Annotated in this window: 49 protein-coding genes (1 of these 49 running past the window's edge); 27 read left to right on the top strand and 22 right to left on the bottom strand. The window is 63.7% G+C overall.

The annotated features are described in order from the left end of the window. Positions 1 to 423: 423 nt before the first annotated feature. Together EN824_RS28865 and EN824_RS28870 are read left to right on the top strand one after the other, a co-directional pair. Positions 424 to 1,500 carry an extracellular solute-binding protein gene (locus EN824_RS28865; protein WP_135918125.1) on the top strand — a complete coding sequence of 359 codons (1,077 nt, stop codon included), beginning with the start codon at positions 424 to 426 and terminating at the stop codon, positions 1,498 to 1,500. Beyond that, positions 1,497 to 2,807: a flavin monoamine oxidase family protein gene (locus EN824_RS28870; protein WP_135932968.1), complete on the top strand. Its 1,311-nt coding sequence runs from the start codon at positions 1,497 to 1,499 to the stop codon at positions 2,805 to 2,807. The genes EN824_RS28865 and EN824_RS28870 overlap by 4 nt, the downstream gene beginning before the upstream one ends. Here the strand turns inward: EN824_RS28870 and EN824_RS28875 are convergent. The 3 genes from EN824_RS28875 to EN824_RS28885 are packed head-to-tail and all read right to left on the bottom strand — an operon-like array spanning position 2,771 to position 5,632. Further along, positions 2,771 to 3,844, bottom strand: coding sequence for an ABC transporter ATP-binding protein (locus tag EN824_RS28875; RefSeq protein ID WP_135932969.1), 1,074 nt, complete (start codon positions 3,842 to 3,844; stop codon positions 2,771 to 2,773). The two genes, EN824_RS28870 and EN824_RS28875, sit on opposite strands and share 37 nt — an antisense overlap. A 52-nt stretch (positions 3,845 to 3,896) precedes the next feature. Further along, entirely contained in the window at positions 3,897 to 4,718 is an 822-nt protein-coding gene (locus tag EN824_RS28880; RefSeq protein WP_127275751.1) for an ABC transporter permease, read from the bottom strand. Then, a complete protein-coding gene (locus EN824_RS28885; protein ID WP_127872038.1) occupies positions 4,715 to 5,632 on the bottom strand; it encodes an ABC transporter permease in 918 nt (305 codons plus the stop codon). The genes EN824_RS28880 and EN824_RS28885 overlap by 4 nt, the downstream gene beginning before the upstream one ends. A gap of 269 nt (positions 5,633 to 5,901) precedes the next feature. On the opposite strand from EN824_RS28885, the gene EN824_RS28890 reads away from it, so the two are divergent. Further along, entirely contained in the window at positions 5,902 to 7,320 is a 1,419-nt protein-coding gene (locus EN824_RS28890) for an aminotransferase (protein WP_127275749.1), read from the top strand. 10 nt (positions 7,321 to 7,330) lie between these two features. Here EN824_RS28890 and EN824_RS28895 read toward each other — a convergent pair whose 3' ends face one another. After that, a complete protein-coding gene (locus EN824_RS28895; protein ID WP_135918130.1) occupies positions 7,331 to 8,533 on the bottom strand; it encodes an aromatic ring-hydroxylating dioxygenase subunit alpha in 1,203 nt (400 codons plus the stop codon). Between the two features lie 438 nt (positions 8,534 to 8,971). On the opposite strand from EN824_RS28895, the gene EN824_RS28900 reads away from it, so the two are divergent. After that, positions 8,972 to 9,379: a hypothetical protein gene (locus EN824_RS28900; protein WP_127872167.1), complete on the top strand. Its 408-nt coding sequence runs from the start codon at positions 8,972 to 8,974 to the stop codon at positions 9,377 to 9,379. Between the two features lie 133 nt (positions 9,380 to 9,512). Here EN824_RS28900 and EN824_RS28905 read toward each other — a convergent pair whose 3' ends face one another. Continuing rightward, positions 9,513 to 11,600 (bottom strand): PAS domain S-box protein, encoded by a 2,088-nt coding sequence (locus EN824_RS28905; RefSeq protein ID WP_189522245.1) that lies wholly within the window; start codon positions 11,598 to 11,600, stop codon positions 9,513 to 9,515. A gap of 77 nt (positions 11,601 to 11,677) precedes the next feature. After that, the gene (locus EN824_RS28910; RefSeq protein WP_189343576.1) at positions 11,678 to 12,451 is read right to left on the bottom strand and encodes a response regulator transcription factor; all 774 of its coding nucleotides are present in this window, start codon (positions 12,449 to 12,451) and stop codon (positions 11,678 to 11,680) included. Positions 12,452 to 12,496: 45 nt separating this feature from the next. Here EN824_RS28910 and EN824_RS28915 point away from each other — a divergent pair, with 45 nt between their 5' ends. Beyond that, positions 12,497 to 13,198, top strand: coding sequence for a response regulator transcription factor (locus EN824_RS28915; protein ID WP_127275746.1), 702 nt, complete (start codon positions 12,497 to 12,499; stop codon positions 13,196 to 13,198). 71 nt (positions 13,199 to 13,269) lie between these two features. Here EN824_RS28915 and EN824_RS28920 read toward each other — a convergent pair whose 3' ends face one another. After that, positions 13,270 to 13,437 carry a hypothetical protein gene (locus EN824_RS28920; RefSeq protein ID WP_127275745.1) on the bottom strand — a complete coding sequence of 56 codons (168 nt, stop codon included), beginning with the start codon at positions 13,435 to 13,437 and terminating at the stop codon, positions 13,270 to 13,272. 40 nt (positions 13,438 to 13,477) lie between these two features. Continuing rightward, positions 13,478 to 13,810, bottom strand: coding sequence for a hypothetical protein (locus tag EN824_RS28925; RefSeq protein WP_127275744.1), 333 nt, complete (start codon positions 13,808 to 13,810; stop codon positions 13,478 to 13,480). Positions 13,811 to 14,152: 342 nt separating this feature from the next. Here EN824_RS28925 and EN824_RS28930 point away from each other — a divergent pair, with 342 nt between their 5' ends. After that, positions 14,153 to 14,608 carry a L,D-transpeptidase gene (locus EN824_RS28930; RefSeq protein ID WP_127275743.1) on the top strand — a complete coding sequence of 152 codons (456 nt, stop codon included), beginning with the start codon at positions 14,153 to 14,155 and terminating at the stop codon, positions 14,606 to 14,608. Between the two features lie 105 nt (positions 14,609 to 14,713). Here the strand turns inward: EN824_RS28930 and EN824_RS28935 are convergent, their stop codons facing one another. Beyond that, entirely contained in the window at positions 14,714 to 17,797 is a 3,084-nt protein-coding gene (locus tag EN824_RS28935; protein WP_135863051.1) for an efflux RND transporter permease subunit, read from the bottom strand. Next, positions 17,794 to 19,167 (bottom strand): efflux RND transporter periplasmic adaptor subunit, encoded by a 1,374-nt coding sequence (locus tag EN824_RS28940; RefSeq protein ID WP_127278765.1) that lies wholly within the window; start codon positions 19,165 to 19,167, stop codon positions 17,794 to 17,796. Before EN824_RS28940 ends, EN824_RS28935 begins: the two co-directional genes overlap by 4 nt. Positions 19,168 to 19,312: 145 nt before the next feature. Between EN824_RS28940 and EN824_RS28945 the strand changes: the two genes are divergently transcribed. After that, entirely contained in the window at positions 19,313 to 19,846 is a 534-nt protein-coding gene (locus EN824_RS28945) for a TetR/AcrR family transcriptional regulator (RefSeq protein ID WP_127278764.1), read from the top strand. A 37-nt stretch (positions 19,847 to 19,883) separates the two neighbouring features. Here the strand turns inward: EN824_RS28945 and EN824_RS28950 are convergent, their stop codons facing one another. Continuing rightward, complete coding sequence (locus EN824_RS28950) at positions 19,884 to 20,324, bottom strand: Lrp/AsnC family transcriptional regulator (protein WP_127278763.1); 441 nt, start codon at positions 20,322 to 20,324, stop codon at positions 19,884 to 19,886. A gap of 130 nt (positions 20,325 to 20,454) precedes the next feature. On the opposite strand from EN824_RS28950, the gene EN824_RS28955 reads away from it, so the two are divergent. The 7 genes from EN824_RS28955 (at position 20,455) to EN824_RS28985 (ending at position 30,474) form a co-directional block, all read left to right on the top strand. Next, positions 20,455 to 23,511, top strand: a complete 3,057-nt coding sequence (locus EN824_RS28955; protein WP_127278762.1) for an aminotransferase class III-fold pyridoxal phosphate-dependent enzyme — start codon at positions 20,455 to 20,457, stop codon at positions 23,509 to 23,511. 115 nt (positions 23,512 to 23,626) lie between these two features. Next, positions 23,627 to 24,634, top strand: coding sequence for an amino acid ABC transporter substrate-binding protein (locus EN824_RS28960; protein ID WP_127278761.1), 1,008 nt, complete (start codon positions 23,627 to 23,629; stop codon positions 24,632 to 24,634). 198 nt (positions 24,635 to 24,832) lie between these two features. Next, entirely contained in the window at positions 24,833 to 25,903 is a 1,071-nt protein-coding gene (locus tag EN824_RS28965) for a LacI family transcriptional regulator (RefSeq protein ID WP_135863049.1), read from the top strand. 22 nt (positions 25,904 to 25,925) lie between these two features. Beyond that, a complete protein-coding gene (locus tag EN824_RS28970) occupies positions 25,926 to 26,672 on the top strand; it encodes a transporter substrate-binding domain-containing protein (RefSeq protein ID WP_135863048.1) in 747 nt (248 codons plus the stop codon). A 65-nt stretch (positions 26,673 to 26,737) separates the two neighbouring features. Further along, complete coding sequence (locus EN824_RS28975; protein ID WP_135863044.1) at positions 26,738 to 28,390, top strand: amino acid ABC transporter permease; 1,653 nt, start codon at positions 26,738 to 26,740, stop codon at positions 28,388 to 28,390. Beyond that, a complete protein-coding gene (locus tag EN824_RS28980) occupies positions 28,371 to 29,774 on the top strand; it encodes a GH1 family beta-glucosidase (protein WP_127280295.1) in 1,404 nt (467 codons plus the stop codon). The genes EN824_RS28975 and EN824_RS28980 overlap by 20 nt, the downstream gene beginning before the upstream one ends. A gap of 31 nt (positions 29,775 to 29,805) precedes the next feature. After that, positions 29,806 to 30,474, top strand: coding sequence for an SDR family oxidoreductase (locus EN824_RS28985; RefSeq protein WP_127872024.1), 669 nt, complete (start codon positions 29,806 to 29,808; stop codon positions 30,472 to 30,474). A 41-nt stretch (positions 30,475 to 30,515) separates the two neighbouring features. Here the strand turns inward: EN824_RS28985 and ugpC are convergent, their stop codons facing one another. The 6 genes from ugpC to EN824_RS29015 all read right to left on the bottom strand — a co-directional run bounded on the left by ugpC (position 30,516) and on the right by EN824_RS29015 (position 36,727). After that, complete coding sequence (gene ugpC, locus EN824_RS28990; protein WP_127278690.1) at positions 30,516 to 31,625, bottom strand: sn-glycerol-3-phosphate ABC transporter ATP-binding protein UgpC; 1,110 nt, start codon at positions 31,623 to 31,625, stop codon at positions 30,516 to 30,518. Beyond that, positions 31,612 to 32,550: a PfkB family carbohydrate kinase gene (locus EN824_RS28995; RefSeq protein WP_127278691.1), complete on the bottom strand. Its 939-nt coding sequence runs from the start codon at positions 32,548 to 32,550 to the stop codon at positions 31,612 to 31,614. Before EN824_RS28995 ends, ugpC begins: the two co-directional genes overlap by 14 nt. Then, entirely contained in the window at positions 32,550 to 33,572 is a 1,023-nt protein-coding gene (locus EN824_RS29000) for an SIS domain-containing protein (protein WP_127278692.1), read from the bottom strand. Before EN824_RS29000 ends, EN824_RS28995 begins: the two co-directional genes overlap by 1 nt. Continuing rightward, complete coding sequence (locus EN824_RS29005) at positions 33,572 to 34,417, bottom strand: carbohydrate ABC transporter permease (RefSeq protein ID WP_127278693.1); 846 nt, start codon at positions 34,415 to 34,417, stop codon at positions 33,572 to 33,574. The genes EN824_RS29000 and EN824_RS29005 overlap by 1 nt, the downstream gene beginning before the upstream one ends. Then, entirely contained in the window at positions 34,417 to 35,301 is an 885-nt protein-coding gene (locus EN824_RS29010; protein ID WP_127278694.1) for a sugar ABC transporter permease, read from the bottom strand. Before EN824_RS29010 ends, EN824_RS29005 begins: the two co-directional genes overlap by 1 nt. A 187-nt stretch (positions 35,302 to 35,488) precedes the next feature. Then, positions 35,489 to 36,727 carry an extracellular solute-binding protein gene (locus tag EN824_RS29015; protein ID WP_135932970.1) on the bottom strand — a complete coding sequence of 413 codons (1,239 nt, stop codon included), beginning with the start codon at positions 36,725 to 36,727 and terminating at the stop codon, positions 35,489 to 35,491. Positions 36,728 to 36,944: 217 nt separating this feature from the next. Between EN824_RS29015 and EN824_RS29020 the strand changes: the two genes are divergently transcribed. Together EN824_RS29020 and EN824_RS29025 are read left to right on the top strand one after the other, a co-directional pair. Then, positions 36,945 to 38,159 carry an ROK family transcriptional regulator gene (locus tag EN824_RS29020; protein ID WP_127278696.1) on the top strand — a complete coding sequence of 405 codons (1,215 nt, stop codon included), beginning with the start codon at positions 36,945 to 36,947 and terminating at the stop codon, positions 38,157 to 38,159. A gap of 107 nt (positions 38,160 to 38,266) precedes the next feature. Continuing rightward, the gene (locus tag EN824_RS29025) at positions 38,267 to 39,877 is read left to right on the top strand and encodes an inorganic phosphate transporter (protein ID WP_135920117.1); all 1,611 of its coding nucleotides are present in this window, start codon (positions 38,267 to 38,269) and stop codon (positions 39,875 to 39,877) included. Positions 39,878 to 40,170: 293 nt separating this feature from the next. On the opposite strand, the gene EN824_RS29030 is transcribed toward EN824_RS29025, so the two are convergent. The 3 genes from EN824_RS29030 to EN824_RS29040 form a co-directional block, all read right to left on the bottom strand. Continuing rightward, complete coding sequence (locus EN824_RS29030; RefSeq protein ID WP_245521038.1) at positions 40,171 to 40,887, bottom strand: MFS transporter; 717 nt, start codon at positions 40,885 to 40,887, stop codon at positions 40,171 to 40,173. A 183-nt stretch (positions 40,888 to 41,070) separates the two neighbouring features. After that, complete coding sequence (locus tag EN824_RS29035; RefSeq protein ID WP_127280248.1) at positions 41,071 to 42,231, bottom strand: patatin-like phospholipase family protein; 1,161 nt, start codon at positions 42,229 to 42,231, stop codon at positions 41,071 to 41,073. Further along, on the bottom strand, positions 42,224 to 43,012 hold the full coding sequence (locus EN824_RS29040; protein WP_127280247.1) for an acetoacetate decarboxylase: 789 nt from the start codon (positions 43,010 to 43,012) through the stop codon (positions 42,224 to 42,226). The genes EN824_RS29035 and EN824_RS29040 overlap by 8 nt, the downstream gene beginning before the upstream one ends. Before the next feature lie 227 nt (positions 43,013 to 43,239). On the opposite strand from EN824_RS29040, the gene EN824_RS29045 reads away from it, so the two are divergent. Together EN824_RS29045 and EN824_RS29050 are read left to right on the top strand one after the other, a co-directional pair. Further along, complete coding sequence (locus tag EN824_RS29045) at positions 43,240 to 44,028, top strand: 3-hydroxybutyrate dehydrogenase (protein WP_127280246.1); 789 nt, start codon at positions 43,240 to 43,242, stop codon at positions 44,026 to 44,028. A gap of 66 nt (positions 44,029 to 44,094) precedes the next feature. After that, the gene (locus EN824_RS29050; protein WP_135932971.1) at positions 44,095 to 44,874 is read left to right on the top strand and encodes a phosphodiesterase; all 780 of its coding nucleotides are present in this window, start codon (positions 44,095 to 44,097) and stop codon (positions 44,872 to 44,874) included. On the opposite strand, the gene EN824_RS29055 is transcribed toward EN824_RS29050, so the two are convergent. Then, positions 44,861 to 45,760 carry a hypothetical protein gene (locus EN824_RS29055; RefSeq protein WP_127279555.1) on the bottom strand — a complete coding sequence of 300 codons (900 nt, stop codon included), beginning with the start codon at positions 45,758 to 45,760 and terminating at the stop codon, positions 44,861 to 44,863. The genes EN824_RS29050 and EN824_RS29055 overlap by 14 nt on opposite strands. A 171-nt stretch (positions 45,761 to 45,931) precedes the next feature. Further along, complete coding sequence (locus EN824_RS36215; RefSeq protein WP_272483030.1) at positions 45,932 to 46,594, bottom strand: acyl carrier protein; 663 nt, start codon at positions 46,592 to 46,594, stop codon at positions 45,932 to 45,934. A 302-nt stretch (positions 46,595 to 46,896) separates the two neighbouring features. Between EN824_RS36215 and EN824_RS29065 the strand changes: the two genes are divergently transcribed. The 9 genes from EN824_RS29065 to EN824_RS29105 all read left to right on the top strand — a co-directional run. After that, positions 46,897 to 48,225: an NAD(P)H-dependent oxidoreductase gene (locus EN824_RS29065; protein ID WP_127279554.1), complete on the top strand. Its 1,329-nt coding sequence runs from the start codon at positions 46,897 to 46,899 to the stop codon at positions 48,223 to 48,225. Positions 48,226 to 48,227: 2 nt separating this feature from the next. Then, positions 48,228 to 49,256 (top strand): thiamine pyrophosphate-dependent dehydrogenase E1 component subunit alpha, encoded by a 1,029-nt coding sequence (locus EN824_RS29070; RefSeq protein WP_127279553.1) that lies wholly within the window; start codon positions 48,228 to 48,230, stop codon positions 49,254 to 49,256. Continuing rightward, positions 49,256 to 50,254: an alpha-ketoacid dehydrogenase subunit beta gene (locus EN824_RS29075; protein WP_127279552.1), complete on the top strand. Its 999-nt coding sequence runs from the start codon at positions 49,256 to 49,258 to the stop codon at positions 50,252 to 50,254. The genes EN824_RS29070 and EN824_RS29075 overlap by 1 nt, the downstream gene beginning before the upstream one ends. A 3-nt stretch (positions 50,255 to 50,257) precedes the next feature. Beyond that, positions 50,258 to 51,589, top strand: a complete 1,332-nt coding sequence (locus EN824_RS29080; protein ID WP_135932972.1) for a pyruvate dehydrogenase complex dihydrolipoamide acetyltransferase — start codon at positions 50,258 to 50,260, stop codon at positions 51,587 to 51,589. 269 nt (positions 51,590 to 51,858) lie between these two features. Next, positions 51,859 to 52,845, top strand: coding sequence for an ABC transporter substrate-binding protein (locus EN824_RS29085; protein ID WP_127872175.1), 987 nt, complete (start codon positions 51,859 to 51,861; stop codon positions 52,843 to 52,845). A 92-nt stretch (positions 52,846 to 52,937) separates the two neighbouring features. After that, complete coding sequence (locus EN824_RS29090; RefSeq protein WP_135867584.1) at positions 52,938 to 54,641, top strand: iron ABC transporter permease; 1,704 nt, start codon at positions 52,938 to 52,940, stop codon at positions 54,639 to 54,641. Continuing rightward, positions 54,629 to 55,708, top strand: coding sequence for an ABC transporter ATP-binding protein (locus tag EN824_RS29095; protein WP_127279232.1), 1,080 nt, complete (start codon positions 54,629 to 54,631; stop codon positions 55,706 to 55,708). Before EN824_RS29090 ends, EN824_RS29095 begins: the two co-directional genes overlap by 13 nt. 139 nt (positions 55,709 to 55,847) lie before the next feature. Then, positions 55,848 to 56,996: a DUF930 domain-containing protein gene (locus EN824_RS29100; protein ID WP_135867588.1), complete on the top strand. Its 1,149-nt coding sequence runs from the start codon at positions 55,848 to 55,850 to the stop codon at positions 56,994 to 56,996. 121 nt (positions 56,997 to 57,117) lie between these two features. Continuing rightward, positions 57,118 to 57,671, top strand: partial view of a DUF930 domain-containing protein gene (locus EN824_RS29105; RefSeq protein WP_135932973.1) — the 5' portion only. The gene runs 496 nt beyond the window's last position; the window shows 554 of its 1,050 coding nt (coding positions 1–554); the start codon lies at positions 57,118 to 57,120; the stop codon falls past the right edge of the window.

Genomic DNA, 57,671 nt, shown 5'->3' on the forward strand with positions numbered 1-57,671 from the left:
AACAAACCGTAGCCGCTCGTCCATGATCCCAGTTTCTCGCCAAACCATCGCCGGTCCTCCCGGCGGACAAGAAAACTGTCACCCATGCTATCGGTCCATTCTGTTACCTATCTATCCGGTTCGGACACCGGCATCCTCTCCCCGTATAGTGACGGGGAGAGGGGCGCTGTCGTCGCCGGTTTCGCCAATCGCCGACGTTGCAGGAAGAGTGCCGGCACTGCGGGCAGCCTTCTTCTCCCCGTCGCTATACGGGGAGAAGTGCCCGGCAGGGCGATGAGGGGCAGCGCTGACTTCAATGATTGCCGGTCCCGGCCGCAAGTTGGTCCGAAGTGGTTGCTCCATCGAATTCGCGGCCTCGCCAAAGCTTGGGAATTCTCCTAACCTCGCTCTCGGCATCTTTCGCGATGGGGGAGTTTTCGCACCATGAATTCCGCGCTTCGCCGTCTTGTTGTCGCCGCCGCCTGCATGGTTGGCGCCGGCGCGGTTTACGCGCTCGCCGAAGGCGGCGGTAACCTCGTCGTATTCGACTGGTCGGGCTATGAGGATCCGCTGCTGCATCCGGCGTACACGACCAAATACGGCGCCGAGCCGACCTTTGCTTTCTTCGGCGACGAGGACGAGGCCTTCGAGAAGATGCGCGCAGGCTTCAAGGCCGATGTCGCGCATCCCTGCTCGCAAAGCGTGGTGAAGTGGCGCGAGGCCGGCCTGCTGCAGCCGCTCGACACGTCCCGGATCGCTGGCTGGAAGGATCTCAATCCAGGTATCATGGCGATGAAGGATCTCGCCGTCACCGCCGACGGCAAGGCTTGGTTCATGCCATTCGACTGGGGCAACACCTCGCTGCTCTACCGCACCGACAAGGTGACGGCCCAACAGGCACAGTCGCTCAAGATTTTCGCCGATCCGCGGTTCAAGGGCCGCGTCACCATCGGCGACAATGTCGATGACGCCTATGCGCTGGCGAGCCTAGTCATCGGTCTCAAGGACTGGACCAAGATGACCGACGACCAGTTCAAGCAGGCGTCCGCTTTCCTGCGTGACGTGCACAAGAACATCCGTTTCTACTGGACCGACGACACCGACCTCAACCAGGCCTTTATCGGCAACGAGGTCGACCTCGTCTGGGGCTGGAACGAGACCTTCGTGACGCTGAAGGGACAGGGGCTGCCGATCGCCATGAACCGCGAGACCAACGAAGGGATTTCGACCTGGGTGTGCGGCTACGTGCTGATGAAGGATGCGCCAGGCAAGCTCGACGAGGCCTATGATTTCCTCAGCGCCGTCAATGCGCCCGGCGTGTCGGACTATATGGTCAAGACCTTCGGCTACGGCCACGGCAATGGCGCCGGGATGGCTGCGATCGACCACAAGGTGCTGGCCGACCGCGGCTTCGACAATCTCGACAAGTTCCTCGACAAGACCTTGTTCCAGCAGCCCGTCGCGCCGGAGTTGAAGCGGCGCATGGTCGCCGAGTTCGAGAAGATCAAGGCCGGCTATTGAGCGACAAGACCGAAAGGACCGGCGTCGTCATCGTCGGGGCTGGCTTCACCGGCCTCTCGGCCGCGATCGAATTGAAGCGCGCCGGCGTCGATTTCGTGCTGGTGGAAGCCCGCGATCGTGTCGGCGGCCGCGTCGAGGCGGTGCGAAACGGACTTGGCGAGCGCATCGACAGCGGCGGCCAGTTCCTGTGCGAGGACATGCCGCAGCTGATGGAACTGGCCCGGGTCCGCGCCAAGACCTTCGTCGAGACCTACGTCGAGGGCGATTTCATCACCCATCCGGCGATGTCGGCCCCGAGAGCCGAGCGCACCTATCATGCCTCGATGGCGATCCGCGAACGCATGAACAGGATCGAGCCCAACGATCCCGCGATCGAGGGCCTGACCGTTGCCGACTGGCTCGAAGGCCAGAACGACACAGCTGACGCCAAGGCGGCCTTCCGGTCGATGATCGAAGGCCTGTGGTGCCTGGCCCTGGAGAAGGTGCCGCTCTGGTACCTGATCGACAATGACCGGCGCATCACCAATGAGGTGCCGGAGCTGCAATATTCCCTGCGCGAGACCATGCAGTCGGTGGCCGACGATCTGGCTAGGGATTTCGGCGGCCGGGTGAGGCTCGGTGAACCGGTCACCCGCATCGAATATGGTCCGCCAGGGGTTCGTGTTGTCTCGAGCAATGGCGTGATCGAAGCGCGCGCCGTTCTGGTGGCCGTGCCGCCGGCGACAGCCGCGAAGCTCGATTTTACACCCGCCTTGCCAGCAGCCTTGGACAGGGCGCTCGGCGCCTGGGAGAGCGGCGCCGTGATCAAGATCCTGGTGCGCTATCCCAGGCCATTCTGGCGCGAGCGGGATTTGAGCGGGATGGTGATGTGGCGCGATCTGCCGGGGCTGTTTGCCTGCGACGCCAGCAAGGATCCCGATCATGCGGCGCTTGTCGTCTTCGTTGGCGGGCCGCTGGCGCTGCGCTGGCACGAACTCGGCGAGGCGGACCTGCGGGCGCAGGTGACGATGAGGCTTGTGGAGGCGCTCGGTTCGGAGGCCGCGGACAGTCTCGATTTCAGCCGCCGCGACTGGACGCACGATGGCTGGAGCGGCGGTGCCTATAGCGACCTGATCATCGACGTGACGGCGAGGGATGCCGAACGCACCATTCTTGCCGGTGCGCCGCCGCTGCATTTCGCTTCGTCGGAATTGTCGCCCTCATTCCCGGGCTATGTCGAAGGCGCAATCGTGGCCGGGCGCATCGCGGCACGCAGTATCATCGCCGATGTTCAGTCGGCCATCGCGACCAGGGCTTCGGGATCATAGGCGAGGCGGATCGGGGTGCCGACCGGGATATCGTCGGCGCCGAAATCGTTGGTCTCTGTCACCGACAGCGGCTTTTCCAGGCCCGGAATTTCGACGATCAGATGGGTGATCTCGCCGAAATAGTGGCGCTCGACCACCTTGCCGGCAACCTCGAATTTGGCTGTCGCGTTGTCCCAAAGCACGCGCAGGCGTTCCGGTCGGATGCCGAGCGTCGCGGCGCCGCCATTGCGAACGAAGGCCTTGGGCTTGTCGGTCTTGATGCGGCCGAATCCGAGCGTGTCGACGATCAGCGAGGCGCGATTCTCCTCGACGATCTCGGCCTTGACGAAATTCATGCCGCCAAGAAAGTCGGCGACCTGGCGGTTGACCGGACGCTGGTAGATTTCCTTTGGCGAGGCGACCTGCGCGATCTTGCCGCCGAACATCACGGCGATGCGGTCGGACATGGCGAGCGCCTCGTACTGGTCGTGGGTGACCAGCACGAAAGTGATGCCGACCGCCTGCTGCAGCCGGCGCAACTCGACTTGCATCTGCTCGCGTAGCTTCTTGTCAAGCGCCGAGAGCGGCTCGTCGAGCAGCAGAACTTTTGGCCGCATTACCAGGGCGCGGGCAAGCGCGACGCGCTGGCGCTGGCCGCCGGAAAGCTCGGTGGCAAGCCGCTTGCCGAGGCCGGTGAGCGAGACCTGCCCCAGTGCTTCCTCAACTCGGCGCTTCTCTTCGCCGCCCTGCAGCTTCAACCGCTTCAGCCCGTAGGCGACGTTCTGCTCGACATTGAGGTGCGGGAAGATCGCGTAGCTCTGGAACACCATGTTGGTTGGCCGGCGGTTGGCCGGGATGCCTTCCATGGGCTGGCCGCCGACCGCGATCGATCCGCTGGTCGGATTGTCGAAGCCGGCGATCATGCGCAAAAGCGTGGTCTTGCCGCAACCGGAGGGTCCAAGCAACGAGAAGAACTCGCCTTCCCTAATGGTCAGGGAGGCGTCGTCCAGCGCCTTGAACGCTCCGTAGCTGCGGGTGACGTTGCGGATCTCGATCATCGGCCTTTCGGATTGGATCCTGTCCGCGTGAGGGCGCTCGATCCGCTGCTGCTCAGGCATAGAGGCCTCCCTCGTTCTGGGTACGCCTGGCCGCGCGGCGACGCAGGATTTCGGCGATCGTCATCAGCAGGAAGGAGGCGACCAAAAGCAGCGTGCCCAGCGCCAGCACGCCGGGCAGCTTCGACGCGAAACGCAACTGGCCCCAGATGTAGATCGGCAGTGTCGCCTCGGTGCCTGTCAGGAAGAAGGCGATGATGAACTCGTCCAGCGAGATGGTGAAGCAGACCAGCAGGCTGGAAATGATCGCCGGCGCCACCATGGGCAACGTCACGCGCCGGAAGGTGCCGAAGGCGCTTTCGCCGAGATCGGCGGAGGCTTCCTCGAGGCTGCGGTCGAAACCTTCGAAGCCGGAGGTCAGCACCGTCATCGAATAGGGAATGCAGACCAGGACGTGGCCAAGCACGACGGTGAACAGTGACAAGCTCAAACCAAGCTGCAGCATCACCAGCAGCATGGAGATGGCAACGATGACTTCGGGCAGCACAAGCGGCGCCATGATCAGCCCGTTGATGGCGCGGCGGCCGGGATAGCGGTAGCGGGTGATCGAGCGGGCGGCGAGGATGCCGAGTACGGTGGAGAGGATGGCCGCCGAGACGCCGACGATCAGGCTGTTCCAGGCGGCGTCGAGCAGCGCCGGCGTGCGCGGCAGGTCTTCGTACCATTGCAGGGTGAAGCCGGTCAGCGGGAATTTCGGCGTCGCCGCCGTGTTGATCGAGAAGATCGGCAGGAAGATGACGGGCAGATAGAGGAAGACGATGTAGAGGAACGCATAGGCCGACAGCCAGCCGCCCGGCAGGAAGCGCCGCGCTCTCATCGCGCCATCCTCTGCAAGGTGCGGATGATCAGCACCGTGGCGCCCGCCATCAGGGAGACGATCAGCATGGTGGTGACGGAAAGTGCGGCGCCGAGCGGCCAGTTGGCGGCCTTGCCGAACTGCGCCTGGATAGCGTTGGCGATCATGACGCCGTCCTTGCCGCCGACGAGCTTTGGCGTGACATAGTCGCCGACCGTCGGGATCATGACGATCAGCGCCGCGGAAATGATGCCTGGCGCCGACAGCGGCAAGGTCACGCGCAGGAACGAGCGCAAGGGGCCATCGCCAAGATCGGTAGCCGCTTCGACCAGCGTGCGGTCGACCTTCTCCAGGGACACGAAGATCGGCAGAATGGCGAAGGCCGCCCAGGCATGGGTGAGGGTGATGATGACGGCGCTCGAATTGTAGAGCAGGGCTGTCGACGGTTCGTCGATGATGCCGAGGCCCATCAGGCCGGAATTCAAGACGCCGTTATAGCCCAGGATGACCTTCCACGACATCACGCGCAAGAGATAGCTGGTCCAGAACGGTATGGTGATGAGGAACAGCCAGAGGCTCTTGTGACGGCCGCCATGGAAGGAAATGAAGTAGGCGATCGGGTAGGCGAGGACGACGGTGAACAGGCTGACCGTCAGCGAGATGTAGAGCGAGCGCCACAACAGATCGCGGTAGATCGGCTCGGTCAGCGCGACGCGGTAGTTCTCCAGCGTGAAGGTGCGGTCGATGGTCAGGTAGTGCTGCGTCCAGAAGGAATGGGCGATGACCACCATGATCGGCAGGACCAACAGGATCAGCGCGTAGAGGAAAGTCGGGCTGATCAGGGCAAAGCCCTGTACGGGCTCGGATCGCAGAAGGGCATTTCGTCTGGCCCGCGTCATGCGCAACGGGGGCGACCCTTCCGCAGCCACAGTCATTGCAGGGCACCGGGGGGCAGGGCTCCGGGTGCGATCTCGGTTGCTGGCCTGGACTGTCCCGCCATACGGCATCCCATTGGGCTGGCGCCGGCTATTGTTCCCCTTGCCGGCTTTCTTTCATCATGCGCGCATCCGCGGATTGAAATCAAGCGCTAATTCTGCAATGTTGATTGAACGGACATTCAAAATCGGGTGAGCAGGGCGACGATTTCGGCCATGGCGGACCGGATTGATGCCCGGGAAATTCGAGGGATGATGTGGAGGCGATGATGGCGGCTCTGAGAGATCTGAAGGCACGCGAAACGGCTGGCCCTGGCAACGACGATGCGGCCGAACTGGCCAGGCGTCATCTCATCCAGCCCTGGCCTTATGCCGGTTCCGTCGGTTCGGAGGCGCGCGCGCTGATCGGTGAGGGCGATGGCATCTACATCACCGACAGCACCGGCAAGCGGCTGATCGATGGGCCTGCCGGCATGTGGTGCGTCAATGTCGGCCATCGTCGAGAGGAACTCGCCAGGGTGATGTACGATCAGGCGATGGCGCTGTCCTACAACACGCCTTGGTACACGATGAACGCGCCATCGGCGGAGCTTGCCAAACGCATCGCCGGCCATGCCCCAGGCGAACTCAGCCATGTCTTCTACACCACGGGCGGTTCGTCCGCGGTCGAGACGGCGCTGCGCTTCATGCAGTTCTACAACAATGTGCGTGGCCGGCCGGAAAAGAAGCTCATCCTGAGCCGAGGCGGCGCCTATCATGGCTCGACCTATCTGTCGGCCTCGCTCAATGGCCGTCCGCGCGATCGCGACTGGATGGACGGCGCCGACGAATTGGTGGTCAAGCTGTCCTCGCCCGATCCGTTCAGGCGCCCGCAAGGGATGAGCCTTGCCGCCTTCACCGATTTCCTCGTCGACCAGTTCCGCGACACGGTGGCGCGCGTCGGCGCTGACAGAATAGGCGCCTTCGTCGGCGAACCGGTGCAGGCTTCCGGCGGCGTCGTCGTGCCGCCCGACGGCTATCTCAAGCGTATCCGCGAGATCTGCCGTGGCAACGACATCCTCTACGTCTCCGACGAGGTGGTGACGGGCTTCGGCCGGCTTGGCCATGTCTTTGCCTCGGGCGATGTGTTCGGCATCGATCCGGACATGATCACCTTCGCCAAGGGCGTCACCTCAGGCTATTTCCCGCTCGGCGGCGTCATCATCTCGGAGCGGCTGCTGGAAAACCTGCGCCGGTCCAACCATCCCGATGCGCTGTTCGGCCATGGCCTGACCTACACCAGCCATCCCGTCGGCTGCGCGGTGGCCTTGAAGAATCTCGACCTGCTGGAGGAAAGCGTGCTTGCCCACACGCAGGCGGTCGCGCCCTATTTCCAGGCGCGGTTGAAGACGTTGGAAGAGCTGCCGCTGGTCGGCGAGGTGCGCGGCGTGGGGCTGATGGGCTGCGTGGAATGCGTCGCCGACCGCGAAAGCAAGGATCCACTGCAACTCGACAAGGATGTCGGCAAGCGCATCGACGCCCACTGCCACGAACTTGGCCTGCTGGTGCGGCCACTGATCAACATGTGCGTGATGTCGCCGCCACTGATCATCACGCGCGAGCAGATCGACGACATGGTTGGCATCTTGCGCGAAGGCATTTCACGCACGATGGATGATCTCAGGAAAGAAGGCGTGTGGCGGGGGTGATTGGCAGCTTCTACCCTCGCGACCGCAGCGCGTCGTTCAGATTCCACATGTCCTTTTCCTCTGGCGCGGTCTCCAGGCCCAGCACCGGAATCTGCTTGCGCAGGTGGTCGTGGTGGGTGCGTACGCCATATTCGAGGTCGGAGAGGTAAAACCCCTCGAAGGCCTCGGACAGCATGGATTCGTTCGACCAGACCGAGAGCTGCACATCTTCCGACATGGTGTCACGATCGATACGGAAGGAGAGGTAGCGGGCAGCGGCCTGCTCGCGACTTTCATCGCGGTAGCGATAGATGGCGCCACGCAGCAGGGTCTCACCCGTCGACAGCGGGAACTCCTGGTAGAACTGCACCGATTCCGGCATCACCGACAGAACGGCGTTGGGGAAGATGCCGTAATAGACCCAGGCCTTCCTGAGATGGTCCGGCAGATGCGTCGGCTCCGGCGCGATCTTGACGTAGTTCCTGACGCTCCAGCGGCGGCCGGCATGCGGGTTGTAGGTGGCGAAGGAGCGCGAGACGCCGTTGATGAAGGGCTCGTCGAAATAGGTGGCGCCATAGAGATCCTGCAGGGCCGGATGCGCCATGGCGACGTGATAGCCTTCATTGTCGACGTCGCGCACCGACTTCCAGTTGACCGGTGTCTTCTGGGTCCAGATGCCCCAGGAGGGCACCATGTCGGCGGCCTTGTAGTGTGCGAATTCGGGTTCGATCGGCTTCAACAGCTCGGCGACCGAGGGCTGTGGCCCGCCATTGCGGAAGCGGATGAAGATGAAGCCCATCCAGACTTCGAGATCGAGCGGCATCAGGCCGAACTCGGTCTTGTCGAGATCGGGGAAGGAGCGCGGCCGGGCGGCGCCGCGCAACGTACCGTCGAGGTTGTAGACCCAGCCATGGAACGGGCAGACCAGCGCGTTCTTGCAATTGCCCTGGCTGTCGGCCACGACGCGGCTGCCGCGGTGGCGGCACATGTTGTTGAAGCCGCGCACGACGCCGTCCTTGCCGCGTACGATCAGAGCGCGCTCGCCAATGACATCCATGGTGAGATAATCACCGGCATTCGGTATGTCGCAGACATGTCCGGCGATCTGCCAATGATTGCGGAAAACATACTCCTTCTCCAGTTCTAGAAGGGCGGCGGAATGGTAACTCCAGCCCGGTAATCCCCGCCGGTCCCAATCGTTCGGGATTGCCACGTCACGGAGGTGCGGGTTCATGAACCGTCTCTTCTTTTTATTGAATATGCATTCAATATAATCATATTTTGCATTGAAATGCAATGGCTTGTGGAAATACGCAGATTCCGTATCGAAAATGTAAGCCCAGGTTCCAACGGCATCCGGCTCCGCCGCGGGCCCCGAAAACCCCGGAAAATCCGGGTGTTAGCCGGACTTCCATAACCTCCGCCCCGTCGCCGGTTCACGCTGCAAATCGCGCCCCTCGGACAAGGTATTGCGCTGGCAAGAAAGCCCCTGCGGCCCACGGAGGGCAACCCGCCACTCAGGTCAAAATAGCCAATGACCGATTTTGACCGTTCCTGCCCGCATCGATGTTTCAATCCGGTTACATTGCCGCGCTCTCGTCACCTTTGCGCCGTTACAGAGCGCGATTAAATTCGTTTTATCGCAAAAAGAAAATCAACGAAGGGGAAGATGATGCATGCGAAAGTCCAGATCACCAGCGGCAACCGCTTTCAGGCTCCAGAGCGCGCTGACCGCCGCCCGAAGCTGGCCCTTCGCCAGCGTGCCAGCGACCACCCGATGGCAATGTTCATGGCGCTGGCTGCTTGCGCCTTCGCCGGCATGGCGTTCACGCCGACGGTCGGTCCGGCCTTCGCTTCGTTGAATCCGCCTGCCAACGTCATCGAAGGTGCGCCGACCACAACCACGACCGCCCGCCTGCCGATGCCAGCGATCGATTTCGCCTGCAAGGGGCAAGCCTGGGGCGCCGAGAGCGTGGATTGCCTGCGCGCCATCGCCCAGCAGTCCGGAACGCACAAGGTCCGCGCGATCCGCATGATCGCCAACGCCGTGCCGGTGACCAGCACGCCGAACATCTTCTGATTTTTGTCTCCGGGTTTCTGGCTGGGCATGATTCCGAAAACAGGTTCCCGTTTGGGGATCATACCCTGACCTCCCCGAGCGCACCTCCAGCGCTCTCCTCGGCTCCCGCCGCACGTCGGCCGGGGGCCTCTTTTTATGCTTTCAACGCGGCCTGCTCGGCAATGGTCGAAAGCACGCTGCGTACATCCAGCGTGCTGAACGGTTTTTCGAGGATCTGGGGCCGCTGCTGCGCCGGCAACGCCTCGATTTCCGCCTTCGCGCCGATGAGGTCGCCGGTGACCAGCACGAAGCGCCGCGCCAGGTCGGGGCGCTCGGCGAGCAGTTCGCGGTAGATCGAAATGCCTGATGTGCCGGGCATGCGCAGATCCGAAAAGACGATGTCCGGCGGCATGTGGCCGCTCAAGGTGGCGGCGCCCGATTCCCAGACCGGCGCGATCCGCGACTTGATGCCCATCAGTTCGAGAATGTCGGACAAGGAACCGGCGACGTCAGGCTCGTCATCGATGATCAGGGCATGGCGCAGGCCGCTCGATCGCGGCTGGCTTTCGCCAGCTGCGATCATGCCTGCCGAGATAGCGGGCAACTGGACGACGAAACGCGCGCCTCTCGGCTGCACTTCCTCGAACCAGACATTGCCATTGTGCCGCTCGATGATGGATTTCGAAATCGACAGGCCGATGCCGGTGCCGACACCGACCGGCTTGGTGGTGAAATAGGATTCGAAGATGCGGGAGCGGATGGCTTCGGGAATGCCGGGGCCGTTGTCCTCGACCGAGAAGCCGGGATTGCCCCGGTCGCCACGGAAGCTCCGCACCTTGATCAGCCGATCGCCGGCGACGCCAGCCAGGGCGTGCTGGCTGTTGATGAGGAAATTGGCCGCCACCTGCGTCACGTGGTCGGCGTCGGCCATGGCCAGCAGGGGACCCGGCGCGAAATCGGTATCGATGATGATGCCGCTCGAGCGCGCGCCATAGGCGGTCACTTCGAGAGCGGCGCGGATCACCTGGTTGAGATCGGTCTCGGCCTGCGCCGCCGGATGGAGGCGGACCATCGACAGGAAGCTCTTGACGATGCGCCCGCAGCGCTCGGCGGCGGCGCGCACCTTTTCGGCGCGCACCTTGGTCTGTGGATCGCTTGCGAATTCATGCAGCAGCGTCGATTGCGCGACCACCACGGCCAGCGGGTTGTTGAGTTCGTGCGAGACGCCCGCGAGCAGCGAGCCCATCGCCGCCATCTTCTCGTTCTGGTGCAGCTTCTCGCGCTGCCGGTTGATCTCCTCCTCGGCGCGCAGTCGCTCGCGCAGGTCGCGGATGGAGCCGAAGATCAGCCGGCGGTCGGCGACCCGCATCTCGGTCGCCGTCAGCTCGATCGGAAAGACCTCGCCGGCGGCATTCTGCGTCACCGTCTCGAGCCGCTGGCCGACCATCGGCGCGCCGCGGCCGGACATGTAGTCCGCGCCCGAGGCATAGCCCTTGCGGTAATATTCCGGAACGACGGTATCGAGCAGGTCCTTGCCGAGGATTTCGCTGCGCTGGAAGCCGAACATCTTTTCCGCGGCCGGATTGAATTCGATGATCGATCCGGCCTCGTCGATGACGATGATGGCGTCGAGCGAGGCCTGCAACATGGTGCGGCGGATCACCTCGCTGGCATGGGCGTCGGAAGGGGAGTGTTCGATGGCGTCGCCGATGGCGAGCGCGATGATGTGCAGCGTCGCCTCTTCCTCATCGGTCCATTCACGCTCCTCGACGCAATCATTGACCGCGAGCGTGCCCCAGAGATGGCCGTGCGCGAAGACCGACACCGACAGGAACGACTTGATGTTCTGCTTTTCGAAATCGGCCCTCAGGAACCCCGAGAGATCACGCGTATGCCCGGCGAATATCTTGCCTTGCCGCTCATCCTCGGCCAGCCGCTCCAGCAGCGGATCCGAATTGACGATCGACTGCATGATGACGGTCGGTGAGGCCAGTTCGCCGCCAAAATCGGGGTCGATCCAATAGGCGGCGACCGACTGAGCGAAACCCTGGCCGGGCAGTTCGCGCAAGCGGAACAGGATGCCGCGCTGGCATTCCATGGCGTGGCACAGCGTTTCCAATACGCCGTCCATTTCGCGCTGCCAGTCGCCTGCCTCGCGCAGCCGGCGCACGACACGCACGGCCGCCATCGCCGCGCCTTGCCTGAAACCCTGCATATCCGTGCTTGCCGTGTCGCCCGTCATTGTCAGCCGCTATTCCAGAGTCACGCCATCGATCGGCTGGCAACGGCCGTGGAGCGGAACCCCCGTGGGTCTGACGCTCAGTTGCCGTCGCCGGTCGGCAGCGAGAAGATATAGCCTTCGCCGCGTACCGTGCGCAGGAATTTCGGATTGGCCGGGTCCGTCTCGATCTTCTTGCGCAGACGCATGATGCGGATGTCGACGGCGCGCGATGATTCCGGATCCTCGGTGAAGCCGATCGCCTCGGAGATCGCAGCCCGGGTCAAGAGCCGGTTGGCGCGGGTCAGGAAAACCTCCAGCACGTCGAATTCGCTCTTGGCCATGTCGATCACAGTGCCGTTGGCGCCGGTGACCAGCCTGCCGTCGAGATCGGCCTGGAAGGGGCCGAAGGCGACGGAGCGGCGGTCGGTCCTGGCTTTCCTGTCCTGCGGCTCTGTCGGCTGCGGGACACGGCGCAGCACGCTGCGCACCCTGGCCAGCACCTCGCGCAGTTCATACGGCTTGACGATATAGTCGTCGGCGCCGAGTTCCAGCCCGACGATGCGGTCGAGCGCGGTGCCGGCGGCGGTCGCATAGATGATGCCGATCGGCATTTTCGAGCGCAGCCAGCGGCCGAGCGACAGGCCATCCTCGCCAGGCATGGCGATGTCGAGGATGGCCAGATGGAAGGGCTGCGTCTCGATCAGGCTGCGCGCGGCGGCCGCGGTTTCCGCGGTCGCCACATCATAGCCCGCGGCGCCGAGATATTCGGCGACCGCGTCCCTCAGGTCGGGCTCGTCCTCGACGATGACAATTCTTGCCCGCACGATGCTCTCGCTCCCACTTTCAGTGGAAAGTAGATTGGGTATAAACATGATGTCCAGCACTCATATCCGGTTGCCAGGGAACGGTTGGAAAACATGGCCGCACGAGCCGTCATCGCGCTTGTTTCCGTCGCCGAGGTCGTGGCGACCGAGCTTGCCGACCATCTTGAGCGGCGCGGCCATGACGTGCGTCAGGCGCGGCAGCCCTGGGAGGCGGAATCGCTGCTGGAGGGCAGAGGCATCGATGTCGTCGTCGTCGGGGATAGCCTCAGCCAGGCGGAAGGGCGGGATCTGCTCAGGCGTTATGGCGGCCAAGGCGGGGGCGGCGAACATGGACCGGATTTCATCCTGATATGCCGGCCGGCCGATCTCCTCGACAAGGTGCTGGCGCTGGAGCTCGGTGCCGCCGACGTCGTCGAAAGTCCGCTCAATGTCAGGGAACTCGCCGCGCGTGTCGGCGGCCTGCTTTCGCGGCGTGGCAGGGGCACCCAGGAACTGATCGTGCTGGAGAACGCGACCGTCGATCTGAGATCGGCGATCGTCATGCATCGCTCCGGTACGCAGGAGCAGCTCTCGCCCGGCCAGGTGGCGCTGCTCAGGCTGTTCCTGGCGAGCCCGCGCAAGGTGCTGACGCGTGACGACATTATCGCGGCGGCGCCGGCCGAGAATGCCGACGCCTTCGATCGCTCGATCGACTCGCGCATCGTGCGGCTGCGCCGCAAGCTCGATACCGAGACCATCACCACCATACGCGGCGCCGGCTACAGGTTCGATCCGCCGCGGCAGTTCGCCGACTGACGGCTGCCTTTTCCCGCTTGTTGCCCGGATCAGCATCGGCCCTTCCATTTCCGCGCCGATGCGCGCGAGGTTCAGCGCACCACCAGCAATGACGGACCCGAGGCCATGTCGCCGCCGGCGACGAACTCGCTTGCGTGAGCGCGTTCCTTGAGGAGCACGCTGGCGAGTGCGGCAAAGCCGAGCAGACCCTGCGCATAGAGCAGCGCGGAAAGCACGGAAGCTGCGAATTTCGTTTTCATCGTCGGAATTCCCCAAAAAATGCCGGTGTCGCGGGTCGCTTCAGGAAACTCCCGAAGTGCCCGCGCCGCCCACGGAGCCCCCCGTCGCGGCGCGGGCCTTCGGTCCTCTCGGCAGCAAGTTGCCGGAGGGGCCGCGCAAAACCAGCAGCCGAAGGCCAACCCGCCAGAGGGCCTTCAACCGGGCGATGCGCAGGCTGGAAACAATCCAGACCGTGGCGCAAAACAGAGCGACGTGCAGGGTCGAAATCTCGCTCGAACTCATCGCTGCCAGCTTCGCCGCCGGGCGGCCGGCAATGCTGCCGACGCCGCCGATGGCCGCCGCCGCGATGCTGATCCTGAAGAGCCAGGACCGCGTGTTCGTTTTCGTTCCCATGGTCGTTGCCGTCTGCTTTCGTTGCGTCAACTTTTGCCTCCCGTCCGTATCCGGATCATGCCGCCAAAAGCCGCGCTTTGTTGCAGTTTGGTTTCGAAATTCGCCTCCATCCTTTCATATAGCGGCAAGTCGAACTTTCGTTTCGGTATGAATACCTATGTACGTCATCCCTGACCACGTGTTTCGGATGGGACAGTTGCCGACGATACCGATTGCTCTGTTAACCGGGGAAACAAATTCGAAACACAAACGCGTATTTCGCGAAATATCACCGAAACATGCGGGAGGGATAAGCCACCCATCGAATTGGAGCCGGCCTGATCGGCAGAGAGAGGGAACGTCATGCACACCGCCATTTCCGCAAAGCTCATCAACATCACCGCCGCCGCGTTCATGGGCAGCGTGCTTCTGTTCGGCGCAAACGCCGCGCATGCCGCCAACACCGTCGTGGCACGCGTTTCGCTGTCGCAGCAGGTCATGGAAGTCTCGGTCGACGGCCGGCCGACCTTCGCCTGGAAGGTTTCCACCGGCGACAGGGCGCATGTGACGCCGACCGGCTCGTTCAAGCCGACGCGCATGCACGAGATGTGGTATTCGAAAAAGTACGACAACGCGCCGATGCCGCATTCGGTCTTTTTCAGCGGTGGCTACGCGGTTCATGCCACCTATGCCATCAAGCGCCTCGGCCAGCCGGCCTCGCATGGCTGCGTGCGGCTGCATCCGGACAATGCCGCCGATTTCTACCAGCTTGTCGAGACCTTCGGGCCGGCCAACACCAGCATCGTCATCGTCAAGTAGCAGGCAGGTTGCCGCGCTCGGCCATATGCCGGAGCTGCTGGAGCGACCGCCAAAAAAAGAGGCCGGAAAAATTCCGGCCTCTTTTTGTTTCTTGCGTCCTGTGCGTCAGCTCGGCAGCGCCGGCATCAGCTTCGGATCCGGCTTTTCCGCCAGATGCGGCAGGTCCTTGCTGGCGATGAAGGTGTAGAACATGGGCACGACGAACAGCGTGAACATGGTGCCGACCAGGATGCCGGTGAAGATGACGAGGCCCATCGAATAGCGGGCCGCGGCACCGGCACCGCTGGAAACGATCAGCGGCACCACGCCCAGCGCCATCGCGGCCGTCGTCATGAGGATCGGCCGCAGGCGCACCTTGGCCGAGGCGATGATGGCGTCACGCCGCCGCATGCCATGCAGTTCTCGCTGCTGGTTGGCGAATTCGACCAGCAGAATGCCGTGCTTGGTGATCAGGCCGATCAGCGTGATCAGTCCGACCTGGGTGTAGATATTGAGCGTGCCGAGGCCCAAATTGAGCGGCACGATCGCGCCGAAGATCGACAATGGCACCGCCATCATGATGATCAGCGGATCGCGGAAGCTTTCAAACTGCGCCGCCAGCACCAGATAGATGACAATGACGGCCGCGCCGAAAGCGATCAGGATCGTGTTGCCCTGTTCCTTCTCCTGCCGGGACTGGCCGGAATAGTCGATGAAGAAGGTGTCGGGCAGGCTCTCCTTCGCAATGTCCTCGAGGACTTTCAAACCGTCGCCGGTTGTGACACCGGGCAGCGGCAGCGCCGAGATCGTCGACGAATTCAACTGGTTGAACTGCTCGATGGCCGCCGGCGAGGCATTGTTCGAAATCGTGACCACGGCCGACAGCGGCACCATCTCGCCCGTCACGCTGCGTACGAAGTATTGGCCGAGCTTTTCGGGATTGTCGCGGAATTCCTGCGGCACCTGCGGAATGATGTCGTAGCTGTTGGAGTCGCGGTCGAACTGCGCCACTTCAGCGCCGCCGACCAGCAGCGTCAGCGTGCGGCCGATATCGGCGATCGGCAGGTTGAGGGCGGCGGCGCGGTCGCGGTCGATAGTCACCGTCACCTGCGGCGCATCATAGGCCATCGAATTCTGGACGACGATGAAGCGGCCCGAGGCCTGCGCCTTGTTCTTGATCTTCTCGGCTTCCTCGAACACCTGAGCGGAATCGCCGGTCGAGCGCACCACCATGGAGATCGGCAAGCCGCCGCCGGAGCCTGGTAGCGTCGGCGGCGCGAAGACAAAGGCCTGGACACCCGCCACCTTGGCGATACGAGCCGTAATGTCGGCCTGCAGTTCCTTCGAATTGCGCTTCCGCTCCGCCCAATCCTTGAAGGCAAAACCGACGAAGGCGCTGTTGGTCGTGCCGCCGAACGCGACGGCGGAGAACTGCGCCCGTGTTTCGGGGATATCCTTCACCAGGCCCAGGATCTGGTTGACGTAGGTCTCGGTGTAATCGGAGGTCGCATAGCGCGGCCCCGTCACCAGCGAGAGCAGGAAGCCCTGATCTTCTTCCGGCGCCAGTTCCGTCGAGGTCTTGGTGAACATGAAGCCGGTCACGCCGACAAGCGCCAGCACAATGAGCAGCGTCAGCGGGCGATAGTTCAAAGACCCCGTGACGGCGCGCTCATAGACGTGCTCGACACGCGAGAAGGTGCCGTCGACGATGCGCTGGAAGCGGCCGGCATTGCCGGGCTTCAGGAGGCGCGCCGACATCATCGGCGTAATGGTGATGGCAATGACGCCAGACAGCACCACGGATCCGGCAAGCGTCACCGCGAATTCGCGGAACAGGGCGCCGGTCAGGCCGCCGGTGAAGGCCAGCGGCGCGAACACGGCGGCCAGCGTCATGGTCATGGCGACGATGGCCGACGCGATCTCGCGCATGCCGCTGAAGGCCGCTTGCATGGGCGGCATGTGGTCTTCTTCCATGTGGCGGTGGATGTTTTCCACCACCACGATGGCGTCGTCGACGACAAGGCCGATCGCCAGCACCATGGCCAGCAGCGACAGAAGATTGATCGAATAGCCCACCGCGAACAAAAGGAAGCAGACGCCGATCAGCGACAGCGGGATGGTGATGATCGGCATCATCACCGAGCGGAACGAACCGAGGAACAGCAGGATGACGACGACGACGATGGCAACCGCCTCGCCGATGGTCTTGAACACCTCGTCGATCGAGGCGCTGATCTGACCGGTCGCGTCGTAGACGACCTCGATCGTCATGCCTTTGGGCAGCGTCTCCTGAATCTGCGGGACGAGCTTGGTGAGCGCGGCCGCGGTGGTCAGCGGATTGGCCGCCGGGGTTGGGAAGATGGCGAGGAAGGTGCCGGGCTTGCCGTTGAAGGAGACCCTTGTGTCGGTGTTGGCGGCGGCGAGTTCGACGCGAGCCACATCGCGCAGGCGCACTACGTTGCCGTCGGTCGAACGTAGCGGTAGAGCCGCGAACGCCTCGGGCGTCTGCAGCGTCGAGCGCACCGTGATAGAAGAGACGACATATTCGTTCTGGGTGTTGCCGGGCGCCGACAGGAAGTTGGAGTTGTTGATCGCCGTCAGCACCTCGGCAGCCGTCACGCCGCGGGCGGCGAGCCTGACCGGGTCGATCCAGACGCGCATCGAGTATTCCTGGGCGCCGAAGATCTGCACGTCGGCGACGCCTTCGACCGTCGACATGCGGGGCCTGATGACGCGCTCGATATACTCGGTCAGCTGCTCCTTGGTCATGTTCGGATTCTGCATCGAGATGTACATCATCGCGAACTGCTGACCCGTACCCTTGACGATTACCGGGTCCTTGGAGGCGTCCGGCAAGGTGCCGCGCACGCCCTGGACCTTGGACAGCACTTCGGTCAGCGCCACGTCGGGATTGGAGCCGAGCTTCATCTGCACCGTCACGGTGCTGGAGGACGGACGGCTGGACGAGGTGACGTAGTCGATGTTCTCGGTCGAGGCGACGGCGCGCGCGATCGGGGCGGAGATGAAGCCCTGGATCAGGTCGGCGCTGGCGCCCGGATAGGCCGTCGTGATGGTGATCGCCGTTTCGTCGACCTTTGGATACTGCCGGATCGACAGGTTGAAGATACCCTGGAACCCGAGCAGCAGGATCATGCAGGCAAGGACCGTCGAAAGGACGGGCCGGCGGATGAAGAGATCGGAAAAGCTCATTGCTGGTCGGCCTGTTTGTTCGCCGATTTGGTCGGATCGATCGTGTTGTCGACGTTGACGGACATGCCGTTGAAGAGCCGGTTCTGACCCGCGGTGACGACCTCGTCGCCGGCCTTCAGACCCTCGACGATCTCGACCATGCCCTGATTGTGGCGGCCGGGCTTGACGAAGACCTGTGACAGGACCAGCGCCGGCTTGTCGGCTTCCGCCGCCGGCTTGGCCGGATCGGCCGGCTTGGCGGCGTCGGAAGCGGCCTTGTCCGCTGGCTTGGCTGCGTCTGCGAGCTTGGCTTCAGCAGCCGGCTTCAGGGCTTCGGCTGCCGGTTTCATCGCGTCCGCCGGCTTGGCGTCCGCAGGCTTGGCATCCGCCGGCTTGTCGGTGGCCGCCGCGGCTGGCTTTTCCTCCGGCTTGGCTGGCTGCGCGGGGGCCGCCCCGGCGGGTTTGGCCGGCTGCACCACGAAGATGTAGTCGCCATAGAGGCTGGTGGTCAGCGCCGTCTGCGGCAGTGACAGCACGTCCTGCTCCTCGGGCAGCTCGACACGCACCTGCACGAACTGGCCAGGGGTCAATCTGCCTTCGGGATTGGCGACTTCCGCCCGGATGTTCACCAGCCGGCTGGACGGGTCGATCTTGGGGTCGATGCCACGGATTTTGCCGGCGAAAGGCATGTCGCCGCCGCCCTGGCCAAGCCGAACGGTCTGGCCGATCTGGAGCAACGGCAGCTGCTGTTCGGGAACCGAGAAGTCGACCCGCATCGTGTCCAGATCCTGCAAGGTTACCACGGACGTGCCGGTCGCTAGGTACTGGCCGAGATCGATCTTGGGGATGCCCACCGTGCCGCTGAACGGCGCCCTCAGCTGCTTCTGGTCAAGCACCGCCTGCAGCTTGTTCACCTGCGCGGCGGTGGCCGATGCCGTCGCCCGCGCTGTGTCGAGCGTAGCTTCCGCATTAACGCCGCGCTTCTGCAGTTCGACGGCGCGCGTCAGCGCCGTCTCGACGAGCGCCACTTGCGCCTTCGTCGCTTCGAGATCGGCCCGCTCGACGGCATCATCGAGCTGCAGCAGGACCGCGCCATCCGCAACCTTCTGGTTGGCATGGAAGAGGATCTCCTTGACGATGCCGGCGGTTTCGACAGTCAGGTCGACGCCACGCACCGCGCTGACAGTACCTATGGCCTCGACGCCCGGCGTCCAGTTCGACGGCTTGGCGATGGTCGTCGACACGGTCGCCGCCGGCGGCTTCATGGTGGCGAAATACTGCTTGATGCCGTTGTCGCGCAGGAAGTTGAAGCCGACGATGCCGCCGACCACGATGACGAGCACGGCAAGGACCACAATAATGAGAAATATACGGAGTATGCGCTTGAACAAGGAAGTCCCCTCAGTCGAAATCCGGCGCGAAGCGCGGACATCGGGACACATATCGACCGCAGGTCCCGATTTCAAATAATGGCGGTCTTACTGTACCGTCTGGACGGTCTTGTCAATTGGGCCTAAGCTTGCTTAGGGAGGCGCCATGAGAGCCCAACGACCGAATTCGCGCGAGAAGATTCTCGCCGCGGCGGCTGATGTTGCCCGGGAATCCGGGCCTGGTAGCCTGTCGCTTGATGCCGTCGCCAGCCGCGCCGGCGTGTCGAAGGGCGGACTGCTCTACAATTTTCCCACCAAGGCCAAATTGATGCAGGGCCTTGTCGAAGGTTATCTACGCGATTTCGAGCAAGCGCTGGAATCGGCGAACAGCAACGACAACGACAAAAATCCCCTCGCCGTCTATATCAAGCTGTCAGCGGAGGATTGCGAGGAAAAGCAGCCGTCCGCATCCTGGATCTTTTCGGCGATCGCCGAGGATCCCGATTTCATGACGCCGATAAAGACATTCAAGCGGCAGCTTTTCGAGCGCCTGAAAGGCGAGACGCCGGACCTCAAATCGCTGCTGGTCTGCTATCTCGCGATCGAAGGACTGCGCAGCATGAACCTGTTCGATTCCGACGTGCTGTCGAAGGACGAACGCGAGCTTTTGGTATCCTCACTTCTCGATATCGCCAAATAGGCTGCCTGGCCGGCGAAGACGCCGCCGCAGCCGTCGTTCAGTCGACGGCGCGTTCGATATCCCGGCGCAGGACGATCGCGGTTGTCAGGTCCTCGACGCCGCCGAGAGTGGCAACGAGGTCGCGCAGTGTGTTGAGGCGGTCGATCGACGGTACTTCGACCTCGACGATGAGATCGAGCTGGCCGCTGACTGATGATACCCGCCGGACCTCCGGATAGCGCGCCAGCTGGTCGAGAATGCCGATCGACGGCGTGCGGATGAGCGTTACCAGCAGAAAGGCGCGGATCAACCCTGGGTCCAGTTGGCCGATATCGGCCCGATACCCTCTGATAACGCCGCTCTTTTCCAGCGAGGCAACCCGTTCGCTCGTCGCGCTGCGCGACAGGCCGATGCGCCCCGCAAGCGTTTTCAGCGGGATGCGCGCCTCCTTCGACAGGATGCCGAGAATGTCCCTGTCCTTGGCGTCCAGTTCCTTCATTGCGCGCGCTCCATACGGTTCCGTCAATGTGCCGGTCAATGCGGTCATTGTGCCGGTATAACCGACGCTTTGCCGGATGCCCGATTTTCTGGCCCATGCCAAGCTTGACAAATCAGATCCGGATTGCCCGATGACCAACGTCTCATACCCAGCGCCTCAAATCTCGCAGACCGAGGCCGTCGATATCGCAACGCGGCACTTCGGCATTGCCGGCAGCGTCACACCGCTCGACAGCGAACGCGACCGGAATTTCAAGCTGACCGCTCCAGACCAATCGCTCTGGATCCTGAAGATCGTCAACGCCAGCGAGCCGCTCGTCGAAAGTGAATTCCAGACCGCGTTGTTCGATCATCTGGAGCGCCATAGTCCGGACCTCGCCGTGCCGCGTCTCAGGAAGACGGGGCGGGGCGCTTCGCTGGCCCATACAAAAGTGCCGGGCGGCGAAGATCATGCCGTGCGCCTGGTGTCATGGCTTCCCGGACGGCCGCTGGCCGAGAGCACGTCCAGTCCGGCGCTGCTGGAAAGCCTGGGCGGCGCGCTTGGCCGGCTCGATCGTGCCCTGCAAGGCTTCATCCATCCCGGCGCATTGCGCTCTTTCGACTGGGACATTCGCCAGGCAGGTGCCGCGCGGCAACGCCTTCACCACATTGACGACGAACAGGACCGCGCCTTGCTGGAGCGGTTCCTCGATCATTTCGATGCCGAGGTGGCGCCCCGGCTGTCGGCATTGCGGGCGCAAGTCATTCACAATGATGCCAATGACTGGAACGTGCTCGTCGATCTCGAAAGGCCCGAGCGTGTCGCCGGGCTGATCGATTTCGGCGATGCGCTGCACAGCGTGCTCATCGCCGAGGTTGCCGTCGCCTGCGCCTATGCCATCCTCGATGCAGAGGATCCGATCGGCGCCGCCGCCCGTCTCGCCGCCGGCTTCCATGCCGAGTATCCATTGCGTGAGGAAGAACTCGACCTGCTCTTCGATCTCATTGCGATGCGTCTCGTCACCTCGGTGACGCTGTCGGCGGCACGCAAGGACCGCACAGCCGACAATCCCTACCTGTCGATCTCGGAAGCACCGGCCTGGCGGCTGTTGCGTCGTCTGGGCAGGATGAACCGGCGCTTCGCGACGGCGATCCTGCGCCATGCCTGCGGCTTCGAAGCCGCCTCCGGAGCGCGCGCCGTGACAGGCTGGATCGCGGCCAACCGCACGCAACTTCTGCCGATCCTCGACCGTCACCCGGCGACGCTTGCCAAGGCGCTCGTGCCCTATGGCGATCCGCAAAATCCGATGACGGTGACGTCGGCGACACAGCAGCCCGACAAGGCGACCGAATGGTGGGATGCCTATTGTGCCGAACATGGCGTCGCGCTCGGCATCGGTCCCTGGGGCGAGGCTCGCACCGTCTATACCAGCGACATTTTCGAGTCGCGTTTCGTCGAAGGCGCGCGCCGCGCTAACCATCTCGGCCTCGATCTTTTCATGCCGGCGGGCACACGGCTCTACACGCCGCTCGCCGCGACCGTCAGGAGCGTCGAGATCGAGGAGGATCCGCTCGGCTATGGCTGTCTCGTGGCGCTGGAGCATGTGCCGCCGGGCTGCCCGCCTTTCGTCACGCTGTGGGGGCACATGGCGCATGAGGCTGGGCGGCGGCTGAAGGCCGGCGACCGGCTTGAAGCCGGCGCGCTCGTCGGCGAGATGGGTACGCCGGCGGAAAATGGCGGCTGGGCGCCGCATCTGCATTTCCAGATATCGACGGATACGAGCCTTGCCGCGCGCGACATCCTTGGGGTCGGCGAGGAGCGCTATCTCGACGTGTGGAAGGAATTGTTTCCCGATGCCGCGGACCTTGCCGGAATTCCGCCCGAAACCTTCCGCCAGAGCGGCCGGTCGCGTCCAGAGATCGTCGCCGCACGCAAGGCGTCACTGCTGCCCAATCTCTCCATCTCCTATTCCGAGCCGATCAAGTTCGTGCGCGGCGAAGGCGCCTGGCTGATCGACGATCGCGGCCGCGCCTATCTCGACTGCTTCAACAATGTCTGCCACCTTGGCCATGCGCATCCCGATGTGGTCGAGGCGATCGCGAGGCAGGCGGCCAAGCTCAACACCAACACCCGTTATCTGCACGATGCCATCGTCACCTATGCCGAGCGGCTGACGGCGACGCTGCCCGCCGGCCTGTCGGTGGCGTCCTTCGCCTGCTCGGGCAGCGAGGCCAACAGCCTGATGCTGCGCATGGCGCGGGCCCATACCGGGCGCAGCGAGGCGATCGTGCTCGACTGGGCCTATCACGGCACGACGCAGGAACTGATCGACCTCAGCCCTTACAAATACAAGCGCAAAGGCGGCAAGGGGCGCCCGGCGCATGTGTTCGAAGCGGTCATTCCGGACAGTTACCATGCTCCGGCGGAGTGGCCGGAGGGCGAGCATGCAAAGCGGTTTGCCGAGAGCGTCACCGAGCAGATCGCCGATATGGCGAGACAAGGCCGCGCGCCCGGCCTGTTCCTGGCGGAATCGATCCCCAGCGTCGCCGGCCAGGTGTTCCTGCCCGGGGGATATCTCAGGGAAGTCTACGCGATGGTGCGTGCCGCCGGCGGCATCTGCGTCGCCGACGAGGTGCAGGTAGGCTTTGGCCGTGTCGGCAGCCATTGGTGGGCTTTCGAAACCCAGGGGGTGACGCCCGACATCGTCACCATGGGCAAGCCGATCGGCAACGGCCACCCGATGGCGGCCGTGGTGACGACCACGGAGATATCAGCCTCGTTCAACAACGGCATGGAGTATTTCAACACCTTCGGCGGCAATCCGGTGTCCTGCGCGGCCGGGCTCGCGGTGCTCGACGTCATCGAGCGCGACGGGCTGAGGCGCAATGCGCTGGAGATCGGCGACTATCTCATGGCGCGCTTCAAGGCGCTGCAGGCCCGCTACGAGATCATCGGCGACGTGCGCGGCCAGGGGCTGTTCCTCGGTATCGAACTGGTCGAGGACCGCAAGAGCAAGAAACCTGCGACCGCCCTTGCCCGCCGCATCAACGACGGGGTTCGGGCACGCGGCGTACTGATCGGCACCGAAGGGCCGCATGACAATGTGCTGAAGATGCGCCCGCCGATGATCTTCAGCAGGGCCAATGCAGATCATCTGGTCGGCGTTCTCGATGAGACGTTGGCCGCGGTTCTGGCGGAACGGGCTTAGGACGACACCGCGCAAGGAGGCGCGCGGGCGGAATTCAGGATCAACGATTTCAGGAACGTCCGGCGCGTCACGTGCCGGCGGGAGGAGAGGCTTTGCCTCATCAAGGGAGGAAACCATGAAACATGCAATCGTCAGCGCGCTCTTGCTCGCATCGGCCACTTTGCCGGCCAAGGCGGACACATTCGACATCGTCAAGCAAAGGGGATCGATCATCTGCGGCGTCAGCCAGGGCGTCGCGGGCTTTTCGGCGCCCGACGACCAGGGCAAATGGAGCGGCTTCGATATCGATTTCTGCCGCGCGGTCTCGGCCGCCGTCTTCGGCGACCCCGACAGGGTGAGTTACGTGCCGCTGTCGACCAAGGAGCGCTTCACGGCGCTGCAGGCCGGCACCGTCGACGTCCTGTCGCGACAGTCGACCTGGTCCTTGTCGCGCGACACCGGCATGGGCATCCATTTCGTCGGCGCCGCCTATTATGACGGCCAGGGCTTCATGGTGCGCAAGGATCTCGGCGTGGACAGCGCGCTGAAGCTCTCAGGCGCCACGGTCTGCGCCGAACAAGGCACGACGACCGAGCAGAACGTCGCCGACTACTTCACCGCGCACCAGATGAAATACGAGGCGGTCGTCATCGATTCCGCCGACAGCATCATCAAGGCGTTCGATAGCGGCCGCTGCGATGTCTACACCACGGACGCCTCGGCGCTCTATGCGCAGCGCCTGAAGCTGACCGATCCCGCCGCGTTCACGGTGCTGCCGGACATCATCTCGAAGGAGCCGCTCGGCCCAGCCGTGCGCAAGGGCGACGACAAGTGGTTCGACATCGTGCGCTGGACGCTGTTTACGCTGATCGAGGCGGAAGAGGACGGCATCACGCAGGCCAATGCGGAAGCCTCGCTGAAGTCGCAGAATCCGACGATCCGCCGGTTCCTCGGCGTCGAGGGCGACAATGGCAAACAGCTCGGGCTCGACCCCGCATTCGCCTACAATATCGTCGCCAAGGTCGGCAATTACGGCGAGATGTTCGAACGCAATCTCGGCCAGTCCAGCCAGCTGAAAATCGCGCGCGGCATCAATGCGCTGTGGAACGCCGGCGGCCTGATGTACGCGCCGCCGGCGCGCTGACCCCTGCCGGCGAACCGGGTGCCCCAGGTCCGCGCCCGGCGATGCTCGCCGATGTGAAAGGGGGGTGATGCGCGACCTCGACGCATTGCCGCCTCCACCGCTCTTGGTCATGATGGTCGGATAAAAACGTTTTTATTCTTCTTGAAAACGTTTTTATCCGATGATACGGATGCCGACCTGAGGAATGGGTCGCCGTTGATGGCAGAGAACAGAGAACCCGAACGCCGAGAGTTTTCGCCAACGATCAAGACGTTGGCTGCCCACACCGGCTATTCGATCGCCACCATTTCCAAGGCGCTGCGGGGATCGCCGGTCGTCGCGCGGCCGACAAGGGATGCCATCGTCGCCGCCGCGCGGGAACTGGGCTATCAGGCGAATGCGCGGGGCATGGCGCTGAGGACAGGCAAGACCTATCGGGCCGCGGTGCTGATGCCGATAACGTCCGCCGTCGGCTATGAATGGGACGGTGTCGAATACACGCAGATCCTGAGCGGCATAAGCCAGGCGCTGGAAGACAGCGACTATCAGCTGTCCGTGCACGGCTTCCGGAGCTTTGGCGATGCCTTCGACATCGCCCGCCGCATCGTCGACCAGAGCGCGGCCGACGGCCTGATCTTTTCCGGCGTGCTGGCCGATGATCCCCGTATCGACATGCTGTTCGAAAGCGGCTTTCCATTCGTGTCACTTGGCCGTTGCCGCAAGCCCCTCGTCTACGCCCATGTCGATGTCGACAATGAATGGGCGGCGTTCACCGCCACGGCGCGGCTGATCGCGGGCGGACATGAGCGTATCGCCCTGATCAACGCGGATCGGCGTCTTTCCTATGCACTGGACAGGATCGATGGATTTTCGCGGGCTTTTCATGAGGCGGGTCTTGCCGCGTCGATCGACCTCGTGGCCGACGGCGATCTGTCCACCCGCTTCGGCCGCGACAGCGCGCTCAGGCTTCTTGGCTTGCCCAATCCGCCAACCGCCCTGGTCTGCATCAACGAATCCACCACGCTGGGCGTCCTGTCGGCGCTGGGCAGCCTTGAACGGCGCGTCGGGGTGGATGTCGACGTCATCGCCTATGACGACATCAACGTCAGCGCCTATTTCACTCCGCCGATCACGACGTTCTACCAGCCGATCGAGCTTCTCGGCCGCAAGCTCGGCGAGTTTCTGCTGCGGCGCATGGCGGGCGAGGACCCGGCGGAACTCGCCCTGGTGTCGAGACCCGAACTCATCGGCCGGCAGCCGGACAATCTAGGCGGGCGAAACCGCAGTTAACCATCAAAATGGGAGGAAGAGCATGAAGAAAATCCTGATCGGGCTTGCGCTTGCGCTGCTGACAGCCGGCGCTACCAGCGCCGCCGACCTGGGCGGCAAGGTTCTGAAGGTCGGTTCCGACACCACCTCGCCGCCGATGGAAAGCGTCGACACGGCGACCGGCCAGATCGTCGGCTTCGACGTCGACGTCCTGAAGGCGGTCTGCGGCAAGATCAACTGCAAGGCCGAATTCGTCACCACCGGCTGGGACGGCATCTTCGCCGCCCTCGACCAGGGCAGTTTCGACCTGGTCGCCTCCGGCGTCTCCATCACCGACGAACGCAAGAAGGCGATGGATTTCTCCGACCCTTACATCGTCAACAGCCAGGCCGTGCTCATGCGGGTGGAAGACGAGGGTCTATCCCTCGATGACTTCAAGGCGAAAGGCAAGAAGCTCTCGGCGCAGGCCAACACCACCGACGCGCAGGTCGCTGAAAGCATTGTCGGCAAGGACAATGTGGTCGCTTACGACAGTTTCGCGGCCTCGGTCATCGCGCTGAAGAACAAGGACGTCGACGGCGTTGTCATCAACGGCGCCAATGCCGCCGCCTATGAAAAGGAATTCGCCGGCGAGCTGGTCGTGCCGATCAGGAATCTCCAGTCCGATCCTCTCGGGCTGGTCTTCCGCAAGGGCGACGAGAACATCGCCGCGTTCAATGAAGGGCTGAAGGCGATCAAGGCCGACGGCAGCCTCGACGCGCTGATCGCCAAATACTGGGGCGCAAAATAGCCGCTTGAAGGACTTCGGCTCCGGCGCCTGGCGCCGGAGCCATGGGAACGGGAGGACGGGACCGGATGCAGCTTCTCATGCGCCTGCGGCCCAGCAATCTGATCATCGTCGCGGCGTTGCCGTTCATCGTCTATCTCTTTGCTTCGTCGGTTAACTACCAGCGCTCGCTTCGCGCCATCCTCGGCGTGGAGAATGGCTCGTCAGCCTTCGTGCCGGGCTTCCTGGCGCTTGCCGTCGCGTTTATCGCCGGCCTTGCCGTGGTTGTGTTCTCGCGCGCCTCGTCCAGATCGCCGCGCCTCGCGGTCGTTGCCGCCGGGATCAGCCTTGCCACCGCCATGGTGCTCGCGACAACCGGCCTGGTCCATCCCTTCGCGGCATCGGTCGTGGCGAACGCGGTCGATCCGTTCACCTCCGACCTGGTGGTTCAGGGCGTCACGCCACGGCGATTGACGGATGCCGCCGACCTCATGGTGCGCGGTCAGGCCGCTATGCTGTTGCGCGCCTATCTAGGCGTGACGATCGTGGCGCTCGGTATGTTCTTCATCGGCGCCGGTCGTGAGACCGGCAACCCGATGCAGCGTTTTGCGCGCTTGGCGCTTGCGGCGGTGAACGGCGTGGGCTTGGTCTTTATCCTGCTTTTCGCGCATATCGCATTCGCCGCGGGTGTCGCCACGACGATCCGCGCCGCTATCGCGGCCTACATACTGGCGGCAATGATGGGGCTGCTCTGGGTCGGGCTCCTCAAGCTCAAATACAGCTGGCGGGCCGACCTGACCTGCATCGCGGCAACCATCCTCATGGTTTGCGCCGCAACGTGGTTCCTGCTTCAGCCGCGCGACAGCTACGTGCTCGTCGGCTCTCTCGCCGGGAAGGTCGCGGTCACGTCCGGCACGCCGTCCGGCATACTCGGTGCGGTCCGCTATGGGCAATTTCCGGGCGGCCCCGACAACAACGAGGTGCCGCTGCGCACCTTTCGGGGCGCGCGGGAGGCGATCGACGCGATCGGCAAGATCCCTGATGTCAGTGCTGCGCTCGTTCCAGCCGCGATGGCGCCGGACGGACTGCAGGTGCTGTGGCGAACGGAGGCGTTGAACGACCGCGACAAGGCGTTCGGCATCACGATCGCGGTGCTGGCGATCGTGCTCGGCCTGCTGACTTTCGGCGGCCATATCCACCGCAGGCACCCGCTGTCCATCGGGTCGGAATTCATCGTCGACACGATCCGCGGCATCCCGATGCTGGTCATCGTGCTCTATGTCGGCTTGCCGCTCGCCGGAGCGCTCAAGGACGCGACGCAGGGCGTGGTCGATCCGCCGAACCTGGTGCGGGGCATCGCCGCCATGGCGCTCGCCTATTCCGCCTATCTCGCCGAGATCTTCCGCTCCGGCATCAATGCAATCCCGGCGGGCCAGATCGAGGCAGCGCACAGTCTCGGCCTCAACGGCTGGCGTACCGCCCGGCTGGTCGTGCTGCCGCAGGCCTTCCGCATCATCATCCCGCCGCTAGGCAACGAGCTGATCGCCATCCTCAAGGACACGTCGCTCTTGTCGATCCTGTCGATCCGCGACATCACGCAGCGCATGCGGGAATTCCAATCGGCAAGTTTCCTGCCGTTCGCGCCCTACAACTCAGCCGCCATCTTCTACATTTTCCTGACGCTGGCCGCGGCAAGCCTCGTCAGCACCATCGAGAGAAAATATGACATCAAGCATCGATAACGCTCGCCGAGCCCTCGAAGCCCGCGCCTCCGGGCTGGTCTTTCCCCGGGGCTTCGTGTTCGGCGCCGCGACCGCGGCCTACCAGATCGAGGGCTCGCCTGATGCCGACGGCAAGGGCGAAAGCATCTGGGACCGGTTCTGCCGCATTCCGGGTGCGATCGTGGACGGCTCGAGCGGCGATGTCGCCTGCGACCACTATCATCGCTGGAAGGAGGATATCGCCGTGCTCAAGGCGCTCGGCCTTGGCGCCTACCGCTTTTCCTTCGCATGGACGCGGCTTCTTCCCGAAGGTCGTGGCGAGGTCAACGCCAAGGGCATCGCCTTCTATGACCGGCTGATCGATGATCTGCTCGAAGCCGGTATCGAGCCCTATGCAACGCTCTACCATTGGGACCTGCCGCAGGCGCTGCAGGATCGTGGCGGCTGGTACAACCGGGAAACAGCCGCCGCCTTCGCCGATTATGCCGGGCTTGCCGCCCGCAGCTTCGGCGACCGTGTCAGGAAATGGACGACGCTCAACGAACCGTGGACGTTCTGCTGGTCGGGACACGCGACCGGCGAGGACGCGCCAGGATTCCGGGACGGAGTGAAGGGCGGCGTGGCTGCCAGTCATCATGCCTTACTGGCGCATGGCCTGGCCGTTCCGGTCATCCGGGCCGAGGTGGCGGATGCTCAGGTCGGCATCGTCTTCGATCTCAACGTCGCGGAGGCCGCCAGCGACGAGCCGCGCGATGTCGCCGCGACACGGCGCTTCGACGGCGCCCAGAACCGCTGGTTTCTCGACGCCGTCTTCAAGGGTGCGTATCCGGAGGACATGCTGGCGCTTTACGGCGATCTGTTGCCGCCGATCCACGCACAAGACAACGAGATCATCGCCGCGCCACTCGACTATCTCGGCATCAATATCTATCGCCGCTCGGTGATCGCGGCGGGTGACGAACTGGCGCCGCTGAGCTACCGGCGGGTACAGCCGGAAGGCATTTATTCGGCGGTCGACTACGAGATCTGGCCGCGCTGCATGTACGACATCCTGCGCTACGTGAACGACCGCTATGCGCCGCCGGCGATCTACATTTCCGAGAATGGCGTCGCCACGACGCCGGAAACCGTCGGCAAGGACGGGCATGTCTGGGATGATCTGCGCGCCACCTATTATGTCGACCATCTCGAGCAGGTGGCCAAGGCGGCGGCCGAGGGCGTGCCGGTGCGCGGCTATTTCGCCTGGACGCTGACCGACAATTTCGAATGGGCCTATGGCTATACGACGCCCTTCGGCATCACCCATGTCGATTTCGCGACGCAGCAGCGCCACATCAAGTATTCCGGCGACGTCTACGCAATGATCGCCCGGCAGGAGACCGCGCCCGTCGCGAAGAGCGCCTGACTTGGCTAGAGAAGGGCAAGGCGACCGGACCGTGCTGATAACCGGCGCTGCGCGCGGGCTCGGCCGCGAACTCGCGCGGCAATACGCCCAACAAGGCTGGCAGGTGATCGCTTGCGGGCGCGCACATCCGGCCCAAGCTTTCGAGGGTCGCATCGAGTTCCACCCCCTCGACGTCGCCGATCCGGCTTCAATTCTGGATCTTGCCACGCGTCTTGGTGGCAGGCCGCTGGACGTGCTTGTCAACAACGCCGCCATCCGCAGCGGAAACCCTGGCCTGTACAGATTCGCCCCGGACGAATTCCTGAAGGTCATGCGGACCAACACGCTCGGTCCGCTGCTGCTGGCGAGGGCGCTGCGCCCGAACCTGGCCGCGGGGCGCATGGGGGTCATCGCCAATATCGGCAGCCGTGCCGGGTCGATGGCCGAGGGACTGATTGATGATTACGATGACGACTATGCCTACCGTTGCTCGAAGGCAGCGCTCAACATGGCAAGCGCTCAACTGGCGCAGGATTTACGCGTCGACGGGATAACGGTGTTGTCACTGCATCCGGGCTGGGTGAAGACTGACATGGGGGGCGATCAGGCGGTCTTGGCTGTCGAGGACAGCGCGCGGGGCCTGCGCATGGTGATCGACAGCGCCACGATTGAGAATAGCGGCTCCTTCCAGACCCTCGATGGCACGCATATCGGGTGGTAGCCAGATGGTGCTGCCTGTCTACGCCCGATGCCCTCGATATCTCAGTGGGACGTCGTCCGTTCGAGACCCGTCGCCGGCAGGGCTTTGCCCGTCGAGGGGTCGAACAAGCGAAGCGCGGCCTCGTCGAAGGTGAGGCTGCGCTTTTCGCCCTTGGCGACCTGGGCTCGCGGCGGGAGGCAAGCGGTCAGCCGCTGCGTGCCGATCCTGGCCGTCGTGACCAGTTCGGGGCCGGTCAGTTCGACGACCTCGATCTCCACCGGCAATGACAGGTCGGTGGCGGCTCCGGTCGCCACACGAAGCGCTTCCGGCCTGATGCCGACGACCATTTGTGCGCCTTCACGAGCCGCGTTCGCATAGCGTGCCGGCAAGGAGATCCGTACATCGGATTCGGCAATGGCCAGCTTGCCGCCGGTGACGGTGGCCTGCAGCATATTCATCGACGGCGCGCCGACGAAGCCGGCGACATAGAGTGTTGCCGGCTCGTTGTAGATCTCTTCCGGCGTGCCGAGCTGCTCGATCCTGCCGTCACGCATGACGGCGATGCGGCTGGCCAGCGTCATCGCCTCGATCTGGTCGTGGGTAACGTAGACGACGGTCGTCTGCAGCATCTGGTGCAGACGCTTCAATTCGGTGCGCATCTCCAGGCGCAGCTTGGCATCGAGATTGGACAACGGCTCGTCGAAGAGGAAGACCTGCGGCTTGCGCACCAGCGCCCGGCCGATGGCGACGCGCTGGCGCTGACCACCGGAAAGCTGGCTCGGCTTGCGGTCGAGCAACGCCTCGATCTGCAGCAGTCTCGCCGCTTCGTTCACGGCCCTGTCGCGCTCGTCAGCGGCGACGCCGCGCATCTCCAGCCCGAAGCCGATGTTGCGGCGCACGGTCAGGTTCGGATAGAGCGCGTAGGACTGGAAGACCATGGCGATATCGCGGTTCTTGGGGTGGACGCCGAGGATCGAGCGGCCGCCGATCAGCACATCGCCGCTGGTCGCTTCGGCAAGGCCGGCGATGATGTTGAGAAGCGTCGACTTTCCACAGCCGGACGATCCGAGCAGCACCAGGAATTCACCGCTCTGCAGCGCGATGTCGATGCCTTTCAGCGTTTCGACACTGCCGTAGCTTTTGCGGATGCCGCGGATTTCAAGCGCGCTCATGCATGGATTCCCTAGACTGCATCGGCCCGCCATAGTTGCGGGGCAAGGTGGAAATGGCGCGCGAGGCGACATAGGTCGCGGCGCGGAGGCACGCGGACAGCGGCTGTTCCTGCGCCAAAGCGGCCAGGAAGGCGGCATTGAAGACGTCGCCGGCGCCGATCGTGTCGACGACACGGACATCGGGCGCGGCGGCTTCGACAAGGGTGTTGTCCGGGCCGATTGCGATGGCGCCCCGCGGCCCACGCTTGACGACGAAGGTCGCGCCTTGCCTCATGCTGGATCGGATTTCCCGCGCCGCGTCCTCAGGACTCGGCAATCCCGCCAGGGTCACCGTCTCGACTTCGTTGAACAGCGCCAGCGCGCAGCGCGACAACCACGCCCTTGTCGCGGCGCAATTGACCTCGGTCCAGCCATCGATCGGCCAGCCTGTGTCGAGCGCCACGGATATGCCGTGGCTGTCGGCCCAGTCGAAAAATGCGTTGTAGTCGCGCGTGAGGTCCTCGGTCAGGAAGGAGCCGGAGAGCAGTGCGTAGCCGCCGGAGAGCGCGCTGCCGTCGAGAACGGACAAGACATCCCCGAGGCTGAAGCGGGGCAGGTGGCCGCGCGTGGTCAAGAAAGTCCGTTCGCCATCGGGATGGGTCATGCCGACCGACAAGGTCGTGCCTTCGGGACGGACCGGCCATTTCTCGGCACGGGCGCCGAACGCCTCGCGAAGCCAATGGCCGAACTGGTCGTCACCGACATTGGCGGCAATGGCGAAATCGACGCCCAGCGCTTGCCAGGCGAGCCCGGTGTTGCCGGCCTGGCCGCCGACGCGCAATTCGTCATGATCGACGACGGTCTCGGTTCCCGCCTTCGGCCATGGCGCGACCGGGCCGACAATCAGGTCGACATTGACGTTGCCGATCACCGCAAGCGGACGCATCACTCGCTCCTGGTGATCTTGGTGGTGCGCACGGGCGTGCCGGCATTGTCGACGCGGCTGTCGGCGAAGGCGATCATGAGGCGCTGCGCCACCGGCAGCATGGTGAAGACAGCGGCCATCCCTGAAGCGGGTCTGAACGAGAGCGTGACGGCACCGGCGACAGGCGCTTGCCCGGACGCGTCGAAAATGACCAGCGGCGCGCCGGCCTCGATCACTGAAAGGGCCATGGCGGTCACCAGCTCCGACGTGGGGTCGTTGCCGCGAAACAGTATGACGCCGATTTTGGGGCCGAGCATCTCCATCGGCCCGTGCCGCAACTGGCCGCCTTCGAGCGAAAAGCAGGGCAGCCGCGACAGTTCGGTCAGGCCAAGCGCCAGGGCTTCGGCCACGCCTTGCAGGCGGCGGCCGGAGGTGACGATCGTATCCACCTTGCCAAGTGCTGCGAGCGCGGGGGCGACGTCGCAATCCTGCGGAGCCTCGAGCATGGCAAGGGCAGGGGCCGGATCCTCACCCAGAGCAGCCAGGATGGCCAGATGCAGGGCCAGGGTCACGGTCAGGCTGCGTGTGGCGGCGAAAGCCAGCTCGGTGCCGCCGTCGCCGACCAGGCAAGGCGCGGTGCGGGCGAGAAATGAACCGCCTTCGAGCGTCAGGCCGAAAATGTCCGAGCTGCCGCCGGCCCGCGAAAACCATCTGACGACCTCGGCGCTTTCGCCGGATTGCGAGGTCACGATTACGGTGCGGCCCGTGAGCGGCAGTGGCTGGCCAAGCTGTTCGGACAGCGGCAGCGCCAGCGCATCGATGCCGAGCCCGCGATAGAGCGGCTCGACGGCACGCCCCACCGCATGCGAGCCGCCCATGCCAAGCAGGAGCAGACGACCGGTGCGCTTGATGGAAGCTGCGGCCTTCTTCGCCTCGGCCGTGTTCTGCCGGAACGAAGCGATCGCATCCGCGTGCTGGCGCGTCATTTCGCGGTCGATGGCGACCAATCCGGCCGGCCGTTCCTTATCTGCAGTCATCATCATCATCCTTTCACACCGCCGCTGGTCAGGCCCGAGATCAGCGCCCGCTGCATGACAAGGCCGATCAGCACCGGCGGCAAGGCCGCCAGCACGCCGGCGGTTGCGATCAGGCCGTAGTCGGAAACACGGCCGCCGGCCAAATCGGCGATGGCGACGGTCAAGGTCTTGGCGCGCTGGTCGGAGGTGAACAGCAGCGCGTAGAAGAATTCGTCCCACGCCAGCAGCACGGCGAACAGCGCCGATGTCGCCATGACCGGCGCCGCCAGCGGCAATGTGATGATGCGCAATGTCTGGAACAGGCCGGCGCCGTCGATCATCGCCGCCGCCTCGATCTCGCGCGGGATGGAATCGAAGCCGGACTTCATCAGCCACGTGGTGAACGGCGCCAATATGGTGAGATAAACCAGCGCCAGGCCGAAGACATTGTTGAGCAGGCCAAGATGCGACAGGCCCATATAGAGCGGCACGGCGAGCGCCACCGGCGGCAGCATGTAGGTGGCGATGACCATCGACAGCGACCAGCCGATCGCGGGCGTTCGCGATACCGCCCAGCCGGCGGGGATGGCTAAGGCGAGTGCCGCCAGCGTCGCCATGCCTGATATCTCCAGGCTGTTGCGCAGCGATGAGGTGAAGGCGGCGCCCGCGCTGTTTTCGGCCGTCGACAGCAATTGTCGGTAGCGGGAGAAGTCGGCTGCCTGCGGCCACCAGCGCAGCGGCTTGGCGGCAAGATCGGCGGCCGGCGAGATGCTCATGATGAACAGCCAGGCGATGGGCGCCAGGATGATCGCGGCGAGCAGCAGCGCGCAGGCATAAATGAAGACGGTGAAGGCGGGGCTCCTGCGTTCCATCAGGCGGCGCTCCCGGCGGTCTTTCGCACCAGTGCCGCATAGGCGACGGCGAGCAGCGTGACGAGCAAGGTGACGATCAGCGCCAGCGACGCGCCCGAGCCGGCGCGCTGGAAGGAGAAGGCTTCCTGGTAGACGAGGATCGAGAGCGTTCGCGTGGTGTTTGCAGGCCCGCCGCGGGTCATCACCCAGATGATGTCGAAAACCTTGAAGGCCTCGATGGTGCGCAGCACCAGCGCCACCATCAGCGGCCCGGCGAGATAGGGCAGGATGACGAAGCGAAAGCGGTTGAAAGGTCCCGCGCCATCGACGAGCGAGGCGGCGGTGATGTCGCGCGGCACGGCTTGGAGAGCGGCGAGCGCGATCAGCGCCACCAGCGGAAAATTCTTCCAGCAATCGGCGACGATCAGGGCCGCCAGCGCCGTTCCCGGCTCGCCGAGCCAGGAGCGGTAGGCGTCGATGAGATGCAGTTGCGTCAGCGCGGCATTGAGCGCGCCATATTCGGGATTGTAGATCAGCCGCCACAGCGTGGCGTTGACCACGGTCGGCAATGCCCAGGGCAGGATCATCAGGGCGCGCAGGATGGCCCGGCCGCGAAATTCCTGATTGAGCAGAAGGGCGGCGAGGACGCCGATCACCATTTCGGCGGCAACAGAGATGACCGCGAACAATGTCGTGGTCACCAGCGTACGCGAGAAATTCGAGCTCGACAGCATGTTGGAGTAATTGTCTAAGCCGACGAAATCGCCGCCCGTGCCGACCAGCTTGGCGTCGGTGAAGGAAAGGCCGACCGTGTCGACCAGCGGCCAGCCGATGACGGCGACCATGACCACGAGCAAAGGCAGCATCAAGAGCCATGCGCGGGTCGTCATCCAGGTGCTCGACATCGGAGCAGCCTCTCTTCTTTCATCTGTGATCCGGACATAGCACGGGCGGCACTCGCGCATGACCCCGGAAATCGGAGGCCGATTTCCGGAAAGGATCATGCGCAAGATAGAAAGTGCTACAGCGTCTTTTGCGCGTCATAAGGGACGCGACGCTGTAGTGTCGCCCGTATTGAACGACTAGCTTGTCTCAAAGGCCGCTGTTCTGCGCGGCGGTCTTCAGGGCATCTTCCGGCGAAGATGTGCCGAGCAGCGATTCCTGGATGGCCTGCTGCAGCGCGGTCGACAGCTCCTGGTATTTCGGCGTGGTCGGACGCGGATACATGGCTGCCAGACCGAGCTTGGCGGCGGCGATCAGCTCCTCCTGGCCCTTGGTGACGGCCGGGTCGTCATAGGACGAGGCCCAGATCGGCAAAGAGAGCTTGGCGTATTGGTTCTGCGTGGCTTGCGAGGTCATGAAGGTGATGTACTTCCAGGCCTCGTCCGGGTGCTTGGAGACCGCGGTGACGCCAAGGCCCATCGAGCCGTTGACGGCCGACACTTCGCTTGTGCCGGCAACGCCCGGCGCCGGCACGACGCCGACCTTGCCGGCCACCTTCGAGTCCTTCGGGTCGTTGGCCATGTTGTACATGTAGGTCCAGTTCAGCGCGAAGGCGGCGTCGCCGTTTTCGAAGACCTTGCGAACGTCCTCTTCCAGGAATTCCTTGGAATTGGGATTGGTGAGACCCGACTTGTAGCTGTCGACCATGTATTTCAGCGCCAGCAGGCCGCCGCCATTCTGGAAGTCAGGCTTGCCGTCCTTGAGGAAGTCGCCGCCATAGGCGCTGACCAGCGTGGTGTAGTCGCAGATCGCGGCCTCGGCCTGCGACCAGCTCCACGCGATCGGCGTCTTCAGCAGGCCCTTGTCCTGGATCATCTTGGCCTGTGCGCTGAGTTCTTCCCAGGTCTTCGGCGGGGTCTTGATGCCGGCCTTTTCCAGGATGTCCTTGTTGTAGAACAGGTATTTGGTGTCGAGGATCCAGGGCATGCCATAGAACTTGCCGTCATACTGGACGGTGGTCCAGGCGCCCGGCAGCACGCCCTTCTTCATGTCGTCCGTGATCTTCGAAGACACATCGCCCAGCACCTTGTTGGTGGCGTATTCGGCCGGCCAGATGACGTCGAACAGGACGACGTCATAACCGCCGCCCGACCCTTGAGCGAGCACGGTCTTGTCGTGCAGGCCCTCATAGGGGACGAATTCGAGATTGACCTTGACGTCCGGATTGGCCTTGGTGAAGGCATCCGTCATGGCGCGCACGTCGGCCTCGCTGTAGGCGGCCTGCGCCATGAACAGCGCGTTGAGCGTCGTTTCGGCGAATGCGTGGGGGACGAACAGTCCTCCGGCAAAGACGGCGCCGACCAGTGTCTTGGTGATTGTCTTAAGCATTTTCTTCTCCCATTCCGGCGTTGACGGGTCGGCGGTGCCTGCGTTTGGCATCGTCTTCCCGGATCCATGTCGCGCGACCTGATCATCACCGGCTGCCCGTGGCGACAGGCTGGGAGCCTGACCATCTTGTTTTGCGGCGCCCGGCTTACATTAAGTCAACTCGCTTGACTTAATTAGTCGATCAATATTCTAATGGAGTCAAGAGGGGAAAACGCCGATGGACGACATCAGCCCGATCCGCGCCAAAAGCGGCACCAACCAGGAGGGCACCAGCGCGCATAATCGCCGCGTCATGATCGAGGCGCTGCGTCTCAATGGCGCGCTGTCGCGGGCCGATCTGGCGCGGGCGACGCAGCTCACCAAGCAGGCGGTATCCAACATCGTCGAGGACCTGGAAAGCGATGGACTGGTCGTGGCGCTCGATGCGGTGCGCAAGGGCAGGGGCCAGCCGTCGACCCCCTACAGGCTGGTGCCCGAAGGCGCTTTCGCCATCGGCCTGCAGATCGACCGTCACCTGACGCGGGCGGTCGCGGTCGACCTGATGGGCAGCGTGCTGGCGCGCGCCGAGGCGAACCTGCCTTTCAACGAGCCGTCAAAGGGCGTCGAGGTCATCCTGGCCCTGATCGATGGCGTCCGGCGTGAGCTGGCCGGCATCTCCTCGCAGTCGGAGAAACGCCTGGTCGGTCTCGGCGTCGCCATGCCCGGCCCGTTCGGCCTGAAGAATTCGGATGACAAATGGATGATGCCGGCCTGGCAGAAGTTTCCGCTGCTGGACACGCTGGCCAAGGGCACGGGCCTGAATGTCGGCCTGCAGAACGACGCCGCGGCCTGCGCGACGGCGGAGCGCATCGTGGGTGCCGCGCATGGCGTCGACCACGCGGTGTGCCTCTATGTCGGCTATGGCATTGGCGCCGGACTGATCCTCAACGGCGAGCTGTACAGCGGCGGCCATGGCAATGCCGGCGAAATCGGCATGGCGTTGCTGTCGCCGGCCGGTCCGGGCTCGACACCGCTCGAACATCGCGCGTCGCTGGCCTCGCTTTACCAGCATCTCGGTCTCGATCCCGCCGACGAGGACCTCTACGGAAAGATCGGCGCGCTGGCCGCGTCGGGTGACGTGAAGATCATGCGCTGGATCGACGGGGCGGCGCACGACCTGCGCTGGAGCGTGCATCTGATCGAAACCATCTTCGACCCACAGACAGTGATCCTGACCAGCGGCGCGCCGGAAGCGCTGGCGCGCCGGCTTGTCGAGGCGATGCATCCGCTGCTGCCGTCGATCGCCGACCGGCCAAGCCGGACCTTGCCGCGGCTGCAGCTCGGCACCACCGACCCCTGGTCGATCGCGCTGGGCGCGGCGGCGGCGCCGATCAGCCGTGCCTTCGATCCGCTGTTCTCGGCGATCCTGAAGACACGCTCCGGGCCCGCTTGAAAGGGACCGTGCGTCGAAGGCAGAGCCTCGCCCCACGTCACACAGGGTTCATCGTCCGGACATAGCGTCTTTTCCAGTTCTTTGCTGCAATGCAATAGGAGTGGGACATGGTGGACATAGTTTCTAGTGAGGCGGGCATTCCGAGACCAGATCATCCGCTGGATAGTTCTGGCGGCGCGAAGTGGTTCCTGCCGGCCTTCGGGGTGCTGGTGCTGGTCGGCGTGGTCTATGTTGGCTACGCGCTGAGCCAGGACCTGGCGGTGGCCAAGACGGTGCCGTGGATCCTGCTCGGCATCGCCTTGCTGATCGCGCTCGGCTTCGAATTCGTCAACGGTTTCCATGACACCGCCAATGCGGTTGCGACCGTCATCTACACGCGCTCGCTGCCGGCGGAATTCGCCGTCATCTGGTCCGGCGCCTTCAATTTTCTCGGCGTTCTCACCTCCAGCGGCGCGGTTGCCTTCGGCATCCTGTCGCTGCTGCCGGTCGAGCTGATCCTGCAGGTCGGCTCCTCCTCCGGCTTCGCCATGGTGTTCGCATTGCTGGTGGCCGCGATCCTGTGGAACCTCGGCACCTGGTTCCTCGGCCTGCCGGCGTCCAGCTCGCACACGATGGTCGGCTCGATCATCGGCGTCGGCCTCGCCAACCAGTTCATGGCACCCGCCGGCAGCGCCACCAGCGGCGTCGACTGGTCGCAGGCGACCAATGTTGGCGTGACCTTGCTGGTGTCGCCGATCATCGGCTTCTTCGCCGCCGCCATCCTGCTCTATGCGATGAAGCTTCTCGTCCGCAATCCGGCGCTCTACGAGGCGCCGAAGGGCAATGCCCCGCCGCCCTGGTGGATCCGGGCGCTGCTGATCTTCACCTGCACCGGCGTCAGCTTCGCGCATGGCTCCAATGACGGCCAGAAGGGCATGGGCCTGATCATGCTGATCCTGATCGGCGTCGTGCCGACGGCCTATGCGCTGAACCGTACGCCCGACATCAATTATCTCGAAGCCTACAAGTCGGCTTCGGCTAGCGTGGAGACCGCGCTGGGCAAATATGTGAAGCCTGGTGTCACCGTCGCCGATGCGAAGGATGCCAAGGCAGCGGTGCAGGATGCCGTGCGCACCCGGACCTGGAGCGACAAGACGACGGTTGCGTTGCAGACCTACATCCACAGCACAACGGCCGAGCTGCAGCCTTACGCTTCGGTCGATAATGTGCCGACCGATCTGGTCAGCAACGCCCGCAACGACATCTATCTGATCGGCGAGGCGCTGAAATTGATCGACAAGAAGCAGTTGCTGCCGATGGAGGCCGCCGATCTCAAGGCGGTCACCGACTATCACAAGGCCGTCGACAACGCGACGAAGTTCATCCCGATCTGGGTGAAGGTCGCGGTCGCCTTGGCGCTCGGCCTGGGCACGATGGTCGGCTGGAAACGCATCGTCGTCACGGTCGGCGAGAAGATCGGCAAGAGCCACCTGACCTACGGCCAGGGCGCTGCCGCGGAACTCGTCGCCATGGTCACCATCGGCATGGCCGACCGTCTGGGTCTGCCGGTGTCGACGACCCATGTTCTGTCATCCGGCGTCGCCGGCACGATGGCGGCGAACGGCTCGGGCCTGCAGTGGTCGACGGTGCGCAATCTGCTGCTCGCCTGGGTGCTGACCCTGCCGTGCTCGATCGCGCTCGCCTTCGCGCTGTTCATCGTCTTCCGTCAGGTGTTCTGAGCGCCAGACCCTCAAAAGAACGGCGCCACCTGCGGCGCCGTTTCTCTTTGTCGGCCCATCCTGCGAAGACCACTGAGGAGTCAGAGCGTGCGCCTTCCCAAGCGAACGCGCCGCTTCGAACGGTTCAGCTTTCGATGGAATCGTTGGCCGGCTCCAGCCTCACTCCTGCCGCCGCGCAACTTCCGCCCGGCTACGGCGGCGCAGCTGGCGCAGCGACAACACATGCAGCAGGATTGAACTCGGCACCACGAAAGCAGGGGTTAGCACACCCGGATAATCGCCAGCGCCGATGCTCAGCACATCCGGAACGTCAACTGCCACGGGCCGGGCGAGGTGATTATGCCCATGGTGATCGCGACAGCGAAATCGGCAAGGCCAAGGACGTTCCAGAGAGTTGCCACCCTCCCGCCTCCGGCTGTGCCGTTCGCCACCGCGATCGCCGCCGGCAACGCGAGCAGTCCTGTCAGCATGTCTCCGATGCCTGCTGGCACTGCGAACACGCCGGGCAGCGCACCATGCAGCCACGCCGCGAGAGCCCAACTGCCGAATACGCGGTAGAGCTGAACCGCGACGAGCCAGCTCGCTGGCATCGCATCGAGCACCTGCCCGATCCGCCCAGAGAACAGCAACAGCGGCGCGCCGATGACCACCGGCAGGAAGATGGCCGATGGCAACGCCGGCAAAGCCGTGGCGTCCTGGTGGAAGACGCCATTGATCGCGGCGCTCCAAGCGACGGCGAACCACAGCGTGTCCGCGATCATGATCGCCAACCAGGTCGCGCGACGTTGACCGGGCGTCAGGCTCGTATGTTCGAGGCCGAGCCACAATCCCAGAGCGACGAGCCCGTGAGCCGCGAGCTGGTGGAACGTGGTCGGAACGCCGCTGTCCGGGATCGCCGGCCAACGATAGATCAAGAGTAGCCACAGCGCCGTGAGCGGCACAAACCACAGCAGGCCGCGCCAGGCGTCACGCGATGGAACGACAGCAGGGGAAACGGCTTCGGCGGTCATCGGCGGTACTCCATTGAGCCCAGCGCATTCTGCTGGCGCCCAGATGTAAGCCCGCTCTCCGCGAGCGGCTATCCGCGATAATGTTGATGGCCTATGAAGCAGAGCTTCACAGTTTACGGGCTTCCAGCCGAGCGACCGCTATGCATTTTCCCGAGATTGCTCAGCTTGTGGCGGGTGCAAGTATCAAGTCGGATCTTCGCGATGCAGGTCGTGGATGGTGACGCCATCGGCATTGGTCGGCAGCATCAGCCATTTCTTGTGACGCAGCGTGCGCTCGGTGTCCTCGAGGCCCATCTCCCAATGCTCGCGCATCGAGGTGCCTGAAAACTCGTAGTCCTTGGCGTGACCCTCGTAGCCCTTGTGCTGGTAGATCAGGTGGACGATGTTGACGACGCCGGCGTTGGAATAGTCGGCGATCAGCTCCTTCTCGCCTTCCTTGAGCTGCTCCGGCGGCACGCGCTTCAGCGCATCGAGCAGCTTCATCTTCAGCGCATGGATGCGCTCGAAATTGTCGGTGTTCTGCCGCGTGCGGCTCGAATACATGATGTCCTTGTGGCGCGACAGCACGTCGGCCATGCCGCGCGGCAGCACGCCGCGAGCGCTGAACAGATCGACCTGGAACACCAGCGAGGAACGGTCCTCTTCCTGGTCGAGCAGATATTGCAGCGGCGTGTTGGAGACGATGCCGCCATCCCAGTAATATTCGCCCTCGATGCGGATCGAGGGGAAGGCCGGTGGCAGCGCGCCGCTGGCCATGATGTGCTCCGGCGCGATCCGCACCTTCTCGGTGTCGAAATAGACGAAGTTACCGGTCCTGACATTGACCGCGCCGACACTCAGCCGCTTCTTGCCGTCGTTCAGCACATCGAAATCGATCAGGCTCTCCAGCGTGTCCTTCAACTCGGCGGTGTCGTAGAAGCTGGTGGCGCCTTCTGCCCCCGACAGCTGGAACCAGGGATTGGGATTGCGCGGCTTGAAGAAACCGGGCTGGCCCATTGTCATCGTCATCAACGACGAGGTTTGGTTGCGGATGTCGCGGTAGATGTCGCCTTCGGGCGTGTAGGACCAGATCTTGCGGCCAGAAATCGTCTGCCAGAACTGTTCCAGCCGCTGCAACCGGCGGCTCGGTTCATTGCCGGCGATGATCGCGGCGTTGATGGCGCCGATCGAGACGCCGGATAGCCAGCTCGGTTCGCAGCCGGCATCGGCCAGCGCCTGATAGACCCCTGCCTGATAGGCGCCGAGCGCACCGCCGCCTTGGAAGACCAGCGCGATACGGTCATACTGCGCCGTGATTTCCTCGATGGTGGCGGCTGCTGCCTTGTTGCGGGTACGCTCAAGCACTGACTTTCTCCAGCTGGGTTGCGCTGGCAGCGGATCGGCTGTGGTCAGCGAGGTAATCATGTACGACTTCGCCCAGGCCGAGCGTGAGGTCCGCCTTGAAGTGAACCGCCGACACGATGTCGAGCACGGGCAGCTTCGCCACGTCGGCCATGACATGGGGCCGCAGATCGAGCGCGGCCGGCGCGGTCCAGGCTTCCTTCAGCGTGATGTCGGTGAGGTAGTAGCGGACCAGTTCGCAGATGCGCGGCGTGCCGTCGACATGCGGGATGATCTTGATCAGGAAATTGGGGGCGGCGAGCGAAGCGAGCACGGAATCGTGGTCGGCTTCCCGATGCTTGTAGCCCATCGTGCCGGTGGCGCACAGAACGCTGCCATAGTGCAGCGTGCCGACGATCACCTCGCCTTCATGGACGATCTTGGGGTTGGCGAGCTTTTTCGGAAACCCCCACAGCTCACGGCCCCCGGCGATCGGCGCGTCGTCGTCGAGATACATGGAATGGACATAGCCGCCGTGCTGGCCCTTATGGCGTACGGGAATGACCTGACCGGTCTCGGTGTAGTCGCCGAAGCCGGTCGAGTCCGGCATGCGGATGAATTCGTATTTGACCAGCGGCTCATCGATCTCCAATGGCGCCGGCACGACGGCCTCGAGCGCCTCGCGTGTCGTGCGGTAGGTGATGATGATGTATTCGCGGTCGAAGAAACGATAAGGGCCGGGCGGGAAGGAGGGATTGGTGAGCGGCATCGCATAGGCGCGCTTCACGACATCGGCGATTTCCATCCAGGTGCCCCCAACGTTCGAAAATGACCCCGCGCGAATGCGCTGGGAAATATGTTGCATGGCAGCATGACAATGCCGTGTCATCGCCAAGACGCCCTTTCACGAAGCCGGCAAAGGCGGTCGCGGGGCTGTAATCGAGCCGACACATGGCCGTGGCATTGTCTTGTTGCGCCGCACAAACTATCTGCCTCAACACCACTCCCTCCCACCTCTTGCGAGATCTCCCCATGGGTTCCCTGTCTTCGAAGAATGCGCTTGTCACCGGCTCGACCAGCGGCATCGGCCTCGCGATCGCCCGCGCCTTTGCCGCCGAGGGTGCCAACGTCACCATCAATGGCCTTGGCGACGCCGCTGCCATCGAGCAGGAGCGAGTCGGCATCGAGAAGGATTTCGGCGTCAGGTGCCGCTATTCCGACGCCAACATGATGGATGGCGCCGCGGTCACCGCCATGATCCACGACGCGGAAGAGGCGTTCGGCAGCCTCGACATCCTGGTCAACAATGCCGGCATCCAGCATGTGGCGCCGATCGAGGAGTTCCCCGACGACAAGTGGGAAGCCATCATCCGCATCAACCTGCTTGCCGCCTTCTACGCCATCAAGGCGGTGGTGCCGGGCATGAAAAGCCGCAAATGGGGCCGCATCATCAACACGGCCTCGGCGCACGCACTGGTCGCCTCGCCGTTCAAGTCGGCCTATGTTTCGGCCAAGCATGGTATATCGGGCCTGACCAAGACGGTGGCTCTGGAAGTCGCCCAGAACGGCATCACCGTGAACGCGATCGCGCCCGGCTATGTCTGGACGCCGCTGGTCGAAAAGCAGATCCCCGACACGATGAAGGCGCGCGGCATGACCGAGGAGCAGGTCAAGCACGACGTGCTGCTGGCCGCGCAACCGACCAAGGAATTCGTCACCGTGGAAGAGCTTGCGGCACTGGCATTGTTCCTGTGTTCGGATGCGGCCAAGCAGATCACCGGCACTACGTTACCGATGGACGGTGGCTGGACGGCGCAGTAGAGCTGGTCGAAACATACCGGCTTCAGGCCGACGCCAGGCGGCGGCAGGAAGGCAGTGCGCGAGCCCATGAAAATCATCCAGCTCTCCGATCCGCATCTGATGGCGCCGGGTGGCCGTCTTCATGGCTCCGATCCGCTCGCCCGGCTGGAGGCTTGCCTGGCCGATATCGGCAGGAACCATGCCGATGCCGATCTGGTGGTGATGTCAGGCGACCTGACCAATGATGGCGAGCGCGCCGCCTATGCGGCGTTGAGGCAGGCGCTGGCGGGGTTCGTGCCGCGTTGCCGGCTGATGCTCGGCAACCACGACGACAGGGCGCTTTTTCTCGAGATGTTCCCGGAAGCGCCGGCCGGGCGCGGGTTCGTCCAGAGCGTCTTCGATGGCAGCGATGGCCGCCTGATCCTGCTCGACACGCTGGACGCCGGACATGTCGAGGGCAGGCTGTGCGCGGCCCGTCTCGACTGGCTCGACGAGAAGCTGCAGGAAGCGCGCGACCGGCCGGCTTTCCTCTTCATGCACCACCCGCCGTTCCGGATCCACATGCCGGTGCTTGACGAGGTCAGGCTCGCCGACGCCGATGCCTTGCATGACATTCTCCGGCGCCACAGCAATGTCGGCCACATCTTCGCCGGCCATGTTCACAGGCTGATCGCCGGCAGCTGGCGCGGCATACCAGTCAGCACGCTGTGCAGCACCAACCACCAGAGCGCACTGGATTTTTCGGACAGCTGGCGGCTGGGCCATGAGCCGCCAGCCTATGCTGTCATCTTCATCGATGCGGATGGGGTGGTGGTACATTTCCACGATTTTGGGGCCGGCCAGCCCGAGCCGGTCAAGGGTCCTTGACGAGGCGGCTTTCGCCGCCGCCGAGGTGGGTCTCCCACACATGGTCCGAGATCAGCCGCCGGTACTCCCGGGTCATGACCAGTTTTCTGTGCGAGGCGCCGCCGATGTGAAAAAAAGCGCCGCCCAGCATGCGATGGTCCGCCTCTACCCCACCATAGTCGAGATCGGCTGCCGTCTTCTGTGCATCCGAAACATCGTTCTCAGCAAGCCCGCGATACAGCAGCGTCCAGTTTCCGCCGCCGGTGTCCATTCCGCTGACAAAACGCGGTGTGAAGTCCAGGTCCAGTCCTTGCACGGCGCTGAAGCGGAAGAAGCAGAACCCAGCCCACATGAACCAGGCTTCAGGGTCCGCTTGCGCTGGGCGCTTTGAGCCGTAGACGACTTTTCCCTCCATCATTGCGGGAATGTCCACGCGGGCGATCGGAAAGCAGTCGTGATCCAGAAATCCGAAAAGCTCCGGCCGCAATGGCCGAACGACGTTGTGGAAGATCCAGTTCATGGAAATCCCGTGCGACCGGTTGGGATGGCCTTCCCGATTCCGAGGCAAACCGAAATAAGTGACTTTTCGCTCCCGGCAGATGTCCGCAATACGCACCCTGGCTGATCGATCGGATGAATTGTCAACGACGACCAGCGTCATTCCCGAGGAATACAAATGCCAGGCGCGGGTGAGCGCATCGATGACCCAGGGCGTATTGAAGGCAATGACAAAGCAGAAGCGCTGGGAGCCGGTTTGCCGCAACTCCTCGGCGAATTTCAGGCCTTCGGGAATGCCGCGCGCGCGAAAATCACGCTCAATCAATGCGTTGCGAAAAGCCTTGACCTTTCTGACAGGCCAGTTGTGGTTCAGCAGATCAACAAGGCCCTTGGCCGGCTTCCAGCTCATGCAAACTTCGCCATTGCTCCAAAATCGGATGCCTGCTCATAAGACGAAGCCCATCTTCCCACAACCCTGGTCTTGAACCGCGAGAATTCGCGACCACCGGCTGGTCCGTACACGCATGCTGTATTTCAACCTGATCTGGTCGCGGCCGCTATCAATCGCGACATCGTAGCGCTAAAACGCCATCCGGGTTCTGCACGGGGTTGATATGTTTGTTGCGATCTTTCGCGCATTGCGCGCCATTCCCTTCATTGCTGCAAGTATTGCGCCGTAAAGCAGATAGCCCAGGACCTGGTGGCGCATTGCCGAGTATGACAGGGCCATCGGCGTCAGGAATCGCTTGGCGGTTCCCTCCACCACCCCGCGGCGCGCCGCGATGCGCCTGGCGAGCGCCTCATGCGACTGCGTGTAGGCCTCTGGATCGCCCGTCGTGCCGGACGCGTATTTGTCTTTCAGACGCCTGCTGAAGCGATTGGCGAACAAGGCCGAGCCGGTGATGCCGTGGATCATCGCGATCGGCTCCTGGCCGACGCTGCCGGACACCGGCACGATCAGTTCGCGGGCCGGATGCTCCGGTACCAGCGACGCGATCAAGCGGCCGAATTCGCGCGGTGTCTGGGCTTCGAGCAGGACCGAGGTCTGCAATTTGACGCCGAACCGCTTCTGCACGGCAAGCACCAAAGTCTCCGCCATCAGCGAATCGCCGCCGAGATCGAAGAAATTGTCGTCGAAGCCGACTGCCGGTACGCCCAACTCCGTGGCGAAGATGCCGGCAATCGCATGGGCCGGGCCATCGCCTGGCACTGCCACAGGTCCAACCCGTTGTTGCACGTTCATCGGAAGCCCCTAACCGATGCATGTTCACTGCCAACGCTTTTACGCAGGGTAACGGCTCCTAACAAGTATCCTGTGCGCCATGGGACGGGACGCACGCGCGCCGCCATTGCGTGCAGTCTCGTCACGGCAATGTGGAATTACGCGTTTTGCCGGCTCTCCACCGGCTTTTTCTGCTGTGCTGGACGCATTGTGAAAGTGCTGCAAAAACACGCAGATTTTGGACATTAGTCTTGACAGAAATACAGATGTTCAATACCCGTCAGGCAATTGAACAAGCCTGCATTATGGGAGGAATGAGCGGTATGGCTTCCAATGTTTCGTTGACGGGCCTTGCTCGCGATCTCGAGGAACGCGGCAAATCGGGCAAGCCGATCCGCATCGGCCTGATCGGGTCGGGCGAGATGGGAACCGACATCGTCACCCGTGTCGCCCACATGTCGGGCATCGAGATCGGGGCGATCTCCGAGCTGAACCTGCCTGCCGCCAGCAAGGCGGTGGACATTGCCTTCCAGGAAACCGGCCATGCGCGCGAAGTGTCGAACGCTTCGGCGATGACGGCTGCCATGGAAGCCGGCAAGGTGGCGGTCACCAATGACGCCAGCCTGGTCATCAACAATGATCTTATCGACGTCGTCATCGATGCCACCGGCGTTCCCGCCGTCGGCGCCGAGATCGGTTTGCGCGCCATGGAGCATGGCAAGCATCTGGTGATGATGAATGTCGAGGCCGACGTCACAATCGGCGCCTATCTGAAGAGCGAAGCCGACCGGCTCGGCGTCACCTATTCGCTGGGCGCCGGCGACGAGCCGTCCTCCTGCATGGAGCTGATCGAATTCGTCTCGGCGATGGGCCATCCGATCGTCGCCGCCGGCAAGGGCAAGAACAATCCGCTCAACATCGACGCCACGCCGCCCGCCTATGAGGAAGAGGCCAGGCGCCGGCACATGAACGTGCGCATGCTGGTCGAGTTCGTCGACGGCTCGAAGACCATGGTCGAGATGGCGGCGATCGCCAATGCCACCGGACTGGTGCCGGACAAGGCTGGCATGCATGGCCCTGCGGCGACGCTTGGCGAGTTGAACAAGGTCCTGGTGCCGCAGAAGGATGGCGGCGTGCTGTCCAGGGTCGGCGTCGTCGACTATTCGATCGGCAAGGGCGTCGCGCCGGGCGTCTTCGTCGTCGCCGACATGTCCCACCCGCGCATCTCGGAGCGCATGGAAGACCTGAAGATGGGCAAGGGCCCGTACTTCACCTTCCACCGCCCCTATCACCTGACTTCGCTCGAAGTGCCTCTGACCTGCGCCCGCGTCGTGCTCTACGGCAAGGCCGACATGGTGCCGCTGGCCAAGCCGGTGGCCGAAGTGGCCGCGGTTGCCAAGAAGGACATGCAGCCGGGCGAGAAGCTCGATGCGATCGGCGAATATTGCTATCGCGCCTGGATCATGACGGCGCCGGAAGCGCATGCCGTCAGGGCCATTCCCTGCGGCCTGCTGCAGGGCGGTTCGGTGACGGCGCCGATCAAGAAGGGTGAGTTGATCACCTACGCCAATGCCACCCCGGCTCCGGGCTCCAAGATCGCCGAACTGCGCGCCCGCCAGGACAAGCTCGTCTACGGAACCGTGGAGGCGTGATCATGGCCGGAGCCAGCAAAGCCGTCGCGGACAGCCGCGCCAACCTGCCTTTCGTCTATCGCCAGTACAGCGCCGAGCAGTTGAAGCAGGTGCTCTACAAGATGTACCTCATCCGCCGCTTTGAAGAGGGCGCGGAGGAAAGCTACACGCGCGGCCTCATCCACGGCACCATGCATCTATCGATCGGCCAGGAGGCCAGCGCCATGGGCATCTGCATGCCGCTTGGCGAGGATGACCAGATCACCTCGACGCATCGAGGCCATGGCCATTGCATCGCCAAGGGCGCGGAAGTGAAGCGCATGTTCGCCGAGTTCTTCGGCAAGACCACGGGCTACTGCAAGGGCCGCGGCGGTTCGATGCACATCGCCGATGTCGCCAAGGGCAATCTCGGCGCCAACGGCATTGTCGGCGGCGGCATTCCGATCGCGGTTGGCGCCGCGCTGTCCTCCAAGATGATGAAGACCGGCAAGGTGGTCGTCTCCTTCTTCGGCGACGGCGCCAACAATGAGGGCGCCTTCCACGAGGCGCTCAACATGGCGGCGGTCTGGAAGCTGCCTGTCATTTTCGTCTGCGAGAACAATGGCTACGGCATGTCGACATCGACGGCCCGGTCGACCGCGGTCAAGAACATCGCCGACCGTGCCGCCGCCTATTCGATGCCTGGCGTCATCGTCAACGGCAACATCTTCTCCGAGGTCGCCGAGGCTTCGTACAAGGCGGTCGAGCGGGCACGCGCGGGCGAGGGGCCGACGCTGATCGAGTCCAAGACCTACCGCCATCGCGGTCACTCCAAGAGCGACCGCAACCGCTACCGCACCAAGGAAGAGATCGAGGACTGGATGTCGAACCGCGACCCGATCACGCTGTTCGAGAACGAGTTGCGGGAATTCGGTTTCATCGACGACAAGGGCATCGAAGCCATCCGCGACGCGGTGGCGCAAGAGATCGCCGACGGCATCGAGTTCGCCAAGGCGAGCCCCTCGCCCGACGTCAGCGAGACCGGAAATTACGTGTATACGGAGCAGGCGTGATGGACGCGATGGTGCGTGAACTGAGCTACGCCCAGGCGATCCAGGAAGCTATGGCGATCGCCATGGACATGGACGAGCGCGTCTTCCTGATGGGCGAGGATATCGGCGTCTATGGCGGCGCCTTCCAGGTCACTGGCGACCTGGTCGATCGTTACGGCGCGGACCGGGTGCTGGACACGCCAATCTCGGAACTGGGTGGTGCTGGCGTCGCAGTCGGCGCTGCCGTCACCGGCATGCGGCCGATCTTCGAATTCCAGTTTTCGGATTTCGCCACGCTCGCCATGGAGCAGATCGTCAACCAGGCCGCCAAGATGCGCTTCATGCTGGGCGGCGAGGTTTCAGTGCCTGTCGTCATGCGCTTCCCTGCCGGCTCCGGCACGGGGGCCGCCGCGCAGCACAGCCAGAGCCTGGAAGCCTGGCTCGGCCATGTGCCGGGACTGAAGGTCATCCAGCCGGCGACACCCTATGATGCCAAGGGCATGCTTCTGGCTGCTGTCGCCGATCCCGATCCGGTCATGATCTTCGAGCACAAGCTGCTCTACAAGATGAAGGGGCCGGTGCCGGAAGGCTATTACACCGTGCCGATCGGCAAGGCCGACATCCGCCGCGAGGGCCGCGACCTCACCATCGTCGCCACCTCGATCATGGTGCAGAAGGCGCTTGACGCCGCCGCCACGCTGGAGGCCGAAGGCATCGACGTCGAAGTCGTCGACCTCCGGACCATCCGGCCGATGGACAAGCAGACCGTCATCGACAGCGTCAAGAAGACGTCGCGGCTGATGTGCGTCTACGAAGCCGTCAAGACGCTGGGCATCGGCGCCGAGGTCAGCGCCATGATCGCCGAGAGCGAGGCGTTCGATTATCTCGATGCGCCGATCGTGCGACTGGGCGGCGCGGAAACGCCGATCCCCTACAATCCGGAGCTGGAAAAGGCCACGGTGCCGCAGGTTCCCGACATCATCATCGCCGCGCGCGACCTCGTGAAAGGGGTTCGCTGAGACATGCCGACCGAAGTCATTCTTCCCAAGGTCGACATGGACATGGCGACCGGACAGATTTCGCGCTGGTTCGCCGAGGAAGGCGCTCAGGTCAAGAAGGGCGACGTGCTGTTCGAGATCGAGACCGACAAGGCCGCGATGGAGATCGATGCGCCTGCCAGTGGCGTGCTTCGCGACGTGACCGGCAAGGAAGGCTTCGATATTCCGGTCGGCGCGCCGGTCGCCTGGATCTATGCCGACGGCGAGGCTTATGGGACCAAGCAGGACGCGGCGCCAGTCTCCCCCCTCGCGACGAAGCACGATGTCCTTTCAACTGCCGGGAGCGAGGCGCCCCCCTCCGCCCTGCCGGGCATCTCCCCCACAAGGGGGGAGATCGGCCAATCGCCGTCGGGCGCACGCGCGACACCGTTGGCTCGCCGCTTGGCGCGCGAGGCGGGTCTCACCCTTTCAGCCATATCAGGCACCGGCCCGCATGGCCGTGTGGTCAAGGCGGACATCGATGCGGCGATTGCGAAGGGCGGCGCCAGGGAGGCTCCGGCGGTCGCTCCCGAAGCTCCTGCCGCATCTGCGCCGGCAGTAAAGGCGATGTCGGACGATCAGGTGCTGAAGCTGTTCGAGCAAGGCTCTTATGAACTCGTCCCGCACGACAATATGCGCAAGACCATCGCGCGGCGCCTGGTCGAGGCCAAGACCAGCATCCCGCATTTCTACCTGACGCTCGACTGCGAGCTCGACGCGCTGCTTTCGCTGCGCACGCAGCTCAATGCGGCGGCACCGGTGAAGAAGACCGACAAGGGTGAGGCGCCCGCCTACAAGCTGTCGGTCAACGACATGGTGATCAAGGCGATGGCCATGGCGCTGAAGGCGGTGCCGGATGCCAATGCCTCGTGGACCGAGAGCGCCATGGTCAAGCACAAGCATGCCGATGTCGGCGTCGCCGTGTCGATCCCCGGCGGCCTGATCACGCCGATCATCCGCCACGCCGATGAAAAGACGCTGTCGGTCATCTCCAACGAGATGAAGGACTTGGCCAGCCGTGCCCGCAGCCGCAAGCTGAAGCCGGAAGAGTACCAGGGCGGCACCACGGCGGTGTCCAACCTCGGCATGTTCGGCATCAAGGACTTTGCCGCCGTCATCAACCCGCCGCACGCGACGATCCTGGCGGTCGGCGCCGGCGAGGAGCGCGCGGTGGTCAAGAACGACGAGATCAAGATCGCCACCGTGATGTCGGTGACGCTGTCGACCGACCATCGTGCGGTTGACGGAGCGCTGGGGGCCGAACTCTTGGTCGCCTTCAAGAAGTTGATCGAGAACCCGATGGGCATGCTGGTCTGAACGGTTTTCCGCGCTGCCTTCGGAGTATGCCGGCAGCGGAAAGCGGGTTGACAGCAGGAGCCCGCCTCCCGCTCCATTCGTTGCGCTGTGCCCGGGGCCTTCCCGGCCCCACTCGAGGCTGCCAGACAGCCTCTCTTTCCTGATGAATGCGATCTGATCCGGGCGCTGACACTCAGTGTCATCCACCAGTCATATGGGCCGTGCAGGGAGAATATGGAAACCGGCCAGGATGCCGGTCCGCTCATGCACAGACAGGATCAGGAGGTCTCATGAAGACGCTATTCATCAAGCTGCTGGCCAGCCAGCTGGCGCTCGCCGCAACTTTGTTTGCCGGCGTGGCAAATGCCGAAACGCTGACGCTCTACACATCCCAACCCGAGGCGGACGCGGCCAAGACCGTGGATGCCTTCAAGAAGGCGCAGCCCGGCATCGACGTTACCATCTATCGCTCGGGAACCAGCGACATCCTGACCAAGATGGCGGCCGAATTCGCCGCGGGCAGCCCGCAGCCCGACGTGCTCCTGATCGCCGACGCGGTCTCGATGGAGTTGCTGAAGAAGGATGACCGGTTGATGGCCTATCCCGGGGCCAAGCTCGACGGTATCGATGCGGATGCCTATGACGCCGACAAGACCTATTTCGGCAGCAAGCTGATCACCACCGGCATCGTCTACAACACCGCGGCCGCGCAAAAGCCGGAGCATTGGGCAGACCTTGCCAAGCCGGCCTATGCCGACGGCCTGGTCATGCCGAGCCCGCTCTATTCGGGCGCTGCCGCCTACCTGCTTTCGGGCTTTGTCGGCGACGCTAACTATGGCTGGGATTTCTTCCGGAAGCTGAAGACCAACAGCACCGTCAGCGTGCGCGGCAATGGCGCGGTGCTGAAGTCGGTGGCATCGGGCGAGAAGCCCTATGGCATCCTCGTCGACTTCATGGCGATGAACGCCAAGAAGAAGGGCTCGCCGGTCGAGTTCGTTTTCCCCAGCGAAGGCGTGCCTGCCGTGACCGAGCCGGTCGCCATCATGAAGACCGCCAAGAACGTCGATGGCGCGAAAAAATTCGTCGACTTCATTTTGTCCGATGAAGGCCAGAAGCTGGCGCTGTCGATGGGCTATCTGCCGGCGCGCGCCTCGGTCGGCCGTCCCGACTGGCTGCCGGAAGGCGTCAAAATCAAGGTGATGCCGTTCGACACCAAGGCCATTGTTGCCAAGACTGACGCCGACAAGGCAAAGTTCTCGGAACTGTTCGGCGGCTGAGCCGACAGTCAGGCGAGATGCCGTTTCCACGGCATCTCGCCAGTTCCGGCGAAACGTGATCGAATCGATCGACCGATCCCAGGAAACCAATCATGTCGGCACGAATCAGGGAAAGCCGGGGCCAGGAAATGGCCCTGACGGCGGCGGTTGCCGTCGTCATTGTGCTGCTTTCGCTGCTGCCCATGCTGCGCCTCGTCAAGGAGATCGCGGCACCCGGCGGCGTCTTGACGACCGTGGCCGTGGAGGCCGGGCTGAGAAGCCCGGCAACCTGGATCGCGACCTGGCACACGCTGGTCGTCGGCATTGGCGGCACTCTTCTGGCTGTGCTGTCGGGCACGCTGGTGGCCGTGCTGGTCTCGCTGACCGACATACGTGGCCGAAGCGCCCTGGTGCTCTGCTACGTCATGCCGCTGCTGATCGCGCCGCAGGTGACGGCGCTGGCCTGGCTGCAACTGTTCGGCCCGGCGAGCCCGTTCCTAAAACTGTTCGGGGCAGCGCCGCCGCTCGGCACGAAGAACCTGCTCTATTCGACCTCGGGCATCATCCTGCTGCTTGGCGTCCAATACGGCCCGCTGGTCTTCCTGCTGGTGCGTGCCGGCCTGCGCAAGCTGCCGCGCGAACTGGTCGAGGCGGCGCGCGCCGGCGGCGCGAACTGGTTCACCGTACTGGTCACCATCGTGCTGCCCTTGATGACGCCGTCGATCATGGCGGCGGCCGCACTTGCCTTCGTCTCCTGTGTCGGCAATTTCGGCATTCCGGCGTTTCTCGGCATTCCCGCCAACTATCTCGTGCTGCCGACGCTCATCTATCAGAAGCTGGCCGGCGGCGGTCCGGCGGTGCTCGGCGAGACCGCGTTTCTGTCGGTGCTGATCGGCATCATCGCCATGGCCGGCATCCTCGCCCAGGAGGGGATGAGCCGTCGCCGCGACTACCGTATTTCCTCGACATCGCTGCCGTCCGAACCTTATGAGCTCGGCCGCTGGCGGCCGGTCGTCCAGGCCGGCATGTGGCTGCTCATCCTGCTGGTGCTGGTCCTGCCGCTGTTCGGGCTGGTGCTGACCTCGCTGGTGCCGGGCTACGGCATCGCGCTCACCGCCAAAACGGCGACGCTCGACAATTACCGTTTCGTGCTGTTCGAGCATGATGCCGCCAATCGCGCCTTCTTCAACAGTTTCTGGCTGTCGATCGTGGCTGCTTTCTTCGCGGTTATCGTTGCCGTGCCGGTCGGCTATCTCATCGCCTGGGGCAAGCAGCGCTGGGTGCGGCTGCTCAACCTGTCGGTCGAACTGCCCTATGCCTTGCCCGGCGTGGTGCTGGCGATCGCCTCGCTGCTGTTGTTTCTCAGGCCGATCCCGCTGACCGGCATCCAGCTCTACAACACCGTCTGGATTATCCTCTACGCTTATCTCGCCCGCTTCCTGGTGCTGGCGCTGCGGCCGACCATCAGCGGCTATCATCAGATCGACCGGGCGCTGGAGGAGGCCGCACAGGTGGCGGGCGCCGGCCTGTTCACGCGTATGCGCACCATCATCTTTCCGCTCGTCGCACCGGCGGCGATCGCCGGCGGCCTCCTGATCTTCATGACGGCGCTCAGCGAACTCACCGTCTCGGCGCTGCTGTGGTCATCGGGGGCCGAAACGATCGGCGTGGTGATGTTTTCCTTCGAGCAGGGCGGTGATTCCAACTACGCGGCGGCGATGTCCGTCATCACGGTCGCGGTCACCTTCGCGCTGATGCTGGTGACCAACCTGCTTGCCCCTCATCTTCCGAGCGGAGTTCTGCCATGGCGCGACTGACGCTGGACCATGTGACCAAGAGCTTCACCGATTTCGATGCCGTGAAGGATGTCTCGATCGATGTCGCTGACGGCCAGTTTCTGGCGGTGCTCGGACCTTCCGGCTGTGGCAAGACGACGTTGCTGCGGCTGGTCGCCGGTTTCGAGAAAGTGACTTCGGGCGAAATCCGCATCGGCGGCGAGGTCGTGTCGGGCAAGGGCGGCAGCGTCGCGCCGGAAAAGCGGCGTGTCGGCATCGTCTTCCAGAACTATGCGCTGTGGCCGCACATGAGCGTCGCCGAGAATATCGGCTATTCGCTGAAGGTGGCCAAGCTCGACAAGGCCGTCGCGCGTCAAAAAGTGGAAGACGCGCTCGCGCTGGTCAATCTGCAGGGCCTTGGCGAGCGCAGGCCGGCCAATCTCTCCGGCGGTCAGCGCCAGCGCGTGGCGTTGGCGCGTTGCCTTGTCGCCGCGCCGTCGCTGGTGCTGTTCGACGAGCCGCTCGCCAATCTCGACGTGCATCTGAGAGCCTCGATGGAGGACGAGTTCGCCGCCTTTCACAAGCGCACGGGCACGACCATCGTCTACATCACCCACGACCAGGCCGAGGCGATGGCGCTGGCCGACCGTATCGCGGTGATGGACCACGGACGCCTGGCGCAGCTTGCGACGCCGCGCGAACTCTATCATGAGCCGGCAAATGAGATGGTGGCCTCCTTCATCTCGCAAGGCATCCTGCTGCCAGCGGATGTGATGACGAGCGAAGACGGCGGCCGTTGCAAGGTCAGGGTTCTCGGAACCGAACTGGTGGTCCGCTGTCGGCCTGGCGAGCGGCCACGCGCCGGCGCCAGGATATGCTGCCGATCCGCTGATATCGAGCTTTCCGCCGATGCCTCGGGCTTCGACGGTCTCGTCAAGCGGGCGATCTACCAGGGAGGTGCCGCGCGCATAGAATTTACGCCTGCTGCCGGTCCCGACCTGACCTTGCGTTTCGAGCAGCCCGATCCGGTCGTGCTGGAGAACGGTGCGCAGGTCCGGCTGCGCATAAGATCCGGCTGGCTGATCCCTGCCGCGGGAGCCGCCGCATGACTTGCTCGGCGGGGTGAGTCGCGACTCGTAACGCAGGCCCGCGCGTGATCATCCTGATCACCAAGCTGTCAGCGACCAAATTGCGCCAATCCGATCCCTATGCTTGAAGCCGCCGCTATTTCATTCCACATCGGTCAGGATGAACGAGGCACGAGAACGGCGTCGGAATATGTTGTGGGGTATCCCCGCATCACTGATCCTGCACGTGCTTGTCGCGGCGCTCCTGGTGTATGGCGTGCCCCCACGTCCCCAACAGCCGCGAGAGGAACAGCCGGTCAATGTCGCGATCGTGCCTCCGCCCGATCAGCCGAAGCCGAAACCTGTTCCCCCACCGCCAAAGCAGCCCAAAGTCGAAAAGCCGCCGGAACCCAAGGTTCAAAAACCGCCCGAGCAGCCGCCCAAGCCGGTGAACATTCCGGTTCTGAAGCGCGTTTTTCAATATGGCGAAAAGGATACGGGGCCTGAGAAATCTCTCGACGGCGGCAGCGCTCAAGCCAATGCACCGCTGCCGGCCAAGGATGAGGCCGCGAAGCCGCCAGTCGAACCGAAACCCGCGCCGACCCAATCCGCCGCGCCTGCAAATCCCGAGCAACAGGCAGCCTCCAACAAGGCCGACGAGAAGCCGGCAACCGACGTGCCGGACGAAAAACCCGCGCAAAGCGAGAAAAAGGAGGAGACTGAAGACACCGACAAACAGCAGGCGACGCCGCAAGCCGGCGAAAAGCAAGCGGTCGTGGCGCCAAAGCCATTGGCTGCCGAGGCCGCCGACAAGCCGGCGCCTCCATCCTCGGAAGAAAAGGCAAAGCCTAAACCCGCAAAGCCGATGAAGTTCAAATCCGCAACAGCCTTCAAAGCCCCAGGCGGGAAGGCGGGAAGGTCAAATCCCACCAACACCGAGGCTGCGGGATCGCCGATCTACTCCGGCCTTCCGGGCGTCAGAAAGCTTTACTCGCAAGGCGCAACCGGCAATGCGCTGGCCACAAGCTCCATGGACAACGTGCCGCGCGATCAGCGCGTTGCCAACCTTTGCGGCAACGTTCTGGACCAGGAATTGCAAAGTGCTGATTATTCGCCCAAATGGGTGCCAACCATTCCGCTGAAGCTGGGCAACGTCCTTAACCCTCCGCATGCCGCCTTCAGCACCAGAACCCAATGGTACAGTCTGAACTTCCGGTGCGAGGTCGACGCTGATGCGACGAGGGTCCTGTCTTTCAACTTCCGTGTTGGGTCATTGATCCCGCCCGGCGAATGGGCCAGCCGTGGATTCACTAAGTATCCGCTAAATTAGGCCGGCACGCCGAGCCGGGGCAATCGCCGGTCATCCAGGTCGCCAAGCTGTCGGCGGTTAAATAGCGCCAATCCAGTGCCCGTGCTTGAAGCCGCCGCGATTTCATTCCACATCGAAGGTGATGAAGGACGAGGCACGAGAACGGCGTCGGAATCTGTTGTGGGGCGTGCCCGCATCGCTGATCCTGCACGTGCTCATCGCGGCGATCCTGATATATGGGCTGCCAATCCCTCCCCAACAGCTGCGGGAGGAGCAGCCGGTCAATGTCGCGCTCGTGCCTCCGCCCGATCAGCCAAAGCCGAAACCTGTTCCGCCTCCACCGGAACCAAAGGTAGAAAAACCGCCTGAGCAGAAGGTTGAGAAACAGCCTCCGTCGGAAAAGCAGGCGCAGAAGCCCCCGCCAGTGGAGGTCCTGAAGCCCGTTTTTCAGTTCGGCGACAAGGATACCGGCCCGAGGAAATCCCTGGATGGGACCAGCGCTCAAGACAGCTCGCCATTCCCGGCCAAGAATGAGCCTTCGAAGCCGCCGGTCGAACCGAAGCCGGCGGAAAACCAGCCTGCCACACCACCAGACTCCGATCCAGCCAAGGACGCGCAGAAGCAGGCAGCTTCAACCGAGGACGTGGATAAACAACAGGCAGCCAACCCGGAGGCAGAAAAGCAGGCGGGGCTCGA

Origin of the sequence: Mesorhizobium sp. M8A.F.Ca.ET.181.01.1.1 (assembly GCF_004792025.1) — a bacterium.
In the GTDB taxonomy this organism is placed as follows: Bacteria; Pseudomonadota; Alphaproteobacteria; order Rhizobiales; family Rhizobiaceae; genus Mesorhizobium.

Coding starts and splice junctions, on each gene's coding strand:
- EN824_RS29025 (WP_135920117.1), top strand. CDS start 38,267: ATGGTGGACATAGTTTCTAGTGAGGCGGGCATTCCGAGACCAGATCAT.
- EN824_RS28965 (WP_135863049.1), top strand. CDS start 24,833: ATGGCAGAGAACAGAGAACCCGAACGCCGAGAGTTTTCGCCAACGATC.
- EN824_RS29045 (WP_127280246.1), top strand. CDS start 43,240: ATGGGTTCCCTGTCTTCGAAGAATGCGCTTGTCACCGGCTCGACCAGC.
- EN824_RS28920 (WP_127275745.1), bottom strand. CDS start 13,437: ATGAAAACGAAATTCGCAGCTTCCGTGCTTTCCGCGCTGCTCTATGCG.
- EN824_RS29015 (WP_135932970.1), bottom strand. CDS start 36,727: ATGCTTAAGACAATCACCAAGACACTGGTCGGCGCCGTCTTTGCCGGA.
- EN824_RS29095 (WP_127279232.1), top strand. CDS start 54,629: ATGGCGCGACTGACGCTGGACCATGTGACCAAGAGCTTCACCGATTTC.
- EN824_RS28880 (WP_127275751.1), bottom strand. CDS start 4,718: ATGAGAGCGCGGCGCTTCCTGCCGGGCGGCTGGCTGTCGGCCTATGCG.
- EN824_RS28955 (WP_127278762.1), top strand. CDS start 20,455: ATGACCAACGTCTCATACCCAGCGCCTCAAATCTCGCAGACCGAGGCC.
- EN824_RS28895 (WP_135918130.1), bottom strand. CDS start 8,533: ATGAACCCGCACCTCCGTGACGTGGCAATCCCGAACGATTGGGACCGG.
- EN824_RS28975 (WP_135863044.1), top strand. CDS start 26,738: ATGCAGCTTCTCATGCGCCTGCGGCCCAGCAATCTGATCATCGTCGCG.
- EN824_RS29090 (WP_135867584.1), top strand. CDS start 52,938: ATGTCGGCACGAATCAGGGAAAGCCGGGGCCAGGAAATGGCCCTGACG.
- EN824_RS28890 (WP_127275749.1), top strand. CDS start 5,902: ATGGCGGCTCTGAGAGATCTGAAGGCACGCGAAACGGCTGGCCCTGGC.
- EN824_RS36215 (WP_272483030.1), bottom strand. CDS start 46,594: ATGAACGTGCAACAACGGGTTGGACCTGTGGCAGTGCCAGGCGATGGC.
- EN824_RS29030 (WP_245521038.1), bottom strand. CDS start 40,887: ATGACCGCCGAAGCCGTTTCCCCTGCTGTCGTTCCATCGCGTGACGCC.
- EN824_RS28970 (WP_135863048.1), top strand. CDS start 25,926: ATGAAGAAAATCCTGATCGGGCTTGCGCTTGCGCTGCTGACAGCCGGC.
- EN824_RS28950 (WP_127278763.1), bottom strand. CDS start 20,324: ATGAAGGAACTGGACGCCAAGGACAGGGACATTCTCGGCATCCTGTCG.
- EN824_RS28995 (WP_127278691.1), bottom strand. CDS start 32,550: ATGCGTCCGCTTGCGGTGATCGGCAACGTCAATGTCGACCTGATTGTC.
- EN824_RS29100 (WP_135867588.1), top strand. CDS start 55,848: ATGAACGAGGCACGAGAACGGCGTCGGAATATGTTGTGGGGTATCCCC.
- EN824_RS29070 (WP_127279553.1), top strand. CDS start 48,228: ATGGCCGGAGCCAGCAAAGCCGTCGCGGACAGCCGCGCCAACCTGCCT.
- EN824_RS28935 (WP_135863051.1), bottom strand. CDS start 17,797: ATGAGCTTTTCCGATCTCTTCATCCGCCGGCCCGTCCTTTCGACGGTC.
- ugpC (WP_127278690.1), bottom strand. CDS start 31,625: ATGAGCGCGCTTGAAATCCGCGGCATCCGCAAAAGCTACGGCAGTGTC.
- EN824_RS28915 (WP_127275746.1), top strand. CDS start 12,497: ATGGCCGCACGAGCCGTCATCGCGCTTGTTTCCGTCGCCGAGGTCGTG.
- EN824_RS28930 (WP_127275743.1), top strand. CDS start 14,153: ATGCACACCGCCATTTCCGCAAAGCTCATCAACATCACCGCCGCCGCG.
- EN824_RS28865 (WP_135918125.1), top strand. CDS start 424: ATGAATTCCGCGCTTCGCCGTCTTGTTGTCGCCGCCGCCTGCATGGTT.
- EN824_RS29020 (WP_127278696.1), top strand. CDS start 36,945: ATGGACGACATCAGCCCGATCCGCGCCAAAAGCGGCACCAACCAGGAG.
- EN824_RS29055 (WP_127279555.1), bottom strand. CDS start 45,760: ATGAGCTGGAAGCCGGCCAAGGGCCTTGTTGATCTGCTGAACCACAAC.
- EN824_RS29065 (WP_127279554.1), top strand. CDS start 46,897: ATGGCTTCCAATGTTTCGTTGACGGGCCTTGCTCGCGATCTCGAGGAA.
- EN824_RS29080 (WP_135932972.1), top strand. CDS start 50,258: ATGCCGACCGAAGTCATTCTTCCCAAGGTCGACATGGACATGGCGACC.
- EN824_RS29005 (WP_127278693.1), bottom strand. CDS start 34,417: ATGGAACGCAGGAGCCCCGCCTTCACCGTCTTCATTTATGCCTGCGCG.
- EN824_RS28900 (WP_127872167.1), top strand. CDS start 8,972: ATGCATGCGAAAGTCCAGATCACCAGCGGCAACCGCTTTCAGGCTCCA.
- EN824_RS28875 (WP_135932969.1), bottom strand. CDS start 3,844: ATGATCGAGATCCGCAACGTCACCCGCAGCTACGGAGCGTTCAAGGCG.
- EN824_RS29000 (WP_127278692.1), bottom strand. CDS start 33,572: ATGATGATGACTGCAGATAAGGAACGGCCGGCCGGATTGGTCGCCATC.
- EN824_RS28885 (WP_127872038.1), bottom strand. CDS start 5,632: ATGACTGTGGCTGCGGAAGGGTCGCCCCCGTTGCGCATGACGCGGGCC.
- EN824_RS29085 (WP_127872175.1), top strand. CDS start 51,859: ATGAAGACGCTATTCATCAAGCTGCTGGCCAGCCAGCTGGCGCTCGCC.
- EN824_RS28925 (WP_127275744.1), bottom strand. CDS start 13,810: ATGGGAACGAAAACGAACACGCGGTCCTGGCTCTTCAGGATCAGCATC.
- EN824_RS29040 (WP_127280247.1), bottom strand. CDS start 43,012: ATGGAAATCGCCGATGTCGTGAAGCGCGCCTATGCGATGCCGCTCACC.
- EN824_RS28960 (WP_127278761.1), top strand. CDS start 23,627: ATGAAACATGCAATCGTCAGCGCGCTCTTGCTCGCATCGGCCACTTTG.
- EN824_RS28910 (WP_189343576.1), bottom strand. CDS start 12,451: ATGTTTATACCCAATCTACTTTCCACTGAAAGTGGGAGCGAGAGCATC.
- EN824_RS29075 (WP_127279552.1), top strand. CDS start 49,256: ATGGACGCGATGGTGCGTGAACTGAGCTACGCCCAGGCGATCCAGGAA.
- EN824_RS28980 (WP_127280295.1), top strand. CDS start 28,371: ATGACATCAAGCATCGATAACGCTCGCCGAGCCCTCGAAGCCCGCGCC.
- EN824_RS29010 (WP_127278694.1), bottom strand. CDS start 35,301: ATGTCGAGCACCTGGATGACGACCCGCGCATGGCTCTTGATGCTGCCT.
- EN824_RS29050 (WP_135932971.1), top strand. CDS start 44,095: ATGAAAATCATCCAGCTCTCCGATCCGCATCTGATGGCGCCGGGTGGC.
- EN824_RS28945 (WP_127278764.1), top strand. CDS start 19,313: ATGAGAGCCCAACGACCGAATTCGCGCGAGAAGATTCTCGCCGCGGCG.
- EN824_RS28905 (WP_189522245.1), bottom strand. CDS start 11,600: ATGACGGGCGACACGGCAAGCACGGATATGCAGGGTTTCAGGCAAGGC.